This is a genomic window from Erysipelothrix urinaevulpis (genome assembly GCF_009828835.1).
Taxonomy (GTDB): domain Bacteria; phylum Bacillota_I; class Bacilli_A; order Erysipelotrichales; family Erysipelotrichaceae; genus Erysipelothrix; species Erysipelothrix urinaevulpis.
This window is the reverse complement of the sequence record NZ_WTTB01000001.1, coordinates 346,030-402,273: the sequence shown is the minus strand read 5'-3', so window position 1 is coordinate 402,273 and position 56,244 is coordinate 346,030. Positions and strand designations below refer to the sequence as shown.

Genomic DNA, 56,244 nt, shown 5'->3' with positions numbered 1-56,244 from the left:
GATATTCATGAAGATTGGCAATCGAGTTCAAGACAGTATATTAGTTTTACTGAATCAACAAAAAAGTGGATTGGTTAGATCCACTTGCTGACATAATGAATTTTACACAAGATTATGGACTTGACTCTTTCAAAAACAGTTACTTGTAAAATAACATTTAAATTTCAAATAGTTATACTTATTTTAGATAAAAGCAACCTTATTTCAGGTTGCCTCTATTTTAATTATTCTTTGGTAGTTCGTCATCAAGTGGTTTTCTAACATATGGGAGTAATCTTTCAGTAGATGCACCAAACTTCTTGTAGTTTTTTCTAGCCTCTGTAAGTGATACCTTGTTTGGTCCAATCGCAATATTTACTTGCTCTTGACCGACAATATCATACTGCCAAAAACATATAGGACAGATTTCTCCTATATATCGTTCATCTCCTGCCTCTACTTCATAATAGTTAACACAGCAAGGGCACCTTAACATTATTTTATCTAACCTATGTTCACTCATATTTCCTTCTCTTCTATGGTTTATATTTCATAATTTGTTCTAACCAATAATTGATGCCTGCATCGGGTTTAAAATATGTTAATATGCCACCATGTTGATTAATTATTCCAAATGTATTAGATGATGCTTCATACTGATAATACCCTCCGCTTGAATCGGTAAAACTTTCCACTTCACTTAGTGGATTATCAACGAAATCCCTAGCACTGTTTAGGTAATCTTGACTAGAACTTGAGCCAAGGTCCGAACCATGATCTCCAAAACGCTTATCAAGTGCGTTACCATTCTTGAAATCAGCATCAGTATTTCTATTTTCCGTGTAGTTAGAATTTCCCGTCAACTTATGTAGAATACATTCAACAGAAATTCTTGTTTACAGTGTTCAAAAACATATCACATAAGAAAAGAAGACGGCCCTCTAGACCACTTTCACTTTGAGTCGCTGTACAATTGAACTGATTAACTAAGATCAATTGTATGCCAGTTCATTCTCTGCAGTTTTTGAACAAGGTCTCTGTATTCATCAGCGTCATCAAAAAAAATTCTTGTAAATGGTTTTGTAAAAAACTCAATATAAATTCGATTAGCCGTTATATCACGTTGTCCGATTATTCTATCTGTACGAAGATTAGATGAATTAGCAGACTTACTTCTCTCTATATACTCTTTCCAATTTATATGGCATTCATTAAAATTAACTGACTTTTTAACGCCATCATCTACATACTTAAGTTTACTTTCTGTTAGTTTAATTATTTTCATAAAAATCCTCCTAATCTCCCCAAAATTGTCCTTCACTAATGTAATTTTTCCATTGAACTTCTAACCAGTTCGGAAGTCCTACAGGTCCTCCTCCAGGAAGAACCCTAATATCCACAGGTATACCAGTTTGTTGGCTTGCTACATATCTATGATGTCCTTCTGAAATGAATAACCCTTTCCCATCTACTTCATAAACTTCAATCGGTGGTAATTTTTCACCATCCATCAATTTATTAGCATACTCATTGACTTTATCAGGATTCACGATATCTTGTGTTGGTTTGATATCACTATGTTCAGTTCCAACAATATTATGTCCACTCCCCGTCCCCTTTTGTTAATCTCTGATAAATCTAATAAAAATATCAGGAATACCCCTTTTAACAAATAGTTTTTCAAAAAATTTATCATTGTTTACAAATAAAACTTCGTAAATACTCTCTTCTGAAAACCAATGTTCTGTGCAAGATACTTCACTTATCGCTGTTTCTTTGTCTAAAAGTTCAAAATCATTAATATTCGTTACTTGACGCTGGTAGATTTCAAATATACCTGATTCAATTCCATAATTAATTATATTTTGGATTGTTTCAATTTTAATTCCTTTTCCTTCACTGTAGAAAATTCTCAGGTAGTTAAACATCCCTGTCTCCTCCCATATATCTTGAAGAAAAGAGATTAAATCACTTTCACTCATATTATTCCTCCTATTTTGTTAATGGAATATGTAATTTTTCTGAGCCACTAGTCATTTTTAAATATGGATTTCCATGTAATGGATCTGTATAATTTTCGTATCCATAGTTTAGTTGATATGAATTGCCTTTTCCGTCATAATATCTAACTCCGTCACCTTTTTTTAATACATCTTTAGTATAACCTTCTAAATTGTCATCTAAATATTTCTCAACATCTTTAATGTTTTTTCCTTCAAATGAATCAGGGTCATTTAAGTCAAAGTCATTATTCCCCGTCCCCTCACTTGATGAGGAGCCACCACCTTCATTAGAATCACCACTTGGACTGGCTGAACCTGAAGATGCAATATAGAGTAATGTTCCATACTTAATAACAGTATATCCTATTGATATAGCCTTTTCCAATAGATGGATCGCTTTACTTATTGTAACGACAGTAGCACCCGATCCACCACCTATACCAATAAGTGCTAAGCCGCCAGGGATAGATCCACCAGATACAGCAGCAAGTGCTATCATAGTTACACCTAACATTATTTGATGCATATCAAGACTTTTTAAGATTCTTAAGCCCTCTTTAACAATCCTACTGAAAGCATGAAACGTAAGACGAGCTGTCTCTACGACAACATTTTCCAGATCTTTCAAAAATGTTGATGGACGACTGGTGACTTCTATATGTGCTAAGTTTTCTTGCATTGTTTTGGTTTCTTCTGATGACAAGTTATATCGACGTGACACGGATTGAATTATTTTTTCTTTTTCTACATCGAACTTTCCTTCAAATTCTTTGTTCATATTAATTTGAGATCGTAAAGCCAATATTTCTTGTCTAGCTATGTTTTGGGCTATTGAATAGTTTGTTTCGTTTTTAAGGAGCCCCATCTTCGCTTGCATTGCTTTGGTTTCAACACTTGTAAGACCTAATGTTTGACAATACTTTTGAATGAAATCGATTTGTTTATAGCGAATTGTTTCTTGACTTAAGCCTTGTTTTTTCCACAGAGCTTGCTGTTGATTTAACTTTGCTTTCAGCGTCTTGGCTTCTTTTTCAACGTTAACTTTAACTTTCCTCGATTGTTGAGTTGTTGATCGTTTAGGTTTACTTTGAACAAGCTTTTTAGCTGGAACACGTTTTTTGGGTCTAAAGACTGATTTTACTTTAGCCTTAACATTATTATAGAAGTTTTTAACTGGTTTTAAAATCTTTCTAACTGTCCTAACTGTTTTGTTTACAAAACTTTTAACCGCTCTTGTTATTTTACGGATAATGTTTATTGGGTTAGGTATGCGTAGAGGCAAGCGAAAAATATTTCTAATAAAGTGACCACTGGGATCTATATAGTTGATGGGGTCATTTTGAGTGTATGCATATCGATTTTGTGATTCTAAGTCCTCTGATTCCCCACGGTAAATATCTCGGCTTAAAAACACTCCTGTTTCAGTATCATAAAACCGTGCTCTTAGATACTGAAGAGATCCTTCATGAACTTCACCACTATACCCAATAAAAGGATGATCGTTTTCAGGGTTTCCAAAAAAATCGTATGAATAGTTTTTCGATAACCCCGATTCATCTATGCTTAGAATCATATCATTTTTAAGATTCATTGTTGTATATACTTGTTTCTCTTCTTCATTTATCTTAAGTAGATCATAACCATAAATAAATGATTGCACTGTATCATTAGAATTTTTTTCAATTACAACAGCATCTTCCATGCTCATATCATTTACAAATTCCTCACGAATAGTTCTTTTATCACTTTGTATATCAGAATATGTACATGTTTTTTCTTTGTTTACAGAGTTTTGCTAAGCGTGTTTAGCTTGATTTAGGGATAATTTGTCTTCGTTTTGATCATCTTTTTTTGGTTTGTTACTTGTAATAACTGAATGAAGATCAAAGGTCTCTTCCCTTGCACTGCGATTACCAAAGTGATCATATTCAAATTTAATTGTTCTATCATCGGAGTTATGTATTGATGTTAAAATATTTTCGGCATTGTAATTGTATTTTTCTTCAAAATCATTTTGATACCTCTTATTGATAACATTTCCATTTTTATCATATTGATATTGAATAAACGTTCCTTTTGAGTCAACAACTCTTAGTAATTGGTCGTTCATGTTAACAATATATTTCTTATCAATGACCTCATCTTTTGTTTTAATTTTCTCTTGAATACGATTACCTCGATTATCATATTCAAAAGATCGCTTAACTTGATCGCCTTTCTTAGACTCTAACACTTGGATGACTCGATTCAATTCATCGTATACATATTCCTCTTTTTCGTCACGAAGTGGTTGATGTATTTCAGTAATACTACCTTGTTTATTGTATTTATAACGTACTTCTTCTATTACTTCATTTGTTTTTTTAGAAATTGTTTTTTGATGTGTGAGGTCATGATTGTCTGAATAATTATAGAGTGTTGTTGATTGAGAATTAGACAATGACAACAACCTAGATTCTTCATCGTATTGATAACTAATGATGTCATCATCATCATTTACCTCAACTATTCGTTCAAATTCATCAATTTTTCTGGATACACGTTTACCACTAGGATAATATATATCTGTCAAATTACCTAATTTATCATAATTATATTTAAGGGTATTACCATTAATATCGGTTATTGAAGAAACTTCTCCAAAATCAGTATATGTTAAGTAACTTGTACCTTTTTTGTTACTGGCTTTGATTAAATTATTATTATCATCATACTCGTAGTCGAATCTATCCTCTGTTGTTTTCTTTTCAATAATTCTTCCTCGATCATCGTATTTAAAACTTGAAATAGCACCCGATTCTTTTGTTTCGATCAATTGATTTTTTTTATCATATTTATATGTATCTTTGTTTTCTCCAAACTAAAGGACAATGAAAAACCAAACCCTCGCTTCTCTATCTAAGAATTTAGGTTTGGTTTTGTATTATTATTTAAGTGTCGTAATAAATTCTATGATCGTTTTTTATTGATATATAAAATGATTGATCCTAAAACAACAGACATTCCTGCAATTGAAATGGCTTTAGAGTCCATTCCTGTTGCTGGTAAGTTTGATTCACCTTGACTTGGCTTATCTTTTCCTGGTTCTGGTTTTGGTTCCACTGGCTCCACTGGGTCTGGTTTTGGTTCTGGTTCCACTGGTTCCACTGGATCCACTGGATCCGGAGTCGGTGTTGTGTCTTTAATGATTTGGACTTCATAAGGCTCTGTTTCAACATTGGCTCTATCAAGGACAGTCACAATAAACTTATCATCTTCACCAACTGTTTCAACAGCATAAGTATACGTTTTTTCCCCATTAGCAAATATTTTTGTTTCTAGATTACTGATCTCATTAATTATTTCATCATTTGTTTGATCTTTATGACCGCGATAAATTAGATAATAACGAGCATTCGTGTTAACAGTGTCCGTGATTGTAATGGTATCACCATCAAGTGTTGCATCTTCAATCGCAGTAACATCACCTGTTGATAACCATTCTAAACGAGGACTCAACGCTTTTTTACTAAAGGTATCACCTTGTAAAACTTCAATTGAATCATTCATTGCTTTATGCTCTGCTTGTTTATCTGCTGGAATCGTACTTAAATCATCGGGTTTCATGTTTCGATAACTAAATAAGATTGATCCATCAATATTTTTATAAAGCTGGTTAAATTTGACTTGGTTATTTATCTCTTCAGCGTTCAAGAACTCATACCCTGGTTTCCATCCTTCGATGTATTTATAGTTAGGATGACCTACATATAATTTAACATTCTTACCATCAACGGCATTATTCCACCAACGAGCAATTTCACCATAAGGTGCTGCATTGGTATCGAATGACCAATAGATTTGTGGTGCAATGTAATCAATAATTTCTTCATCAATCCACCCTTTAGTATCAGCAAAAATACTCTTTGAATACGTTGATGTTGAACTTTCAGGTGTGTTGGATCCTTCAGGATGATTTGCCTTGTGTTCCCAAATCCCAAAAGGACTGATTCCTAATTGTACAGCACGTTTATTTGTTTTATTGTGATTCGTAATTAAACTATTTAAATCCCTGATAAGTGTTGTTACATTATCACGTCGCCAAGCAATGACTCCTTCTTGTGAATCCTCGTACTTGCCTGTGCTTAGACCATAGGCTTCAAAACTTGCACGATCTTGTTCATTGAACTCTTCATTTTTCTTTTCGGTTCCATAAGGATAGAAATAATCATCAAAATGAATAGCATCAAGGTCATAATTTGTAATCAATTCATCTACCGTATCTAAAACGTGTTGTCTCACTTCTGGATAACCAGGATTTAAAATCATCTTTCCACCAAAATTAATAACAAACTCTGGGTTTTTCACACCGAAATTATCTTCCGACAGTACACCATGTTTTGTCATATTTTCTAATAGTTCTGCTGTACTCATCGCATTTACTTCTTCTTTTGTATAAACATCTTTTGGTAATAACGATTCATGGAGTGAATTTGTAACACGGTATGGATTTAACCATGCGTGGTACTCCAATCCTTTTTCATGAGTCTTTTCAATCATCCACTCAAGGGGATCATAATCTACATCAAGACCTTGTTTACCACTTAAATATTGTGATGTTGGGTTGATTTCTGATGGATAATAGGCATCCAACAGTGGTCGAATTTGAAATATCATCGCATTCATATTCCAATCAACAAAATCATTAAGTCGATCCATGTATAACTTTTGAAACTCTTCCTCACTTTGTGGTGTTGGGATATTAATATTGAATATCGTTGCAATCCAACCTGATTTCATCTGGTTTTTTTCTTGTTCGTAAACCTTAGGAATCATAATTTGTTCTTGACTCCCTGAATAATACATAATTGGCTTCTCTTGATTATATCCAAAACTACCATCTGGTAATTTATCATAAGTATAGAGTGGTTCCAATGCAGTATCAGCCTCTATATTCATGCCTAAAGCAGATACCATTAAGATTAAAGCCAAACTAAAAAACAAACAATATTTTTTCATGTTCTCCTCCTGTTAACGCTTACATTCGAAGAATACCACGATTAAAAATATATTTCAAGGTTTATTGTGAAATTATGATATATTCATTCATTATGAAATTTATTTTCATAATTTATCATCTTTTTGACTGTTATGACACAATTACAGCGTAATCAATTGTCATTAATAAAAAAAACGTTTTCATCCTTAGACAATAACGTTTAATCAAATTCTACAACCATTGAGTCCAATCGCAATGAGCCATCGATGACACCCCAGCCATAATGACCTTTTAAATCATCATTGATGTGATACTCAACACACTGCTCATTGACCTGTAATTTAACAATCCTATCCTCGATTTTTAAAGAGACGTTCAGATCTTCCATTGAATTTTCTGTTCTAACAAACGTAACTTGGGGCACGTTTTTTAAAAAATGACGATGAATGAGTTCTATTTTGTACTCAGTGATTTTGAATGCATAATAGTTTTCCAAGCCTTTCACGCCAAATGGTAATAAAACTGTTCCCACACAATCCTTTATTACTGCGTCCATATTAATATTTTTACTGTGATATAAACCAGTGATACTAATACCTTGCTCTTTCGAATTAAATTCAAGACCATCACTTCTTAATTGTGAATTAATTCTATGATTTGCAAAGGGACTGACGTTGTTTAAAAAGCTATCGCAATAACTATTCTGGTTGAGCTTAAATTGACCCTTGCCCTCAACCTTAAATTCTTTTATTTTAATTCTCCCAAGTAACCCATTTCCATCAATGGGATCACTGACTGTTTTTAATACAAGACCAATTTCCTTGATCGGATAGCCTTGATTTTCTGGTAATTTAAATTCAATTAAAATATCTTGCTTGTCTTTTAAATGAATAAATTCTCCTTGTTTTGTTTCCCCATTTGTATAGGTAATTAGCGCAGAACCATAAAGTTCATCGATAAATGTGATCTCACTTTGAACAAGCATTTTTAAGGTTTGATTCGGATAAACCAGGGGTGCAAACACTGGATCATAACGGTTATCATAGAAATCATCTTTCTCGTAGAATGTTTGATATACGATTGATGCTTGATCTTCTTTGACTAAATTATCAATGAGAACATTGTAACTGCCTACTGTATTCCATGTTATTTGGTCTTGTACCAACCTAAACGTATTATGTATTTTCAGTCCAGAGGATGACCCTTTGAAAGGAAATGATAAGTCAAATTTCTCCTTCTCATTCAAACTTTTTTGTGAAAATTGGAATAACATCTGTGCAAAGTCAACCGCATTCACAGTGTTTAAACTTGGACTCATGCTGGATGCAATAATAGTATCATTAATAGGTTCTCGATAGTGAATTGGAATCCCATCCAATCCTGAAAACACACCCATGATTGTTCCAACAACACCTGCATTACTATCTGTGTCCCAACCACACATACAAGTAATTTCAATGCTTCGAGAAAAATCATTGTTTCCGTAGAGTAAGCCGATTAAGACAATGCACGCGTTAGGAATAACATGACACATTCCTTCATAATGATCATAACTATAATGTTGAAGTACGTAGTCGTATGCTTTCCTAAAATCATCAGGATTTTTTTCATAGAACATGAAGACATCATGTAATACTTGCACATACTCTGTTTCCATATCTAGGCGACTGATGACATTACATATAAGTGTTTCAATATCATCACTAATAAAAGCACCTGCAATCATTCCAGCAATAAATTGAGCCCCAATTAATGCATCACCATCATGTGCAACAGAAGCAGCAATTTTAGCATCAGCCATTGCTTGATCAATATCACCTGGATTAATTAATCCCCAACTATCAATGAATATTTGACCACCCACTTGTTCTGATATTACCTTACCATTGACTGCTTGACTTCCACTTTTTGGTGCAATATAACCTTCTTTCAAACGGTTATAAGCGGTGTGTTCTGTGCTAATTCCATCGCCACCCCACCAAAACATTCCTTGACCATCACGGGCATAATTTAACCATGCTTTACTAATTGCTTCATGCGTTAGCATTGACTCATTTTCATCGAGTAAACTTCGAACAAAGAAAATAGGACCATTCGTATCATCATCTGCTGCGAAAACATGTGAGTCTTTAATGTACCCTTGAATCGTTCCATACGATTCTTTAATGGCATCATAGGTCCATTGATAGGGTTCTATGGGTGCTCCCAAACGCACACCAATTGCCTTACCTAAAATACCACTGTATATTTTTTCTTCAATATTCATCTATTGCCTCCGATCATGAAGCTGAATTGCTTGTAACAACAAATTAGAGAATTTTTCTTGATCAACATCAATTAATGCTTTGACATTCTTTTCTTTATCTTGCTTTAATCGTAAGTCAGTCGCCGTCATTCCTCTTGTGATACCTGAACATGAAATTTCAATAGCATAATCCTTATGTACAAAGAGTTCAGGATAAATTAAACAAGCCACAGCTACAGCATCATGGATTGCGGACTCATCAAATCCAAACTGTTTTCCAGATTGGTGATAAAACTCTAACAATTCATATGAAAAATGACTAACAGTTCCCTGATTTTTTAAACTAAGAATTTGTTCATAAGATAAACATGATTTTTCAGTTACATCCAAGCCTGCCATGGTAATCGGAATCCCACTTTCAAATACAATTTTCGCTGCTTCTGGATCTGCATAAATATTAAATTCAGCATAAGGGGTCACATTACCATGATCAATCCCACCCCCCATTATTGAAATCATCTCAATTGAAGATTTAACCTGTGGATACATTTTTAATAGCATTGCTATGTTTGTTAAGGGTCCAAGCCCAATTAACGTAACATTTTTGTGACGCATTAAAAGTTCTTTGTACCCTTCGACAGCGTGTTGTGCTTCAATTGGATAAGTCACATCATCAAGAACACTTAGACCATCCATGCCACTATCACCATGTGCTCCAGGTTGGATTGGTAAGGCTTGAATAAAGGGTTCAAAACATCCTTGATACAGTAAAACATTCTGGTGGATAACTTGTAGAATTCGTTGCGCATTTTGGGTAATTTTATCCAAATGATGATTTCCACCAACTGTTCCAACCGCTAAAACATCAAGTGTATCAGGATGAGCAAATGCTAAAAGCAACGCCATCGCATCATCATGACCTGGATCACAATCTATGATTACTTTTCTCATGACTTAACACCCTTCTTTTTCCGAATAACCGAATATGAAACAAGAGCAATTACTGTAACGATATTAGGTAATATAGTGACAAGCTCAGTTGGTAATCCTTGCAATTGTAAGATATTAGCAACTGCTGAAGCCAAACCAAATAACAGTGCCGAAAATGTTGTCCCAAGCATCGTACCACGACCCATTGCCTCTGCAGCTAAAGCAATCCATCCACGTCCTGCAGTCATATCTCGTGAAAACCAAGAAACATAACCCATCGATAAATAAGCTCCAGCCAAACCACATAAAACCCCACAAATTATAAAAGCAATAATCCGTGTGCGATTAACATTGATCCCAACAGAAGCTGCAGCATCTTCATTCTCACCAACTGCTTTAATATGTTGACCCAACGGTGTTTTCGCAAGAATAATTGCAACAACGATAACCATCACAAGTCCAATGTAAACTAAAACGTTATGATTCGACAAAACAGCACCCAAGAACGGAATGTCTTTAATAATTGGTAACTGAATGGTTGGCAATACTTTGCTAGGTAAAGAAGCCGAAGTCCCCTTATCTCCTGTTAATATATACAATAAGAAAACCGTCAAACTGGATGAGAACAAATTCAAAGCAATCCCTCCAAGAATAACATCTGTCTTTAATTTCAGAGTAAAATAAGCTAAAAACAAAGACATAAATATTCCCGTAAGGATAGCCCCTAAGAGTCCTATCCAAGCAGAACTTGAAAAAGCACTTACAACTACACCAGCAAACGATGACATTAACATAATTCCTTCTAAACCTATGTTAGGAACGCCAGCTTTATTCGTAATCAAAGCCCCAATTGAAGGCAACAAGAGAGGAACCGTGACACGAATAATTGAATAGAAAAATGTAGCCGTTACAAACTGATCAAATAAACTCATGCTGTTTGAACCTCCTTCATAACAAGACGATTTCGATAAAATTGCAGGAACTTTCTTCCTGAAATAAATAAGATAATTAGACCTTGCATGATCCCCACCATTTCAGCAGGAATATCAGTTAATCGTGACATTAAATCGGCTCCAATTCGAATATACGCTAAGAATAATGCTGAAACAACGACTCGTTTAGGATCATTTTTTGCCAACATCGCAATTAATGCTCCATCAAACCCTAAACCAGGAAGTGCAACCCATTTAAACGCATCATACATTCCTAATACTTCAATTCCACCACCGATTCCTGCTAAAAATCCAGCAATCAAACTAACCTGAACAATAACTTTCGCTGTGTTAATGCCAGAATATTTCGCAAAGATTTCATTCGCTCCTGTCATTCTAATTTCATAACCTAATTTTGAACGATAGAGTAAACGATGACATGCGTACACTGCAATTAAAGCAACAAGTAAGCCTGAATGAATGTTGGTTTTAGGAATTATTGTATGAAGCAATGCACTCTTTTGGATTTTTACCGACTTCATAACAACCGTATTTGCTTCTCTAAAGAAGTGATTAAGTATGTAAAGCCCTAATCCATATAAAATCGTGTTAAACATCAACGACAACACCAACTCACTCACATCCCAGCGAGCTTTAAAGAAACCAACAATCCCCATGACTAATGCCCCAACAATACCTGAAGCAAGAATCGCAACAATCGGATGCACTCCCATTGGTAAAGTAACACTTATTCCTACAATAGCAGCAATTAATCCACTAAAATAAAAGATACCTTCTGCACCCATGTTAAATAATTTTGCCTGGAATAGTAACGATACTGCAAGACCTGAAAAAATCAATGGAATTGCTGTTTCAATAACATTCCCCATATAACGAACTTTCGTTAAAGGTCCTACAACAAAATTTGTGATGGCTTGAAGTGGTTGATTACTTAATAACAATATAATTGTAAAACCAACAATCAAAGCAATACCAACCGCAACAAATGTTCTGACCATTTCAAACTTTCTCAAGGCATTTTTCATGATTGGCTCCCTTCTTGTCGTTTAAGTCCCAACATAAATTCTCCTAATTCTTGTTCACTGTATGACTTTGGATTTTCTAAATTAGCAACAATCTCGCCATCATAAAAGACAAGACAACGATCACTTAATTCAACGACCTCATTTAAATCTGCACTCACCAACAAAATCGCAACACCTTGATCACGCATTGCTAAGAGGCGACGATGAATGATCTCGGCGGCACCTAAATCAACACCACGCGTTGGTTGTTCAGCAATCAATAATGTAATATCATCCCCCGCTTCACGACCAACCACAACTTTTTGAATATTACCACCTGATAAATATCCAACAATATGATCATTCCCATGGCAAGCGACTTGAAATTCTTCAATTAATTGATCCGAGAATAACTCGATTTCCTTTTTATCAATACGCCAATCACGACCAAATCTTGATTCTTTGTAACGCGTACTGATTGCATTTTCTGAAATCATTTCATCCTTCGCAATTCCTTCATGCATACGATCTTCAGGTATATAACCAAATCCCTTTTCACGTAAACTTTGAATCGATGCTTCCTTCATTTCACCATCAAAAACATTAACATGCCCAGAATAGCTTTTATTTCGACTTGTTAAAATTTGAATTAAATCACTTTGCCCATTTCCTTCAACACCACATACTCCAATAATTTCACCTTCACGAACAGAGAAATTAAGATTCTTTAAGACATGTCCACGATTATCAATTAAATTTAAATCCGAAACACTCAAAAGTGTTTCACCCGTCAACACATTGTTTTTCTCATAATTAAGGCTGACGTTTCGCCCAACCATTAACCGTGTTATTTCTTCAAGACTTAAATCTTGAGCAGGAAAACTACCTTGAGTTTTTCCTTTTCGAATAACACTCACACGATCCGAAATTGCTTTGACTTCATTTAATTTATGAGAAATAAAGACGATTGTATGACCAGATTTTGTTAACATTTTTAACTGTACAAAGAGTTCTTCTGTTTCTTGAGGTGTTAAGACGGCAGTCGGTTCATCAAGAATCAGTAATTTTGCACCGCGAATTAATGCCTTTATAATCTCAACTTTTTGTTTCATACCAATTGAAATTTCAGAAACTGGTTTATCATAATCTAATTTAAACATATACTTATCAGCAATGGCCTCAACACGTTGACGCGCTTCTTTTTTATTCATAAACAAGCTTTTTTTAGGTTCAATCCCAAGCATGATATTGTCAACTACATCCATTGATTCTACAAGCATAAAATGTTGATGAACCATCCCAATTCCATGATTGATGGCTTGATCTACACTGTTAATGGAAACTTTTTCGCCCCTTAGAAAATACTCACCCATCGTCGGTTGTTCCATACCAAAGATAATTTTCATCAAGGTCGACTTACCAGCACCATTTTCACCGACAATAGCATGGATTTCATGTTCATAAATTGTTAGATCAATATCTTTATTCGCTACTATTCCATTGTCATACACTTTTGTAATTTTATTTAATTTTAATAGTTCAGTGTTCATTAGCGGCTCCTTTTAAATGACAAAGGGAATGACTCGCATCCCCTTCATTATTATGGTTTGACAAGTTCTCGATAGTCTGAGATTTGTTCTGTTGTTAATTTAAATCCTGATTCAATTTCAATTTTACCATCAATTATATCTTGTTTAATGGTTTCAATTTGACTACGAATTCCTTCAGGAACTGTTTGATAAACTTCATTATCTGCTAAACCAATTGCATTGGCTGACAAACCAATCAGTTCATGTTTTCCAAACTCAAGTGTTCCTTCTTTTGCTTTTATCGCACTATCTATAATAACATTATCAATTTGTTTAACAACTGATGTTAAAACACTCTTTGCTTTGTCTGGTTCAGAATCTTTATAAAGAGCTGATTGATCTGAATCAACACCGATTGCATAACGGTTTGACTCAAAAGCAGCATCAATTAAGCCAAGGCCTGTCTGACCAGCAACGTTAAAGGCAATATCAACATTTGAAGAATACATTGCTAAACTTAATTCTTTACCAATCGCTGGATCACTAAAATCACCAGCATATGTCGTAACAACTTTCACATCTTTATCCACATGTTGTGCTCCTTGAATGTAGCCAACTAAGAAATCATTAATTCCTGGAATATCCATACCACCCAAGAATCCAATCACTTTATCTTCATTGATATTTTCAATTGAAGTATCTTGTGTAACTAAAGCCGCAAATGCCCCCGCCAAGAATGACCCTTCATTGGTTGCATAAGTTACAGAATATACATTTTCACTTGCATCTGTACCTGAGTTATCAAAGTTTAAGAAACGTTTTTCTGTATTTTTTGCAGCAAGTTCATTCATCAAATCACTTGCAGCATTACCACTAACAATTAGATCCCAATCTTGATCAATCGCATCCAAGAATGCTGGTTCCCATTTTGTTTCATCTGTTGTCATCTCAATGACTTTAGTTTCAAAACCATCTTTTTTAGCGAGCTCCTCAATACCACGGTTCGCTGCATCAAAGAACGATTTATCCCCTAAATTACCAGGAATCAACAACAATACTTTATAATTGTCTGATTTTTCTGCTTCTTTTGAACAACCACTTAGGACAAGCATAAACACTACGAATAACGCTAATAAACTTTTGAACTTTTTCATCTATAGTTCCTCCCTTGTTTTTAATTCAATTTTATTTCTCATTGGACTTGATACCGCTGCGCCAATATTCTCACAGGTTAAACTTCCTGCTGCACTTGCAAATTGCAAGGCTTTCTCAACATTCCCGTACTCATTGAGTGCACTGACATAAACGCCAGCAAACGCATCACCAGCACCTGTTGTATCAACAACATCACTAGGATAAGCTTGTTGATACAACGATTGATGAGAATCCATATAATAACTCCCATCCTCACCCAATGTAATAACAACATGCTTCACACCACAATCAACAAAGACTTGTCCCACACGCCTTGCCTCTTGTTCATTCTCAGGAAAAATACCAGTATAAAACTGTGACTCTGTTTGATTCAACATGATTGTATCAATTAATGGATACATATCATGATCAAATGGTATTGCTGGTGCAGTATTTAACACCGTCTTAATTCCTTTTTCCTTACAATACGTTAACGTTTGTTTAATTACTTCTAAAGGAATTTCAAACTGAAACATCACATATGCCAAATCCAAGCGATCAATGACTTGTTTGATATGCTCAAATGAAATGACACCATTCGCACCTTCATGAATGACAATAGCATTGTCATTGTTAGAACGAATCACCATTGCAATCCCTGTAGATACTGACTTATCTTTGAATAAATAATTTGTCCTCATTCCCAAATCATCCATCATATTTACAACCATAGTTGCATCATCATCAAAGCCAATAGCACCACAGAAATGAGCATTTTTCTGATGTTTAAATGCAGCAATCGCTTGATTTAAACCTTTGCCCCCAATTTGACGACTATAATCCTTACCACGAACAGTCTCACCCAACAAAGGGAAACGTTCACAGTCAATCATATAATCAATATTTGCACTTCCTACAATCAATATATCTTTCATCTGTCAACTCCTAGTTAAACGTTAAACTAACTTTAGTATATCATTACCAAATCTACTGTCAAGCAGTTTTGTAAGGGTTCTCAATTTTCTTTATTTCCCTTAATCATCTTTCGTTAACAATTCATGATTGATGCTTAACAATGGTCTCTATTTGTCGTATAATCATGGGTAAAGATAAGGGGGATTCTCCATGAAGGTCACAATGAAAGATATAGCAAAAGAAGCAGACGTTTCAATTACCACTGTTTCATTAGTCCTAAATCACAAACCAGGACGCGTATCCAATGAGAAACGCCAAGAAATTTTAGACATAGCAAAAGCAATGAATTACGTTCCAAACTTAAGTGCTAAACAACTCGTGACACAAAAATCAAATTCAATCGGTATTGTTGTTCCTGATCTCGAAAATTATTTTTTCGCAACACTTGTTACCAACATTCAAAACAGCATGCGTGATAAAGATATATTCGTCATGATTGCAGCTACAGGTGATAAAGTTGACCAAGATCTCAAAGGGATTGAACTCTTAGTCAGTCGTGGGGTTGATCTTATTGTTTTAGCTGTATCCAATGAAGCTGCCAACCAACCTGATCGTTATCTCCAAAAGTTTAGTGAAACAAACACGCCAATTATTATGGTTGATCGAATTATCGATGAATATGACGGAACAAAAATTCAGTATAATGATGCAATTGGTATGTATAAATTAACCAATCACGTCTTATCAAAACAACACACAAAAATTGCCTACATCAAAGGTGATCGCTATATGCTTCGCAATGCTGGTCGAACAGAAGGCTTTGTCCGCGCGATGCAAGATCAAGGAATCAATGTTTCCAATGACCAGATATATGAAGGAAACTTCTCCTATGAATCAGGATATGAACTCTTTGATACAATCTATAATCAGCATCACTATACAGCAATCATTGCAGCCAACGATATGATGGCATATGGACTACTCAAACGAGCAAACGAGCGCAATATAAAAATACCTGACGATATTTCAATCACAGGTTATGACAACGTTATTTTTTCAGAAATGCTGACACCTTCACTTACCACCGTTAACCAAAACATGGTCGAACTAAACGATGAACTTATTCGCTTAATCATGATCCAACTTGATAACCCTCATCATACTGAAACCATTATTCTAAATCCTGAACTAGTCATCAGAAACAGTGTAAAAAAACAATAGCATTATGAATCAACTTCAAAAATGCCGAGTTCTCTACTTGAGAATGCTCGGCATTTTGCTATTTATGAAGCAGAACTAATTCGTTAAAACCTCTACTTCATTGCATTTTTAATTTGTTTAAGGACCTCCACACCATTCATTTGCCCATAGTGCTTCATATCAATTATTTCGATTGGAAAGTTTGGGAAGCGTTTTTCAAGTGTTGGCAAAGAAAATCTTACTTGTGGGGCCAATAAAATTAAATCAGTATCATCAGGAACCCTATCCGTCTCAATAACACCATAGGCTCCAATTGTCATCTCATAGTCTTCTTTGATCGCCTCTTTTTTAATCCGCTCAACAAGTAAACTCGTTGACATTCCACCAGCACACATCAGAACTATATTTTTCATCTTATATCCCTCTTTCATATATAATAATTGTATAACTTTCATTGATTGTTGAACTACGATATTTTAAAATCATACTCAACAGCTTGAACACATATTTCATCACTAAAAATTGCATCAAACACGTGTTTACCAACACTTTTTAAATTATAATTTACACGACAAAACCCGTATTTTTCTGCGAAGAGTGTATCACTTTCGCTAACAATGAATAAATCATGATTTAGTTTGTACCCAAGTGTTGTTGCTACATCCACTATCCCAACAGCAACATCATTAAAATCTACAAAGAAACCAAGTTTTTTAGAATTACCTTTAATTTTTTCCTTAGCCAATCGAACACCGTCTTCATAACTATAAAGATGTTCATAGCACTCTGTTTGGAAAACTCTTGTTTTCTCACGAACACTTTGACTTGTCTTATAATCTTTTTCTACGCATATGAAAGGATGCAGCACACCTTTTCTTTGAAAGAATGCCCTTATTTCTTCATACGATTCTTTTCGTTTGGGATAAACATGACTGACATTATCTATATGATGCCTTTGGCAGTGAACAATCGGTCCAAAAGAAGCATAATGATGCAAGACATCATCCTCTATTCCTTTAGAAATAAATACTAATGCATCAACCTCTTTAGTTTTTAATTTATCTAAAAATTCTCGTTCTTTAGCAATTTCGTCATTCGAATATAAGATCAACGTGTAATAACCATTTTCTTGAGCTTTACGAACTAAGCCTTCAACAATTTCATCATAACAAGCATGATTCATTCGAGAAACAACAATTCCGATTAGATTTGTTTTACCTTTGCTCAAAGTAACTGCATTTTGATTGGGAACATAGTTTAATTCTTCAATCGCTTTTAACACTTTAGATCGCAATTCTTTCGAAACATAAGCATGATTATTCAATACGCGGGATACCGTTGTTTTCGACACATTGGCTTTTTTTGCTACGTCGTTAATGTTTGCCATTTTCCACCTCTTTTCAACATTATATCATTTCATCCTTGACATGAAACGCGTTTCATCACTTATCATTGGATAAAGGAGGTAGTGATATGACAACTACGAGTCGAAATATTGATCTACATATGCATAGTAATTGCAGTTTGGATGGTGATTTTACGCCAGAAGAGTTAATTAACTTATGCAAAAAAAGTGATTTAAAAACAGTTAGTTTAGCTGATCATAACTCTGTTGAGGGAGTTGAAAGAATGATTATTGCTGCTGATAAATCATCCATCAGAGTTATTCCAGCAATCGAAATTGATTGTGTATATAAAGAAACTAATCTTCATATTCTAGGTTATAACATTGATTATAAGGATGATCGTTTTAATCAACTAGGTCGTGATCTTTTAAGTCAAGAAAGAAAAGGCGTTCAAACACGGATTCAACGTTTAGAAGAGCTTGGTATTTATATTAATCATGCTCTATTAAAAACATTGATGATTGATGGCGTTGCGACAGGAGAAATGATTGCGGAAGCGAGTATCCATGAACCTGAAAATATTAATAACAAACTTCTAGCACCCTACAAAAAAGCCGGACATCGCTCTGATAATCCGTATGTCAATTTTTATTGGGATTACTGTGCTCAAGGAAAACCTGCTTATATCCCCATTAAACTCCCAAGCTTAAAGGAAATCATCACCATGATACACGCATCGGGAGGCATCGCAATTTTTGCTCATCCTGGCCACAATATTCATGAAAACCCCAAGCTTCTCAAGGAAATTATGGAAGAAGGCTTAGATGGTTTAGAAGCTTATAGTAGCTATCATTCACTTCAACAGATTCAGTTTTATGAAAGCTATGCTATGAGCCATCATAAACTGGTGACATGTGGAAGCGATTTTCATGGCAAAATAAAACCTGCCATTAAATTAGGTGAGATTGACTATCCACTCGAACATTATCATGCCTTTCTTAATACTTTGTTAGAGTAAAATCAACATAATTAATTAGGCGTTTTCTCAAGGTTAAAACGAATGTCAAAAAAACTACCGAAATATTAATCGGTAGTTTTTCAACTTTATTTTTTAACTCTAAAGATTACTGGCTCACTTGCTAAATCAATATATCCTTTTTCAACAGTAAATGCTTCACCTATTATAACATCATTATATAAACCATCGTCTAAGCCGATATTAATCTTTGTATTAATGTTTTTAACATTAAATATTCCGTAAATATACTCTTCATTTGTTTCATATCTTGAAACCAGACATTCTTCTTCATTTAATATCATTTCATAGCGAGTATGACGTTCAATAAACCCTGATTTTTTCATGTTAATTAATGAAGCAATAAAATCCATTTGATGATCTTCTTGATGCATTTCCTCAATTAAATCTTTGGTAAACAAGCTTGGTTGCTTTGTTGAAAAGAATTCTTGACCAGCATAAACAAATCCTAATCCTTTGTTAAAGAAAGAAAAAGCAGTCCAATTTCTATTTGCAATTCTATCTCGTAGAACCCCTTGTATTCGAGGTTGATCATGATTTTCAAGACAATTTAATTTAAGATAATTGCTTGGAAAACTCCACTCTTGATATCGATAACGTTTCTTCAATTCCATTAATCCTAGTTCTTGTCGTAATGTTGGAAGCAATGTATCATGGATATCGTAATTATAAAGACAATCAAAGGCTTGATATAATTCAGCATCTGACGCCACTTCATAACCCCTTGATCTCAAGTCAAAAATAAATTCACCATGGCAGCTCTCTGCTAACCAAAAGTGATCAGGATTCACTTCACGAACAGCCGCTTTCGCATCAACCCAAAAATCAACAGGAACCAACGATCCAACATCACAACGATAAGCATCAATACCAAACTTAGCCCAATACGTTAACATATCAATTAATTCTTGTCTCAGTGCTTGATTGCTGTAGTTTAAATCATAGACGTCATACCAATCTTCAACACGATTAATGAAGTCTCCTTTTTCGTTATGATAATAGTATTCTGGATTTTCAATGGTGTAACGGTGATCACGCCCTGTATGGTTTATCACAATGTCAATCATAACTTTTAAACCATGATTATGAGCACTTTCAACTAGTTCTTGAAGGTCAGTCAAATCACCATACGCAGGGTCAACTGCATAGTAATCAGAAATCGCATATGGACTTCCTAAATCACCCTTTCTCCCCTTTTCACTATTTGGATGAAACGGTAATAAATATAAATAATCAAAGCCCATTTCCGCAATTCTTGGGATATCTTTTGTGACTTTCGAAAATGTCCCTTCAGCAGAATGATTTCTAGTAAATACTTGATAAATTGATTCAGTTAGATTTTCTTTGTAATTCATTATTTAATTCCTCCTATTGATAATGAATGAACTTGCAGTGTTCCTTTAGATATGAAGTAACCAACATAACCTGAGTTGTACTCCATTTCAAAATTAATGCTTAGTGTATCGTTGATTATAAACATTCCTTTATCATCCTGAATACAGCCTTTTATTTCGACGAAGCGATCAAGTTCACATTCGACTTCCGTTATTAATATTTCCTCATGGATGTTAACTTTTACTATTTTAATCCTGTTTTTCTCTTGATTGATACTCAATTTATAAAAATCTAAAAGTCCTCTCATATGAAAAACAAGCCCTGTTTCTTGATGCCCGCTTAATTCAATCTTTGTTCTTATATTATAAGCATTCATGTTTAAATAACCTGTATAAACAAGCTGATGTATCCGCTCATCTGATATACAAATGGATGATAAATGATCGACTGTAGAATACTGCGTTGTATCCATAAACTGTTGAATCCAGTATGGTTGATTTGAACCTGCGATATAATTTGGACTCATCTGATCTGTTGATTTAATTTCAATTGAAGGTGAGCCCTTAATATCAACACTGAAAATAGTACAGTCGTTTTTCTTTGGGAGAATAAAATACAATTCTTTTACAATCATTCCTGTCTCCGGTTCAACTCTTAAAATATGATTATTACTTGCAATCCTTTCTTCATAAAAGCACAAATCATTGTTAGCGTTCCAATAGACATAACCAAGTCTTGTGTTTGATTTATCATCAAGGGTAGACTTAATTACAAATGATTGTCCTGGATAAATTTGTGGAAGCATCATGACCTCATAACCACTTTCGGGAATGTCTTCTTTAAGTTTAAACAATTCGACACTAACTCGACACTCTGAGTCACTTAGAATGTTTAATCCTTCCCCGGTGTTATTACTTATTTGGCCCTGTCCAGCCATGACAAAGCCTTGTGTAGAACCTGGGAAATTAAATGAAAAACGGGGTTTAAGATCATCATTTCTCAACGCTATTATTTGATTTGTAACTTTACATGCATCACTTAGAACATGTTCTCCCATTGCATCTGAAACATATAATTGTTCATTAACACGCTGTTTCAATGCTATAGTTCTGGTTTCATTTAATCCACAACGAATGCCTTGAATACAACCCACATTACCAGCATTACAATCTGTATCCCAACCCATTGATATTGAAATTGCGACCGCATCAATATAAGAATCTGGCGCATGATACAAGGCTGCTATAATCACCAAAAAATTTGTTACAATGGGGCAATTCCCACCGTATCGTTCATAACCGTGATTATCTTCAATATAATTACGCGTTAAACGCCAATGATCAGAAGTGTTAACGACCTCTATTATTTCATCAACTAAATTGCTTAAATATACATCATTGATATGATTAAGTACTGTTAAAACAGCTTTATCCAAATCCTTTTCCACAAAGCTATACGACTCCAAAGCAGCAATAAATCCAGCCATTTTTATCGCGATACCATCATGTGAAACAGCAGCTGCTTTACAAGCATAATCGTAAGCTAACTTAAAATCATCAGGGAATAATAATCCCCAACCATCAATAAATATTTGTGAGCCAATCTGTTCCGAGACAATCACACCATTACACTCTTTACTGCCTGATTTCGGAGCTGGTATACCCGTTTTTAAATTATAATATGCTGTGTGTTCAGTCGAACGATAAAGTCCACCCCACCAAAATATATTTTTATGTTCAATGACACGATTAAGCCATGTGTCACCTATTTCTTTACTTCCAATCTTAAAATCATTGTTGTAGGCGTGAATAAAAGAAAATGTTCCAGAAATATCATCATCTGGTTCTATAATCGCTTTCTCTAAATCATCATGCACAAAATAATCGATGTAACCATAATCATTTTTTATCTTGTCATAACTCCACCCTTCAACAGGTTTTCCTAAATACACAGCGATGACTTTCCCTAAAACACCATTATAAATTCTTTGGTGTGTGTTTTTATTTATTGAGTGTTTCATAAAGTGCTTTTAAAACCTCTTCTTTATTTAATTTTGTCACTAAGGTATGACTACTTTTTTTCGTTGACTCTAACCAATCATACTGCGTTAATAATGGACTATTAGAAGAATTATACACTAAAGTTCCATGCTCAACATCAAATAATTCAGGCTTGACGAGATACAATAATGTAATTGGATCATGATAACTAAAGCCATCATACTTTTCAAACCAATAAGCAGCCAATTCTTTAATCAGTTGATGATGAACACCATGCAATTTTTCACCTAAGACAGTTTTATCTGAATGGATATCATAGGTCACATCACACGGTACAATCACTAATTCTTTAAAATCCGCTTGAACAAGACTTTGTGCTGCAACCTCATCACACATAACATTCCAATCAAGTTTGTGCATATCATCGATATCCTGTGATACCTTGTAGCCCATAACAATTACTTTCTTTAGTTTTGGAACTAACTTTGGGTATGATTGGATAAACAATGCAACATTGCTGAAGGGACCAATGGCACACAAGACAATTTGATCAGGATAGCGTTCGACTAAATCTGCTATTGCTTGAACAGCTGCGAAAGGATTCTCACTGACAATTGAATCTTTTTTAACCGTTTTCAACCTTTGAAAGGTTTCGGGTTGAAGTTTCTTTCCCAATAAAGGACACGATAAGCCTTCATAAACAGGAACATGGCTTGAACTCAATGCTACGAATTCTTCAGCAATCCGTTTACGATACCAAGCTTCACCACTTGTCGTTGTAATTGCCAGTAAGTCAATCTCCGAATGATTTAACGCAAAAGATAGAGCCATAGCATCATCAATATCATTCCCAATATCTGTATCAATAATTAATTTAATCATTATTTAACAGCTCCATCAGTCATCCCTTGAATAATATGTTTTTGTCCTAAAACAAAGAGTATTAGCACTGGTATTATCGCTAATAATGTCGATGTTAAGATCATATCCCACTGTTTAACATAAGCACCTGCAAAGTTTGAAACTGCCAATGGAATTGTTTGAATTGCATTCCCTTTACCTAACACAAGCAATGGAAGTAGGAAGTCATTCCAAATCCAAATTCCATTTAGGATTAACACTGTCACAACAATCGGTTTCAACATCGGTAAGATGATATGAAAGAATATTTGAAATTGATTACATCCATCAATTCGTGCTGCTTCCTCAATCTCATAAGGAATTCCTTTAACAAATCCCGAAAACATAAACACTGTCATCGGCATTCCAAAGCCAAGGTAAGCAAAGATCATTCCTTGATAAGTTCGTAACAATGAAAAACCAAAAATTGGCACTGTTACAGCATCACTTAATGTTTTAAACCAACTAACAAGTGGAAACATTACAATTTGAAACGGAATAACCATCGCTGCAACAAACATAAAATATATAACTGTTGATGTTTTTGATTTATTACGTGTTAACGCCCATCCCGCCATGGCTCCAAAAAAAGTAATGGTGAATAACGAACCAACAGTAATTATAGTACTTGAAAGAAATGAGCTCTTGTAATTAACCGTTGGACTCGTAAGTACTGCTGTAATATTTTTCCATAACATGCCCCAATCCTCTGGGAGTGCTAATGGATTGGTAATAATTTGACTACCACTTTTTGCAGAGTTAATTACAAGCAAAATAAGGGGAGAAAGATATAAAATAAAGAACAAAATTGCGAAAACTTCTAAAAATATTAAACCTATTTTCTTTTTCTTCATTATTGTTCTATCTCCTTTCTTCGAGTTAAAGACGTCTGTATAAATGAAATAATTGCTAATACAATAAAGAACATCACCGCTTTAGCCTGAGATTGAGCCATCATATTACGAATAGATGCCGTATTATAAATATTAACAGACAGTAGCTCTGTTGCTTTTACAGCTTGTCCCATAAACATTGCAGATGGTCCCCCATTGGTTAACGAAACAATAACATCAAACTGCTTAAACGAATTACTTAAGGTTAAGAATAATGAAATTGTAAATGCTGGAGCAATCATCGGAACAATAATATGACGCAACTTTTGTAACCAAGAAGCACCATCCAGCTCACTTGCTTCAACAAGACCTTTAGGAATTCCCTGTAGTGACGTATAGTAAATCATCATAATATATCCAGCATATTGCCACGTTGCTGTTGTAACAAGAGCAATTGTCGCAAGTTTTGGATCTGCTAAGAAAAATGTATCTTTTAAAACAGAAAATTGTAATATTTCTCCAAATGCTGGTAAAACACTGTTAAACATAAATTGCCAAATGTACCCCAATACTAACCCACCAATTAAGTTGGGCACAAAGAATCCAGTTCGGTACAAGTTTCTTCCTTTAATTTTTGATGAAACTAAGAGTGCCATCCCAAATGAAACTACGTTCACCACAACAAAGTTAAAGAAACCAAAAACAAATGTCACAATGATTGAATACAAATACTGTGGATCTTTAAAACTTTCTATATAATGTGTAAAACCGACAAACGAGATGCCTGAGCTGGCAAAACCTTTCCAATCAGTAAACGAATAAAATACTCCCATAAAAAATGGGACAGCAACAACCATTAGAAATGCAATAACAGCGGGTGCGATAAATAAATAATATGTCCATTCTCTTTTTTTCATCATTAACTCCTTTCAAAAAAAGGGTAAGCCATGCTTACCCTCTCAGTCTAGTTTCCTGACGGAATTTTAGAAATTGCGTCTGTTACGAGCTCAACAAATTTGGCTTTGTCAATCTTCTTATTGGCAAATTGTCCGAATATTTGACCTAGAGTGTTAGTTCCAAATCCATCAGGCAATGAGTATTGATTGGTAAAGGAATATGCTGGTTTATCAGCTACAATCCAATCTGCAACAAATTTTGATAATGGTAATTCTGGTTTGAGTGAATTATTTGTAAATGCTGAAATCAATTGTGCTTCCTCAACTAACATCTTTTGACCTTCTTCAGTCATTGCTAAATCATTCAAGAATGCTTTTGCAGTATCTGCTTGTTTGGAATCTTTATTGACAACATAATAGGATGATGATCCAATAAATAATCCTTCTGTTTTTTCACTACCTAAACTACCGTATGGTGCAAAGCCCATTTCAAATTCTCCACCAGCATTTTTAACGTTGATATCTGCCCATGTTCCTTGGTGCATAAATGCATATTTTCCTTCACCAAATAATGCGAATTGATCATCAGCACTACCAACTGTTAATAATTTTTCATCAGTATAGTTAAACAGCAACTCTACCCAATCTGCATAATCATTTAAACGTTTTTCATCAACTTTACCTTCTAAAGTAAGATCTAAGATTTTCTTATCATCCGATGCTAAACCAGCTGATAAGTATGCTGCAAAGTCATGATTCCCCATAACCCAGGTATGTCCTTCTGCACTTACGTTTGCAACAACATCGATAATCCCAAGTTCATCCTTCATTGCTGAAACTTTTTCAAATGCTGCTTGATAACCTTCGAGTGAGTTTAATGTTGAGATATCAACACCTGCTTTGTCCATCATATCTTTATTATACGCTAAGCCCCAACCTTCAACAGCAACTGGGTATCCAAATACTGAATCATTTTGTTTGAATGCGTATGATGTATGCTCTGTCCATTTTTCTCCATCTAAAGGTGCGATAATATCTTTGTATAAATTATAGCCACTCTCACCTTCAACCAAGAATATGTCAGCTGCTTCCCCAGCATTAATATCTGCTTTCATTTGTGCACCATAATCACATGCACCTGTACATGTTTTAACAGTGACTTCTACGTCATTCTTCTCGCCCCATGCATTTGCATATGCTTGAAGAGGTTCTGTCATTTCTGCTTTATTTTGGAAAACAGTCAAAGTCTTTTTTTCTCCTTTGCCATTTCCTGAACCACAAGCTGTAAGTAATAAAGATAACACTACGAATGAAACTAATCCTAATTTCTTCATCAATACTTCCTCCTTGCAACGTTATAGAAAACGTTTTCTATCATGTCTTCATAATATCAACATATGTAAGCGTTGTCAATATATCTTTTTTTATTATCATCGACCCATTTTCATTAAACTTCTAAATATGCACTTCTAATGCTTTAAATAAAAAAGAATATACTTGATTTGTATATTCTCAATTATTAAAAATATCTTCATATTTTCGAGTTCCAATTTCATAGGCGACATAAATCGGTTCTCCTTCTTTTCCTTCATTGATTTGGTTGACCTCATGAACAGCTTCGTATGATATTTGAAAGAAATTTTGTTTTACTGTTTTAATTTCAGTCGGTATATACGAAAGCAACGTTATCCCATCATATCCAGTAATTGTCGGATTTATTCCTTTTTCTTTTGCCGCATTCATTGCCCCTATTGCCATCAAATCTGAAGCACAGATAATAAGATCATATGCTTTTTTTGAAGCTAAAACTTTGGTATAAGCAAGTCGTTCACTAAAATCGGCATACTCAATATCAATTGTAAGATTATGGCGATCCATTAGACCTTTTATTCCGTTAATCCTCATGGTGGTAACATAACCATTTTCATCCCCTGCTAAATAGAGGATAGACTTTGCGGACGTATCCTTAATTGCCATTTCAGCAATTTCATATTGTGCTTTTGTATGATTTATCATTATTGAAGATGTCTTATCGTTAATAAAGGGGGCATCAACAACGACCACTGAAAAGCGTTCTTCTTTAATGATGTCGTGAAATACATTATAATCTCGACTCATCCCATATAAAACAAGCGATGAAATTTGATTTTTACTGAAGTATTGTAATGTTTCTTCTTTACTCAATCCTTCAAAAAAAGAGGAGAAAATCGGAATTACTTCTATTTTTAACTTATGTGCAGCAGAAATTGCCCCTAACAAATACTGCATATTCAATTCATCAATGGCTTGATAATTTTTATTGATAATCATAACAAGGCCAATTCTGTTACCGGTCTTTGAAGAAAGAGCAGATGCAACCCGATTGGGTGTATAATTTAATTTATGAACAGCTTTTAATACTTTTTTCTTCGAGGCTTCACTGACACCAGGATAATTATTAAGTACTTTTGAAACCGTTGATATCGCAACTCCCGCTTCTTTTGCAACATCTTTAATATTATTTGACATAGATTTGCCTACTTTCTACAGTAAAAGATAACTCTATTTTAATAGAGTTATCTTTTACTTGCAATGATTGATTGAGAAAACCAATTCATTTCTTTAATTGTATCATCAAAGTCTTCAATCTTCCATTCCCAATTCGGGCTCCCAATTGTACCTGGAGTATTAATTCTTCCTTTTTTATCAAGGCCTAAAATATCTGCCAAAGGAATGATTGCTACATCAGCAATGGAATTCATGCTTAATTGAATTAACGCTTGATTCAAAGGTCGGTCATCTAGTTTTTGTTCACTCAAAATATTGTCAACATGCCTTTTATTTTCTTTACTTATATCTTTATACCATTGAACGATTGTTTCATTATCATGGGTTCCTGTATAAATAATCAACGTTCTATGATCATCAAAATCATTATTATTTTCGTTGGCATCAAGTGCAAACTGGGTAATTTTCATACCATACATTTGATAATGTTTTCTCAGTTCGTGAACTTCTGGACGTAAATCACCTAAATCTTCCGCAATCATATTGATATTGGGGATCTGACGATAAATTTCGTCCAACACATCATAAGCTGGACCAAGTTCCCATACCCCATCAATTGCTGTTTCACAATCAGCATTAATCTTCCAATAGGTATCAAATGCTCTAAAATGATCAAGGCGAATAATGTCATAGAGATCTTGATTCCAAGATAGTCGGTCTATCCAAAATTTGTAATTTTCATCCTTCAAGGCCTGCCAGTCGTATATTGGGTTCCCCCAACGTTGACCTGTTTTTGCAAAATAATCTGGCGGAACCCCTGCAACAAAAATTGGTTCTTTATCTTTAAGCTCAAACAATGCTTGATTTGCCCAAACATCCGCTGAGTCCAAACCAACATAAAATGGAATATCGCCCATAATTTCAATACCTTTAGCATTTGCATAGTCTTTTAAATCGTGCCATTGTTTCATGAAAATAAATTGTTTATACCGTTCAAAATCCATTTCATAAGCCGCTTCAGAAATAGGTTCTCCTTGAGGAAAGTAATAATTTTCAACACTCTCATCCCATTCTGTCCAACTTCTTTGGCCATTATACATTTTAAGTACTTTAAATTTTACATAATCATCTAACCAAAAAGCATCCTTTGTAAACAATTGATAATTCTCATTATTCGCATCAAACAATAAAAATGCTCGGCGTAAGTAACGTTCTTTAATGTTCTTTGCTTCTAAATAATTTACCTTGTTGTTGACAAATTTTTCTGGTAAAACAACATCTTTTAATTCTGCTATATTTTCTAAATCAACATACATCTCATCACCTGCATAGGACGAAAATGGTTGATAGGGTGAATAGCCAAATCCAACAGGATTTAATGGCAAGATTTGCCAAATTTTAACCTTTTCATGATGTAATATATCGACAAAGTCATATGCATCCTTACCAAAGTCACCAATACCATAAGTGCCCGGCAAAGAAAACACAGGACAAAGTATACCTGACTTTCTCATCTTAAACCTCCTAGAAAACGTTTTCTATACTTTCTATTATAGCCTAGTTTTGTTATTATGCAAGAAAAAAAGATTGTGGAAAGCGGTTTCTAGTGCTATCCTAAATCTAGGTGATAGAAAATGGAAAAAAAATATAATTGCGATACCGTTCACAAACATGTACCCTTGGAATCATTAACGTCTAATGACCCTGATGTCAACAAATTACGACCAGGACAACTGTTAACTCGTTTGGATCAAGCTTCAATTGCTTACATTCCATTAGGGACTGTTGAGTGGCATGGTCGTCATAATCCCTTAGGCGTGGACACGATTAAAGCTGAAGCTCTGTGTCAATCATGTGCAAAAATAACGGGCGGGATTGTTATGCCACCAATTTATGGTGCTGCTGATGCTCACTGGGATGCTGGACATGGAATTGGCATTGGTATGGATGCTGTTGCCGGTTTTATGTTGCCAGGAAATTATTATCATGTAGAAACATCTGTGCTTGTTGGTTATATTGGAAGCATTGTTAAGAACTTATTAGATCGCGGCATTAAAATGGTCGTTTTAATATCAGGTCATAATCCACCTGTTCAAGATGATATGATGAAACAAATAGCATATCAATTCAAACACGACAATGGTCTTGAACCTGTTCTAGCATTCATGGAATTTGAGGCATTAGAAGACGGACATCCTCTAAAATATGGTGATCATGCGGGAGGTTATGAAACATCATATATGATGCACCTTTGTCCTGATCTGGTGGATTTATCAAAAAACGACAAGATGCTTATCGAAGATTTGGGAGTTGGTACAGAAATACCTGTCAAAGAATCAAACGCTGATTTAGGAAGACAACATTTTGAAATTCAAATTGAAACATTATCAAAAAGAATTATTAATTCTTACGAACAATTAACAAAAAAAGACCTGTAGGTCTTTTTTTACTTGATATTCCAAATTTCTTCATTATACTGGGCAATAGTACGGTCACTTGAAAAGAATCCTGCTTTCGCAATATTATGAATAACCTTGGTATTCCAAGCTTCTCGATCTTCATAATCTTCTAACATTCGATTCTTTGTGTTGATATAGTCTTCTAGATCTAATAAAGTCATAAACCAGTCTTTATTCAACAATTCTTGATAGAGACGATCTAAATTAGTTTGATTTCCAAGAGCCAACATTTCTTCAGTTACTAAAAAGTCACAAGCTCTTTTAATTCTCACATTATCTTCATAGTAAACTTTTGAGACATAATCTTCATGTTCATAATGAGCAATAACAGTTTCACTAGACTCACCAAAAATATAAATATTTTCAGAACCAACAAGTTCTGATATTTCAACGTTTGCTCCATCCAAAGTTCCTAACGTTAATGCACCATTAAGCATAAATTTCATATTACCAGTTCCACTTGCTTCTTTACTTGCTAAAGATATTTGTTCCGAAATATCACAGGCTGGGATCAAATACTCAGCTTTGGTTACATTATAATTTTCAACAAATACAATTTTTAAATGAGGTGAAACAATTGGATCATTATCAATGATTTTCGATAAAACTAACAAAGCATGAATAATATCTTTTGCTAGTGTATATGCAGGAGCAGCTTTTGATCCAAAAAACATTGTTAGAGGTCTCGATGGAATCTTACCTGAACGAATTTCTTCGACCATATCAATCGCATAAAGTAAATTCATCTGTTGACGTTTATACTCGTGGAGTCGTTTGATTTGAATATCAAAGACAGAATCAACGTTAATTTCGATTGATTGTTCACGCTTTAAAAACTCCGCAAGTCGTTTTTTATTCATATATTTAATATTTTCTATTTCTTTTTGTACAGTGTTATCTTCTGCAAACTGACTTAGTTTCTCTAATTCCATTGCGTTTTCCTTAAATTCTGATCCTATGAGAGATTCAATGTATTTAGTTAATTCTGGATTTGAAAATTGCAACCAGCGTCTAAACGTAATACCATTCGTCTTGTTATTAAATTTATCAGGATACAAGTCATAAAAATGTTTTAATTCAGTGTTCTTTAAGATATCCGTATGTAATGCAGCAACACCATTAGTACTATGACTGAAATGAATCGATAAGGCAGCCATGTGGACAAGACCTTGTTCATCGATAATTAATGTTTTAGAATCATTGCTTCTTGATTTTGCTTTTTCATTAAGTTCATGAAGGAGAGGAACAAGAGAATGATCAACACTTTCAAAATAATGAATAGGCCATTTTTCAAGCGCTTCTGCTAAAATTGTATGATTGGTGTAAGCAAATGTATTTTCAACAATTTTTAATGCTTTATCGTTCGTTATCCCATGCTTCAATAACGCTTGGTATAAAAGAACAATGGCCATTGCTGGATGGGTGTCATTAATCTGAATCACTGCATGTTTATCAAGATCTTCCAAGTGGTTTTTGTGATTTTCTAAAATCCACGCTAATCCACTTTTAACCATGAAAAATTGTTGCGCAAACCGTAATCGAAGTCCTTTTTCATTTGAATCATCAGGATAAAGGAAAAGGGTGAGGTTACTCTCTAATTTTTCTTGATCGAAACGAATGCCGTCACTCACAAGCTTTTCATCAACAGACTCTAGATCAAACAAATTCAACGGTATTTTATACTCATTATAGCCAAGTACATCAATTTTATACATTCGACTTACGACATCAACATCACCAATTTTAAATGTTGTTTTAAAATCTGTTGGCATTGCCCAAGATGGTCGATCCAACCAGGCATCTTTATGCTCGGTTTGTTGATTATTTTGAAAGACTTGTTTAAATAAACCGAAGTGATATAGCAAACCAAGTCCTTCACCTTTAATTCCAAGAGTCGCAATTGAATCTAAGAAACAAGCTGCTAAACGTCCAAGTCCACCATTCCCCAATGATGGTTCAGGTTCATAATCTTCTAATTCCGTTATTGAGCGGCCATGTTTAACAAGAATAGATTCTAGCTCGTCATAAATTCCTAAATTCATTAAATTATTACTGAGTAACTTTCCAATTAAAAATTCAGCTGACATGTAATAAACTGTGCGTTCTCCGGTCACTTCTTTTTTAATTTTTGACATTTCTTTTGTCATCGAAAGCACTTCATTATATAATTCATCCGTAGTACATGTATCTAAATCTAGTGTTAGATAATCTAATATTTTCTTTTCCATATTTCCTCCTTAGAAAACGTTTTCCATTTTCATTATAGCATGCTTAAGATGTTTGTAAAGCAAAACCATAATGACATTCATCGCTTTTCCCAATCATTCTAAATGATGCCATTATAATTTCTAGTTTGTCTTAATTATCCTTTCTTATTTATGATAAAATAAACAAGAGGTGAAACCATAGTGAATGTATATAAAATTAAGAATGATGTTTTGGAACTTGAACTCTTAGATTATGGTTGTACAATTTATAGTCTAAAACGACTTGTTAGTGGACAATGGATAGATTTAACAAGACAATTTGTCTCGCTTGATGATTATCAAAACAATGGTTATTATCTAAATGCCTTGGTTGGTCCCCATGCGGGTCGTGTTAAGGATGCAAGGTATCAATATAATGGAGATGTCATTAAATTAGATAAAAATCAAGGTTCAAATCATTTGCATGGTGGAAGCAGTGGCGTGTCATTTCAAACTTTCAAAATTACTAAAATGAAGGATGGATGGCTACAAGCAACACTTGTCCATGAAGATGTTAATTATTCGGTTGACTACAAACTATCGAATGATACACTTACCATTGACATTCAAGCCATTCCACATGAACCTACATTAATCAATATGACTCAACACACTTACTTTAATTTAGGTCAATCAAAAACAATTGCTGATCACCATTTGACCATTAACAGTCATTTTGTATCGACCTTAGATTCGAGTAATGTTCCCACAAATGAGAACTCATTTGCGACTGAGTCTGTGTTTGATTTTAATCAAACACGTCAAATCTGTGATCATTTATCCAAAGATCACCCGCAGTTTAAGATCACTCGCCATATTGACCATCCCTATAAGATTAATGATTACCCGATTACTTTAGTTAGTCCAATGAAGGATATCTCTTTAGAAATTTCATCCACTGAAAACTTCGCTGTAATCTACTTCGCAAATTTCTTTGAAAAGTCTTATGAATTTAAGCAATATGGTTTGGCAAAAAATCATGAAATGATTGCGATTGAGCCTCAAGGTTTACCCAATGGTATCAATCTTGGCTACAATCAAATTCATACATTAGATAACCCGTATCGACAAACAATTAAATATAAAATAAAAGCAGCTTGAGATAAGCTGCTTTTATTTTATATTTTTTGTACCCCATTATATATTTCTGCAACATATGTGTCTGCTTCATATTCGGTATTTTCTTTATATACCCTTTTAACAATTTCACTTACTTTTTCAAGTTGACTATTCTCTACAAGAGCAATTGCACATCCACCAAAACCTGCTCCTGTCATTCGTGCACCGTAAACACCTTCTAGATTTTGAACTGTTTCGACTAAAAGATCAAGTTCTAAACTGCTGACTTCGTAATCGTTTTTTAATGAAGCATGGCTTTGATTTAGTAAGTTCCCAAATTCAATAAGATCGTTGTTTTTAAGTGCTTGCACTGCCTCCATTGTTCTTACGTTTTCACTAACAACATGATGGGCTCTTCGATAAAGTAATTCATCTGAAATCATTTCTTTATTTTCATAAAGTTCATCAAGTGTAAAATCACTTAAATACTCTTTTTTTAGCGTTGAATTAATAAGTTCGAAGGCTTGTTCTGATTCAGTTCTTCTTTGGTTATATAACGAGTCTTCAAGGCCGCGTTTTCTATTTGAATTCATAATTAAAATACTACTATCTGTTAATTCAATGGGGACATATTCGTAACTGAGATCATTAGTATCTAACAACATCGCTTGGTTTACTTTCCCCATTGCAACGGCAAATTGATCCATGATTCCACAATTAACTCCAACATAGTCATTTTCTGATTGTTTGGTATAAATAGCTGTATCTACACGACTATAATCAAAGTTATACAATTCTTTTAATATCCATGCCATGAGCACTTCCAGCGATGCGCTGCTGGATAAACCTGATCCATAGGGAATGTTTCCGTAGACTAATAAATCAAATCCATGACTTAAACTATACCCTGCATCATCTAAAATTTTTATGATTCCTTTTGTATAATTTGTCCAACTATCTTTTTTATCATACTCACCAACTGGTAATGTAAATTGATATATTCCTTCACCCTCGAAGTTTGCAGAATAAAATTGAATAAGGTTATCCTCTCTTTTCTTGACAACACCGTAAGTTCCAATACTTATCGCGGCAGGTAATACTTTCCCACCATGGTAATCAATATGTTCACCGATTAAATTTATTCTTCCTGGTGCAAAATATGTCGCTTCAGCTTTTTTTTGAAACACTGTCTCAAATTTTTTCTCTAGTTCGTTTTTTATCATTTTTCATTTCCACCTATCTATTTTACTAAATTTTTACCTTTCTTTTACTATAATAAAAGGAAGCTTAGGTGTCAAGCATGAAGTGTCCCATAAATGAAGTAAACATATCACCCATTCCATAGGTTTGAACCAAAGCTGTTTAAAGATCACTCAAGCAATGAGTAATCGTTTGGTCAATATAAAAAAAACCAAATTTAGTTTGGTTTCAAAAAATATTTGTTAACATTTATTTATAGATAATAAAATACGTACTCATTTCACTCTAGTACTATTAAATCATCCTTTTCATATTTATTATGACCCGAAAGACCCTTCTTATATTTCCAACATTGTATTGCCTCTTGTAGAGTTTTACCTTTGTTATTCTCAAAAAAATCTCTTATATAAGTATTATATTCAAACTGTCGATCAATTTTTGTCTTTGTTACTTTCTTTTCTTCTTTAATTCTTTTATATGCTTCACATGCCTCTGCATAAGTCCTGCCTGAATTCTCTTTAAGCCATTTTTGAAAGACAACATTAAATGAGAACGTTTCTCCTAAATGTTTTTTGAAAAATGCTCGATGAAATTCAGAACATTTGATATTATCCTCGATTTTAGTTGTTAAATCTAAATTATCGGGAACAAAAGTTTTTGTTTTTAAATGAGATTGATGATTTCGTTTGATTCCTGAGTCTAAATAATTATATATCCTATCAGTTATTTCCAACTTACCCCCAGAAGTAGAAAGACCATTGTCTTTGCAAAAACTAACCAATTCTTTTTTTAAATAGTAATACTTTCTAAACTCTTCTGCATTTAATCCAATTTTCAAATCTGGTCTACCTTCCATAGTGATTATCCTACTTTCTAACATTTGTTATCACAACTTTCAACACTTATAACACCTGATAAACTTAATTTCTACTCAATCGTTTGGACTGTTTTCCGTGAAATAAGGCGTGGTTTTATAATTGTTTTACTTGGCATTGAATTTGGGTTTTCCACAAGAAGTAACAATTGACTTGCTGCAAGCTGACCCATAGTTTTTGTGTCCAAATGAATTGTGGTGATGGGTGGATTATAAAATTGACTTGCGACACTATCATTAAACCCCATCACTGAGAAGTCATTGATTTTACCGTGCGTTCCAAGTGCACTGAGGACGCCCATCGCAATGGTATCACTCGCGCATAAAAAAGCTGTTGGATTTGGGTCAACTTCATCGAGATAAAATCCGACTGCATCGACCCCTGTTTGTGAATTATAATCTCCAATATAGATATACTTATTCTCATAGTCAAATCTATCTTTTTTCATTTCATCAAGATATGTTAATTCGCGTTTATCTTGATAGGGTATCTGTTGCTCGCCTAGTAACTCTCTACCCCCTATGTACGCGATTCGTGTATGTCCCATATCATTCAGATGTTGAAGTGCAATTTGCGTCCCAAGTTTTAAATCGTGGACGATAGAGGAAACATTCCTTTCATCAGGATTGGAGTCTACAAAAATTAATGAACGAGTAAATTGTTGAAATGCTCTCACTTGTTCCATTGAAAATTTCCCAATACAAATCAAACCGTTCAAATTCTTTGTGTCATATAAAGACTCTAAATTTTCTTTATAGAATTTCATGGTTGGAATGCCTTGTTTAATATAATAACTCTCTACATTTTTTCTCAAATCTAAATAATAAGGATCTTCGTCTTCTTGATCACTTGAAATCCATTGTACAATACCGATTTGAATTTCACTTTTAATTGGTTTGTTTTTTATTTTATAGTCTAATGCTTGAGCCGCCTCAAATATTGTTTCGCGTGTACTTTCTTTAACATTGATTGTTTCATCATAGTTTAACACTCTTGACACAGTCGCAATACTAACATTGGCTTTTTTCGCTACATCTTTTAATGTTGCCATTTTATCACCTGACTCTATTTTAGTAAAATTAGGTAAATTTAACAAGGATTTCTCTAGCTTGTCTTTACAACCTTCTTTTTTGTTGCCTTCAAGACTATAAAAAGCTAATTGTTTAACACAACTAGCTTGTTTAAATTATTGATCATTGCCAAATTTAACTTGATTGTTAACCATGACAAAGAGCAGTTCATGATTACCGTTAGAATCATCAGCAAGGAAGACCATTTTATTTATAATTGGTCGTCCCTTTGAAACAGGTTGTTTGTAGATTGCAACAACTTTTTTGGGACCTTGGTTATTAATTCTGAAGTTTCCTAAATCGGCATTATAACCATATTTAGAAAATGTCGAAACAATAAATTCATCACGACTCATAACCTTTGGGGTTTCTGTTAGTTTTTCAGTTTCTTCTTTTTTTGGTTCTTCTTTTTCTTCTTCTTTTGGTTCTTCTACTTCGTTTTCTTTTTCATCCTCAGTTGTTGCGATTGTTTCACTTTCTTCAGGAACTTTCACTTCTTCTTCGGGTTTCTTGGTTGTTGAACAAGCTGTTATCAACAACAAGACAATTAAAACACTGACTAATTTTTTCATATTTCCTCCAATTCTTGATTATAATAACATATTTATGTGATTAAATTAAACTTGATTCACAAATCCTTCGTTTAATGTTATGAATCCTTGTGTTTAGAATTTTTCTGTGTTATCATAAACAAACCACTTGGTCTGTTTGGAGGTTTATATGGCAAAAACAATTAAAGGAAAACGCAGCAAAGAGATGATTATTGACTCTGCATGTCAAGTATTAGCAGATGAAAGTTATGATTCTTTATCACTCAACCAGTTTTGTGAAGATAATAAAATCTCTAAGGGACAATTTTATCATCATTTCCAGAGCAAGGACGCCTTGTATCTTGAAACTGTAAACTATGTTTATTCGTTGTTTTATCTTAATTTAAAAGAAAATGTTGTATTAGGCAATGGTTTTGAGTCAGATTTAAAGAACTATCTTGATACACGTAAAAATTTTTCGATCCATTACCCTGTTTATTCAAGTGTGTTCTTCAAATCCATCATTACTCCACCAGAACACCTTAGAGTGGAAATCAATCAATTACATCATAATATTAAAGAACTAAATGAAAACATTTTAAAGGAAATTGTTCGTCATGCGCCATTAAGAGAAGGTTTAAGTAAAAATCAAGTAATTAATTATTACTTACTTGTACTTGATACATTTAACCATAACTTTATGTTCACCAATAAAGAATCATTGACAGAATATTTAGACTTATTTGATATCTTAATTGATACTTTACTTTATGGCACAATAGAAAGAGGTATATAATGTTAATAATTCGCTTGTTTTTTTCAATTTGTTTAGCTTTTATCGCTGGAAAAATAGTCAGTCGTCTTGGCTTACCAGAAATTTTAGGTTGGCTCATTACCGGCATGGTCATTGGACCTTTTGGTTTAAATATACTGAGTGATAACCTTATCACTTCGAATTGGTATCATGTTTTACTTGCTGTCTTTGAAACAATTGTTGGATTGATTATAGGTTCGGAACTTGTCATTGATAAATTAAAGAAGACAGGATCTAAGGTCGTGATAACAACACTTTTCCAATCACTCTTCACGTTTGTATTTGTTACCTTTATATTTTACATTGCATTATTTATTTTAAAACAACCAACTTACATAGCACCTTTATTTGGAGCGATTGCTTTAGCGACCGCGCCTGCACCAGCGTTGTCCATCGTGAAAGAGTTTAAAACAAAGGGACCTTTAACTGATACCCTCATTCCAATGGCTGCATTGGATGATATTGTTGCGATTGTCATCTTCTTGACAACAAATTCACTCATTGCATCCGATGCAAGTCAAGGAATCGGTTCTATTGTATTAAATGTCATCGCAATGATTGCCGTTCCTTTAATCATTGGATTAGTCAGCGGACTTTGTGTTGGATATCTCATGAATAAAACATCGTATTCAAATGAAATATTGGTTTTGTTTGGGATTATACTCATTGCTGGCTTTTCTATCATTATCAACTCTTATGTATTTAAACAAGATTTAATTAATTTTATGCTACTAGGCATGGCTTTCTCGTCCGGGTTTTCCAATCTCATTCCACAACAAAAACAAGAAATTATCATGCATAATCTAAATCCAGTGATTGGTTTAGGGCTCTTACTAGTTATTATGAATTTAGGTGCACCGCTCAATTATGAATTAATCTTTGGTGCTGGATTATTTACGTTAATTTATATTCTCTCAAGAGCGTTGGGAAAATATATCGGTGCTTATGCTGGAGCGAAATATACCAAGCTTCCTCATACAGTACAAAAATATCTTGGTCTAACCCTTTTACCGCACTCTGGTGTTTCGCTAGTCTTTACAGGGATTGCTGCAAGTACACTTATGATAAAAGATCCGAACGCAGCATTGTTAATTCAAGGTACGATTGCTGCTGCAGCCGTTATTAACGAAATCATTGCCGTTGTGTTATCAAAAAAAGCCTTTGAATGGGCAAATGAATTTAACCAAGCTACTTAAGAAAATAGAAAAACGAACAAATTGTTCGTTTTTCTATTGGTTTGCGATAACTTCAATCTCAATCAAACCATTCAAGGGTAGTGCCACCACTTGAAATGCCGAACGTGCTGGAACACTTTCTGTAAAATAACTTGCATAGACTTCATTCACAACACCAAAGTCATCCATGTCCGTTAAATAAATCGTTGTTTTTAGAATGTCATCCAAACTACTACCTGCTTGTTCCAAAATTGCTTGAATATTTTTCATGACTTGATGCGTTTGTGCTTCAATCCCATCAACAAATTGCTTAGTTTTAGGATCTATTCCTAACTGACCTGATGTAAACAAAAATCCATTGCTTGCACACGCTTGTTCATATGGTCCTACTGCCTCTGGTGCATTAGGCGTGTAATAACTAGTTTTCATTTGAATCTCCTTCATAGTTTTCATAATGATTTTTAAAGAGTGTCATTGCTTCAATGAGTAAGTTTCGATCAGTTGCAACATTAATACGAATATACTGATTATAATTACCAATAAATCGACTTCCCGTTTCGAGCAAAACACCTGTTTTGAATGACAAATCTTGAATATATCGGTCAATATCTTTAACTTTATCAAGCTTAATCCATAAAAGATAACCAGCATCAGGTGCCATAAATCCTAAATCAGTGTCCCGACACATTTCTTCAACTATCAGTATATTTTCCTTAATAACGACAAGGACATCACTAAACCATTCTTGGCCATAATCATATACAATTCTCGATGCTTCAATACCCATACGATTCATTGAGATGTGGTACTTAAGCATTTCTTGCTCAATTAAATTTTTCCATGTTGAATTATTCGTTAATAAATACGACGTTGTTAATCCAGACAGATTAAAGGATTTATTAGGGGAAGTACTGACTAAAATGTCAGAATAAATGTCATTGAATTCTATCAATGAAACAAATTTTTCGTCAGTTAAAATAAGATCACCATGAATCTCATCTGAAAATATCTTAACCTTATGTTTTTTACAAACACCAACAAGGCTCTTCAATTCATCCTTTGTCCACATTCTACCTGAGGGATTATGTGGATTACAAAAAATCAGTGTATTTATGTTCTGAGTGATAATCGCTTGTTCAATTTCTTTTAAATCAAAACTATATCGCCCTTTAACTTCTTTTAATGCATAGTCATATAGTTTCCCAAACGATAACCCAATTGTTTTAAATACGCCATAAACTGGTGTCATAATTAAAAAATTGTCATTGACTGCAAGTGCACTTGCCGCCATATGTAAAGCTGCAATCGTGCCATTTGCTGGAATAATCCATTCTTCCTTTAATTCAATGTGATGGACTTTCTTTTGCCACCGACAAATACTATGATAATACGATTCACAGACATCAAAGTATCCAAAATCATCGTCCAAAACGACCTTCTCCAGCTGTTTTATTATTTTATCGGAATGTCTAAAATCCATATCCGCAATAAACAATGGATATATCTTTTGTTTTTCTTGAATATTAAATCGTTTTTCGATATAGTTCCTGTTCCACTTTTTAGAACCATTATTCTCCCTGTTGAGGGTCGATACTTTTTGTGTCATTCTCTAAAACTTCTTTCTCTTTTCTTTCAATAAAGCGATTCATTAAGACATCTAATGCTACATGAGCATTAATTCTTGTATCAATTGCCTGGTCAGAATCTTTACTGAATGAAGTTTGAATGATAAAATCCGATAAGCCCCCCAATGGAGACTTAGGTTCTTCTGTTATTAATACAATCTTTACTTTCCTAAAATTTGCTTCGATAATTGCTTCAACAATTTCAGGTGGCTTACCACTTCTTGATAAAACAAACACCAAATCCTCTTTTGAATTTAAACTTTTCGCTGACAGTCTCATGTAGCGTGAATCATCAAATTGTTCCACTGTTTTTCCAAACAATTGCAACTTAATTTGGAACATTTTGCCAAGAAAATTACTCATACCCATACCATAGATCACAATTCTTTTTGCCTGGATCATTGCAATTAATAGATCTTCTGAAATAGAATCATTGACTAATTCATAGGTATGTTTCAACATATCAACATATTGATTTGGTTCTTCTTGACTTGTTTTCGACATGACATCCCGGTTAAAATAGTCATCTTTAAAATAAACGAAACTCTCATATCCTAATTTTTGTGTAAAACGATGAACACTTGTTTTTGAGACATTAAATTGTTCAGAAATAAATTCGATTGTAAAATTTTTATATTCAAACTCATCAGAATAATCCAAGAGATTTCGAAGAAGTTGCTTTTCCATCTCAGTGAGTGTATAAGCATGGAGTGAAATTTGTTTACTCAGTACCATTTTTAACCTCCCTTATCTCTTGAATTATACCTTATTTTATCTATTTATTTATGCTTCTTCTTTTAAATATTGATTATCCAATGCCTTGACGAATGGATAATATATTATTGTGGCTGCAATGATACAGATAATTTGTACGACAGCCCCTTGCCACCCAGCTACTAAAAATCCTGAGAAGATTGGTGGTGTTGGCCAAGGTGCAACTACACCATTGAACATTGGCATAAAGTTTATTTTCATTGCGAAATATGCAATTAAAACTGAGACCATTGGTGCAACTGTAATAGGGATTAACATCAATGGGTTAAAAACAACTGGTAAACCAAAGATTATTGGTTCATTAATGTTAAAGAGTGATGGAACACCAATTAATTTTGACATTGCTTTCAAACGTGATGAGCGTGCTACTAATAACATAGCTATCACTAAACCAAGTGTAAGACCTGCTCCACCAATTGTTGCAAATTGATCAATCATTTGGATTGTTCCAACGTTACCTGTAGCTAATGTTAGATTATTTGCTTTAAATAATTCTAAATTTTTAACTGAGTTTGCGTTTAGTAACGGGTTTACAACTGAATTAACAACTGTTGGATGAATACCAAACCACCATAAGAAACCATTTAATCCGGCGACAACCACGATTGCACCTAAAGATGACGTAAGACCTTCTAAAGGAATTTGAATGATTTGATAAATTAGTTCTGGAAATGAACCAGCAACTGCTCTTGATAACCCAGCAAGCAGTAAACTAACCATAACAACTGCAAACCCTGGTATTAAAGCACTGAATGATTGAGATACCATGGTAGGCACTGAATCAGGCATTTTAATTGTCAGGTCTCTCTCAACAAAAAAGCGTACAATTTCTACTGTTAAAAACGCCATGACCAAAGCTGTAATAACCCCTTGTGTACCAAGCCAAGTAAATGATAGAACTCTACCAACAACTTCTCCTGATTCTGTGATTACAGATTTAGGTAAAACAACAACATAAGCAACTAATGATAAAATCATTGTTGATAAGGCATCCATATTATAATCTTCTGCAAGACGATAAGCAATTGTTCCTGCTAACAAAAAGCCCATTAAATTGAATGTTGCTCTGTAAGCAGAGTCTAAATAACTTGTCCAATCCGCTCCAAATATACCAGCCATAAATTCTGCATAACCCGGCAATGGAAAATCAGTGATTAATAAAAATATTGAACCAATGATTGTCAGTGGCATGATAACCAAAAACCCTGATTTCAAGGCATTAAAATAACGTGTATTTGTTACTTTCGCAACCTTTGGTACCATCTTTTCTTCAATAAATTGAATAAAACGATCCATTTTCTTTCCTCCTATAGCGATTCATTTGATATCGCTTTCAACTACATTATAGTGTCTCCTTGATAAATGTATATTCATTCTTTTGGGAAATTTCCCATCATTTAGACAGTTTTTAGGATTACATTCCACGTTTTTTAAAAAAAGACTGTTGATAGTGATCCATCTCATTTAAGAGAAACATCACGCTCACAACAGTCTTCTTTGTATTATTTTTTAACTTTAACAACGACATTATAAACAACTAAGATAATTCCAATAAATAAGAACATATAAGTCATTGGAATCAGGAAAAATTTTTCATGTAGAAATCCTGCATCATCAACGTATGCTGGATTCAATACACTTATAATTAATAAACCGATTGCCAAAACAAAAGGTATCGTTACGATTTTATTGTTAATTTTCTTCATTTTCATCGTCCTTTCTGTAATATAATATTTCACCAGGTTGACAGTCAAGTGCTTCGCATATGCTGGCCAACGTCTCGAATCGAATTGCTTTCGCTTTACCATTTTTGAGAATCGATATATTTGAAATCGTAATACCAACTCTTTCTGCTAATTCTGTCACAGACATTTTTCGTTTAGCCAACATGACATCGAGATTGACTTCAATTTTATCTTTCATATTGTCAGCTCACTTTCTTCTTTTAAGTGAACTGCCTCATAAAGAATGGTTGAAAATACTGAAAGAGTTATCGTTAATAACGACGAGACGAGTAAAATAACCAAGATAAACATTTTCCCTTCAATTCCAACTGTTATATTTGTAATAATTAAAAGTATTGAAATGAAGAGATATAGAATGAATTCAATTAAACTAAAGTACGAAATAGTTTTGATTGCTTTCACATTATTGGCATTAATAAACTGATTCTTAGCATACGAATCCACTAAACGCCATAATATCACAAGTGATAAAAAATATGGAATTGAACTCAACATCATAAACAAACTAAAGATAATCTTGGATACCTGATGTTGAAAGTAGATTATCCATATTTTCGGAGCAAATCCTATCATGATATAGACTCCTAAAATAAAAAAACTAAGAATGAGAACCCTTAACACCCGACTTGAATCTACACGTTTCATACAATCACTCCTTCATGTATTATATTACGTTCTTTTTACTGTTTGTCAATGTTTATTTATCGTTTGACAACAAATATTGACTGTTATTCAATATTTTCAACGGCTAACAATCTTTCCTTGATATGGAGCCCTCCAGTATAACCACCTAATTTTCCACCCTTTGCAATAACTCTGTGACATGGAATTAAAATAACATGATTGTTCTTACCATTTGCACTTCCCACTGCTCTGTAGGCTTTGTCATGACCAATCTGATGAGCTAAAGCTTCATAACTAATGGTTGTACCATAGGGGATGTTGATCAGTTGCTTCCACACTTTTTTTTGAAAATCAGTTCCCCATAATTTAAGCGGAACATCAAACTCAACTCTATTTCCCAAGAAATATTCATTCATTTGTTTTTCAAGGTTTCGATGAATGCTGGTGGGTTGTTCACTTATCTCCACAGTAAAATACTGTCTTAGTGTCTTCAGTTTTTTCTCTTTTTCGTCTATAAAACAAAGTAAATATAAATGTGAGTTATCGCTCAATGCATACAACACAGCAACATCCGTATTAATTATCTGTGAGTATAAATGTAGATTTTTTTTCATTGTCATTTAACGTCTCCTTTAAATGTAATCCTTCAACATCAAGTTCGTATATTTTATCGGCAACATGGGCGATGAGTTGTCGATCATGGCTGACCATAATCACAGCTCCTGTATAATTTTTCAATGCTGTTTCAAGGCTTTCGAGTGAAAGCGGAGATATATTACGACTGGGTTCATCAAGTAACAATACATCAGATGAATCTAAAGCCATCTTACCAAAGTATAACTTTGCTTTTTGTCCCCCAGAAAGTTCAGAAAAAGGAACAAGCATTTCCTCCGCTGTAAAATTCAAACTCCCCAAAAAAGTTCTTGCCTTCGTTACTGCTTCTTTATCTTTTATATCAGCAAGTTGTTCAATTGAATTTTTCTTTACATCCATGACCTCTGAATAACTTTGAGGCATCCATGCAACGTTCAACCCGCTACTTTCTAAAGACTCCTTGATTGCATAAAGTAATGTGCTTTTATCAATTCCATTTTCACCAATAATGGCAATTTTTTCAGGACCATAAAGCTGTAATTCAACGCCTTTACTCAATACCTTGTCCTTTATTTTTAACGGTTTTATGGAAATATCTAACACTTTTCTTGTGGTGTGAATCGATCCTTTATTGTTTAATTGGAAATCGATTGGCTTATCAAACTCTGGTCGGCTTGTAATTGTATCTTGTTGACGTTGTAATCGTTTTTCCATTGATTTTACAGTTCTCATTTTATCTTTAAGATTTTTTGCTGCTTGGGGATCTTGTCGCGTTGCCGTTTTTAAACTATGATGGACTCGATCATGAATTGATTCAAATCGTTCCATAGCTTTATCAAATTCTTCAGTTTCTTTTGTATGTTGACTGGCTTGCTTAGTCATTCGATAGTGTCGTTCTTCAATGAAATCCGAGTAAGTCATTCGATAAATTGTCTGATAACTTTCTGTTCGTCGTTTCACTTGTTCAAAATGAATGATCGTATTCGCAACATTTTCAATAAAACTTCGATCATGAGATGAGATGACAACTGGATAATTTACTGCTTTTAAATGTTTTTCCAGTGCTTCAATACTTTTCATATCTAAATCATTGGTTGGTTCATCCAAAAGTAAAATATCAGGTTGTTTCATGAGTTCTTGAATGATTTTTAACTTGACTTTCTCTCCACCTGACAAGACTTCATAAGGTCGCTTGTCAATATCTAAATCAACAAGTCCAAAGTCGTTGAGTAATTCATTAAACAGTGCATAATCAAAAAATTCCCAGTCAACATTCTTATAAAACATGTCATCTACACTTCCTTGATAGCTCAATAATTGTGGGACGTATCCAACAACTAAAGAATCTGACATTTCGTCAAATTTTACACTTGCATAGTCTAAACTATCTTTAAAAACCATCGCTTTAATTAAACTAGACTTTCCTGTCCCTTCCTCGCCAACAAGAGCGACTTTGTCTTGATCAGCAAAGGTAAAACTGAAGTTTTTCACTAATGAAAGTGATTGATTGTTCCGACTTATATTTAAATTCTTTATATTAAACATTTTTCCTCCTAGAGGTCGCTTAATACAGATAGTGATGTTTGGTAAAATAAAAAGTTTGCAAAAATGATGCAAACTCTTTGTCTTGATTTGGCTGATCATTTTATCTATACGGCGACCTAAAAATACAAATTATACATTATGATTTGATTTACGGTCTTTACTTGCTATATAGATTGTAATTTCATTTCAGCTAATCACCTCTATTTTTAATTATACACCTTTTTATGAATAATAAAAGATAATAACCTTTAACAATTCATAAGGTTCTTATCGATCCGATAACTCATGATAAGAAATCAGCTTGATAACCTTGCTCTTTTTTAGCGTTTTAGCAAACGTTGAATTCATCAGAAAATCAGCAACATAACTTCGATTTTCGGTTAAACTGGATCCTTGATAAACATCAGAATCAAGGTATCCTGGATGAACCATAATTTCGACAGTTCCCCAATGTTCAATATCGTTTTTAACATTTGCTAAATATACTTTTAGAGCCTCTTCACTTTCAATCGCAACAGTATCAAATAGTGGTTCAAATCGATTTACTTTCACGATATCTGATGGTAATGACAAATTATTTCTGACTGGAAGATTATATTTTCTTGCTAACTTTACAACAATAGCTTGTTGTTTTGGAAAGCTGTGTGTGTGGTGGTGCGAATCCAGGTGACTAGGATTAATTCCTGCAGCGATGACTTTCTCAATCTGTGCTTCCCATTCTCTATACACTTCTTCAAGATCATAATCATTCTCTTGAGTGAAAAAAGCTAAATTTTTAAATCTTCCTGATGAGTCAATAATTGTTTTGTGATCTTTCAATAATGGATAGCCGCAAGTCAATGTTAAGTGTACGCCAATTCCTAAGTTAGGATTGCTCTTTGACAGTTCGACAGCATGTTCAAATCCTGGCATTCCTGCCATGATTGTTGTTGACGTTAAAATTCCGAGTTGATGACTATCAACTATTGCATAATTTATTCCACGACTGTAGCCGAAATCATCGGCATTAATGATTACTTTTCCCATAGTATTACTCCTTTTATTGTTTTTCTCATGAACAATTTATTTTATTTCCTACACTTTACTTATACCATAGAGACAATTTGTCGACCATAGTTATTGGAAATGATGTATAATTATCAAAAGAAAGGGTGTTTTTTCACTTTGTGAAAAAAGGTGTCAGAATGACTTTAAGAGAAAGAGTTAACACATATTATGATCGTTTAACGGATAGTGATTTACATATTCTAAACTATATGTTGAAGGAAGATTTACAGTTTGATTCATTAACAATCGAAGAGTTTTCTAAAATGAGTAATTCTTCGAATGCAACGGTTTATCGTTTGATTAAGAAATTGGGTTTTGATGGGTATAGTGAGTTTAAATACGCCATGATCCAAGAAAATAAACAAGAAAAAACTGCACACACGATCGATTACAAACAAGTCATTGTCGAAAATATACGCATTACACTTGATGGTGTCAACAACGAAAGTTTAGAGGAACTATTTTTATCGATCAACGAATCCTCACAACGGTATGTTTTTGGTACTGGATGGAAACAAGCAAAAATGCTGGAGTTATTTAGCAATGATATGTTTACCTACCATAAGCCATTCATTAATATTCAAGCGTTGCAAGATTTTGACCGGATTGCGAAAAGTATTGAACCTAATTCTTTGGTGATTGTTTGTTCATTGAGTGGCAACACAGAATCCGTTGCTGAAATCATTCAATACTTAACTCTGAAAGGTGTTACCACCGTCTCTTTAACCTCGTATGGTTTGAATGAAATTGCACAAGCATCTAAACTTCGTTTTTATTTTAATGATGACAGTATTCATAGCAGCATCATGCCTTGGCCTGGCTTAACCTTGAAAGCATTGTTAGACTACTTCGTCTTCTCATATTTGGACACCATGAAATAAGAGAGCTTAATCAAGCTCTCTTATGTATTTTAGTGTTGCTGGTAAGTAAAGCAATACAATTGTTAAAAATATTCCCAACTCAATTAACACACTGGGTAAATGGCCCCCTGTAGCAATTAAGCTTTTTAATCCAATCGGAAAATACCAAGGAACTGCCAACATGTAAGGTTTCATCAACCCAACACTTGTTGCCAAGTATGCAAGACTCCCAGCAATGATTGGCGCCAATAGAAACGGCACTTTAAATATTTTATTGCCAACGATTGGTAACCCAAACATGACTGTTTCATTGATATTGAAAATGGCTGGGACCATTGAACTTTTCACAATTGCAAGATTCTTTTTCTTTTTCAAGATGAGGTTAACGATGATTGCTCCCGTAATCCCTGACCCTGTTACACCTGAAAATGCAGTATAGAACGATGCATTAATAATATAGGTATGATCTGCAATACCAAGCCATTTTCCAAGATTAAACATTGTAAAAATAATAAGCATCGGTTCAAACCACAGTGATAAGACTTGATCACCATGAAAGCCATAATACCAGATGTAATTCAGTAAAAATAAAATGATTAAAAACACCCACACACTTTGGTAAAGGTTAAAAATTGATGAAGCAACATCAAGATACAAAGATATGAGCACTACAAACTGATACTTAAACATATGAACAAGAACAAAAACAAGTAAAACACTAATCATAAACACCAGCAATTCGCTGATAAGTGAATTGATTTTATCTGGGAACTTTTTTGATTCTTGGGGTATGATTTTCTCAATTATAAACGTCATAATTTGAATCAATCCTTGAGATATCAAGGGTGCTATCATAACAAATGGATAGGCTAGAACTGAGTGGGCATCGATCTTATCGAATGCATTGATGCTTAAAAAGAAGATAAATAGTGATAAGAGCACTGAATTATAAGGAGATGTGTCAGAGTTACTTGCTAATTCATATGCAATTAAGATTAGCGAAAACACATTGAGATAACGATAGACAGTTTGAAGGAGTGTTATCATTCCAAAATCATGTCCCAAAACTCGCGTAACTCCTTGTGATAATAAACTTGTTAATGAGATTAAAATTAATCCCATTAACAGGTTTCCATGTGCCTTATGATAGGCTTTTAAAAGAGCATTATCTTGACTTTTTAATAATGGTGCCAGCAATTTTTCAGCGTGGTTGTCCATTCCTATTTCAGTTCAGGCCAATAGCCTTTATTGGCTTCAATTAGATCATCAAGAACTTTTTTGGCTACTAACATTGAAGGCACCGTTTGATTCAATGTAAAGGCTTGAAGTGCTTTAAGATACGATTGTTCAAAGAATGCATCCACCCATAACTTCTCTGAAGCGACCTGTGCTTCCATCAACCCTTTATGGAAATCCGATATCTCATGTCGTAAGGCAATGGGTTCTACACCTTTGGCACTGACATAAGCAGGAACCTCCACGACTGCATCCGATCTTAAATTTGGAATTGCCCCTTTGTTTGGAACAATGAGATTAAAACGTTGGTTAAGATCACAATGCAATGAAATAGCAATATCTGTAATATATTGACCATGAATCTCATTCTCCATTGAATAAGCCTCAAGGTCTTTTTTCGATCCTGTAAGAATTGCTTGATAAAAGTTTTCCATATAATTATCACGATTATCCATGACGTAATTAGCACGAGTATAACTTGGATCTGCTTTCGCAACTTTCTCATCGCCCATTAAATAATACTCAAGATAGTTGTTGGGAATACTATCTGGAAAGTATTGAATCATTCGACCCAAATTAACATACGTTTCTTTCCAACTATCATCTCCTTCATTAAGCCAAACACCTTCTTGTTGAGCTCGTTTGATAATCTCAGGAAGAACATCCTTATCTAAGTTTTTATCATAAACTTCAGTAAACCAACCAAAGTGGTTCAAGCCATAATAAGTCGGAACCCATCCATCATGATCATAGTCATAAATATCAGCAATTGTTTTACTAATACTAATGGCCATGTCACAGGCATTGATAATTTTAGCAGATGGAAATTGACGACGAACCGCTTCAGATATAATCGTTTCTGGATTGGTATAGTTTAGAATCCATGCATCGGGTGCATAGGTGATGCAGTCCTTGACTAAATCTAAAAATTGGACCATTGAGCGCATTCCATAAGCAAAGCCACCTACACCACATGTCTCTTGACCAACAAGTCCATGTTTAAGCGGAATCTTTTCATCTAGTTCTCTCATTTTTAAGCCACCCGCACGAATTTGAGAGAAAATATAATCAACGCCAGTGAAGGCAAGTTCTGGGTCTGTTGTTTCTACGAGCTTAATCGATTGATTCAATCGTTGCGTTAAATATTCCACAATCACATAGGTTCGATGATTTCGTTTCTGTGATACATCATAGAGTCTTATTTCACTAACTGGAAATTGTTCATAACGACTCAAAATGCTTTGAATAATTCCTGGGGTATAGGTGCTACCAGCACCTGCAATACAAATTATTAAATCTTTTTTCATTTCTTTTCCTCCTTGTGTAAGCGTTTACTTGACCTTTTATGTGAACACTCCTATACTAAAATAGAAAAGAGATCACATAGGGGGTATCTATGAAACAGTTACATTATGAATTACATTATTTTGATAATCCTAGTTATCCAATTATTTTTCACTTTAATTCTCTCAGTAAGCATCAATCTGAAATTCTGCCTCACTGGCATGCAAACATTGAGCTTTTATACATTGTTTCGGGTAAAGCATTGGTTTCAATTGATGATGAGAAAGTCATCGCTAACCGTGGTGAAATTGTGATAATTAATTCGAACTCAATCCACAGTATTGAAAGCTATAGCGACGAAGTCGTTTATTTTTGTTTGATTATGGACTCCAATTTCTGTCGTTCATTAAATTTTGATACGATTAATTGTCGGTTCCATAACCTTACACGCGATCCTGAGATGCGTAATATTTTTCAAATTATTGCGAATGAATGTCATCAATCTAAACCTCATTACCAAAAGGCTGTACGGGCTTTATGTAATACCATGTTGATTCTTCTTTATCGCAATCAATTAATTGAAAAAAGAGAACCAAGCCGTTCAAAATCTAACCGAATGTCTGTAATTAAACAGTCAATTGAATATATTCATCATAATTTTCAACGTGATTTAAGTCTTGATGAAATCAGTCAAGAAGTTGGGATTAGTAAATATTATTTCTGTCGTATATTCAAAGAAATCACAGGTATTACGGTGAATAATTATATTATTCAAGTCCGTTGTAATCATGCCCATCAACTCTTAGCTGAGTCTGATATTAGTGTTGCGGAATGTGGCGAATTGTGTGGGTTTAATTCAACAGCATATTTTACCAAATGCTTCAAAGCTCAATTTGGTTTTCCACCTTCTAAAATCCATCATTTTAAACAAGAAGGGATTAAAGTTGCTCATGAGAGCAATACAACACCAACACAACGTTCTGTTTTTATTGCCTCAAATGGGCAACAGGAACCTATTCCCCTTTAAATGAAGCTTGGATTGACTCGAGCAATGATGAATCATTCATAACTTTTATAGCAGTGAGAGCGAGTGCTTCTCCTGCTTTTTTTATGCCTAAATGTGCAATTTTCGTTGTGCCATTTTCAGTCCATTGTATGGAGTGCATTGGGTATTTTATGGGCTCACAAGCGATGAAGGCTTGGGCTGTTGGTGTGATCCAACTCACATCGCCAACATCGGTTGAAACCATGCCTTTTTGCTCAAAGATAGGCTCTAATATTTTGGAATCATAGTCCGAACTTTGATCCCCATAATCAATGGGTCCTAACGCTACTAATGATTCATGTAACAGCTTTGAGAGTTCTTGATTCGCATGATAACTTTTACACAGTCCATCATAGTGAATATCTAAGGTGGTTTCAGTCATTAAGGCTGCCCCTTGAGCAATCTTTTCAACTCTTTCTAAGACCTCATTGACTCCTGCTAAGGTCTCATCTCGGATAAAATAATACAGCTTTGCTGTTTCTTGCACAACATTAGCAGAAGGACCCCCTGCATCTAAGTATGCATAATGCATTCTGACGCTTGGCAAAACATGTTCTCTTAGATAATTGACCCCGACATTCATTAACTCACACGCATCAAGGGCTGATCGACCCAATTCAGGGGCCCCTGCTGCATGACTCGCAATTCCTTTAAATTCAAATTCAGCTTGTCGAACAGCGAGTGTTTCATCTGCCCAAATTTGAGTAAAATTATTGGGATGCCATGTTAACATAATATCAACATCATCAAAGACCCCTGCTGCAGCCATAATTGATTTCCCATAACCACTTTCTTCCGCTGGACAGCCAAAGAGTTTTATTTGGAATGGTTTGTGTGTTTCTTGTTGATATTCTTTGCAAAGAATGGCCGCTAATGTGGACCCTGAACCCAGTAAATTATGACCACAAGCATGTCCAACACCTTCTAAGGCATCATATTCAGCTAAAAATCCAACAGTTGGACCAAACTCACCATAGCTTGCGACAAAAGCACTTTGAAGTCCTGCAACACCAAATTCAATGGAAAAACCTTGCTCTTCTAGAGTATTTGCCATTAGTTTAGCAGATTCTTGTGTTTCAAATTTCACTTCTTTTAAAGACCAAATCGTATCACTTAACTGCGTAATTTTTTCAAGATGCCGCAGACTTTGAGATTCGATCCATTGAGTTAAATTATTCATAATAATCACCATGATTAAGTGATGACTGAATATTAGCGACAAGCATTTGAGTTTTGATGAGGTGTTTATCTGAAAATTCATACGATTCATAGTTGTGATAGAAGTCTTCAAGAGCATGGATATAAGCAAGATGGAGGGGATTACTTATTCCGATATCTTGATTAATATAATCTTGAAGGGAATAGTTTTCACGACAAATCATATGATCATGTCGGTTAATTTCTAATTCGTTACCAACAAGCTTAATTAAGCCTTTCTCACACTCAATTTCAAGCTGCATAGGATAATCCATTGAAGCATAAGAATTAGCCCATACAGCTAGCACAGAATCGTTCTTATAGCGAATTATACCATCCAATACATCATAGACTTCACCAAACCGACGATCAGCCATAAAATTCACATCCTTGATCTCAAGTTCAATACACTGATTAACATAATCAAGGATTTGAAACATCGAATGACTCATCACTCCAGGCATTTGTTGACTATCTTTTTTCCAAGACAAAATCAACCGTCCCCCTAGAATTTCACCAAGAATTCCTTCTTCCATCGTTCTCATCAATTTTATATGAGATTCAATATGCTCATAAGGATTAACAACATAAATATTTACATCATTTTCTTGAGCCTTCTGCATGATTTTGAGTGATTTTACAGCATCAAATTCAAGTGGACTCTCAACGATCACTGATATTCCATGTTCTAAACAATACGAACTAATCTCATAATGAGTCTTTGTCGGTGTACATACATGAACCACATCAATCTTTTCTTGTTTTAACATCTCAGCATAACTACTATAAGCAACACCACCATGAAGTGAGGTCGCAACTTTCGCTTTATTGAAATTACAATCACTCATCGCAACAATTTTAACACCCTCAACTTTTTCCAACGCGAGACAATGTTTATAAAAAATCTTTCCACAACCAATAAATCCAACCTTAATCATTTTTGCTCGCCTCGCTTTTCCACAGATTAATTTCCTCTAATAAATTCATTATTTTTCCAGTTGTCTTAACCGGACTTTCTTTTGTTTGAATAAATGTCGTAATCTCTTTTAATAACGATACATACAAGGTATCCTTCAATTCGTAGCTAACATCATCGACAAAGACCTCAAAGTTTGGATTACCAACTTTTATCCCTACGATTTCCAAGTGTTTCGTCTCATCGTGAAAGATAATTCGCTCTTTGGTGTCTGACATAGAAAAGCTTTTGATTCTTAATGGACCCTCTACAACTTCATCCAACATTTCAAGTAAATGAATGCCATACCAATGATAATCTGGTATTCCTTCGATAAATGACAAAGGTCCCCTCACAACAACACTTGAATGAGTTTGTACCTGTTCTTTTGCCTTTTGAACAAACTGTGCAAATCGCATCGCGGATGAACTAAACATTGCTATATCATGCTTAGTTGCATAGTCAACCATCGTTTGATAGGATGCACGATCATAGGTGGCTGGTTTATCGATAAAAACCGCTTGATTCTGATGAGCATACATTTTAAATAGCTTTAAATGAACAGAAGCATCACCCGTTAAAATAAGCAATCCATCACATTTTTTCAAAAAACTATCATCCTGTGTGCACTCAAAACCAAGCTCTTTTAATTTTGTTTTTATTGCATCTTTTCGTTGAATAAAAAAACTATTCTGGGTTAAGGCATCATCATATATCCCCAAGACTTCAAAGACTTGGGAATACTCCGGATTCAATGTCAATGCTTCAACAAATGCCGATACGTGAGTCGTATCGGCACCGATTATTCCTATTGAAATCTTCTTATTTACTTGCATATCCTCGCCATTTTTCAAGATTTTCTTTAACAAATTGATCATCATTCAGTTCCGGATAACGTTCATACACTAAATCAATGTATTCACTTTGATCTGCACTAAGACGTTCTTTGTCTAATAAACACCAGTTTCCTTTTAAAAGACCTTGACGTGCAAGCACTTCATTAATTCCTGCAATACATCCTTTAAAATTATTACGTACATCAAAGAATGCTGCATTGGTATCAGTAACGTGGGTACCGCGTTTCAACAATTCATGGGCTGACCCTTGGCCATCACGATAAGCTTGAATATCTTCAAATAATTCAACAGCTTTTTGAGTCCAGACTGACCAGTGACCTAATAATCCACCAACAATTTGTTTTTGTCGAAGTTCCCCATCAACAACAAGGCTATATTCTGTCAATAAATCAGCAACAATGTTGTCATCATTTCCTGTATAAACCGTAATATCTTTCCATCGTGGTGATAAAAGAACTGCATTCATCACATCAATGGATTGGTAACGGTTAAACGGTGCAATTTTGACAGCAATAACATTTTCAATTTGCATAAATTCTTTCCAAAAATCAAAAGAAAGAATTCGCCCCCCCGCTGAAGGTTGAAGATAAAAACCAAACACTGGCATGATTTCTGCAACTTTACGAGCACGATCCAACAATTCTTCTTCTGAATAATCAGGAAGATGACCCATACTCAATAAGACTGAATCATAATTATATTTTTTAGCAATCCTTGCTTCATTGCATGCTTGTTCTGTTGGCCCTGCTAAACCTGCAATCATGATTAATTCTTTTTCAACATCACGTTTAACAACTTCTTCACTTGCCATTCTTAACACATCGTCGTACAGGTTAAATTCAGGATCGCGAATCTCAAATTGTGTGGTATGAACTCCCACCGCTAACCCCCCTACTCCAGCATCGATGTAATAGTGAGTTAAAGCTCTTTGATTTAATTCATCAAGACTACGATCCTCATTAAGTGCTAAAGGATGAGCTGGGATGACTGTTCCCTTACGTAAAATCTCACGTTTATTTTCAATCATTAATACTTTCCTTCTCTTTCTTGGAAGTGAGTTGGTTTATCAATCATTGCACCATTTTCCATAATCCATGTCGCAACAATATCAATCATCTCGCGAATTGTTGTTTGAGGATAACCAAAAATCTCATGAGATTTTGAAGCATTATTCAACAATGCTGTTGTGGCTTCTTCACCAACAAATTCAATTTCTTTATCCATAACTTCTGCAAATCGTTCTGAAATCCAACGAACTGATAAAGTTTCAGGTCCTGTGATATTCATGATGTTTGCAGGTGATGTACAGTGTAATAAGCTACGAATTGCCATCTCACTTGCATCAGGTTGCCAAATGACATTAACTTGTCCCATCGTAACATCAACAGGACGTCCCTCATAAACTGCGGTTCCTAATTCAACAAGAACACCATAACGAACATCAATGGCATAATTTAATCGATAAATTAACATCTCTGTATTGTTTGTCTTTGAAAAATGTTCAAAGATTCTTTCTCGTCCTAGACAAGATTGTGCATACTCCCCAATAGCATCTGGCATAAATTCTTCAGAAGGTGCTGCATCTTTAACATCAACAAGCGGATAAACACACCCCGTTGAGAAGGCAACAATTCTTGAGTCTTTATAATGTTCAGCAACACGTCCTGGTAAATAACTGTTCAATGCCCATGTATACGATTCATTACCAGTACTTCCAAACTTATA

55 protein-coding genes (1 of these 55 only partly in view) are annotated in these 56,244 nt (G+C 34.3%); 8 read left to right on the top strand and 47 right to left on the bottom strand.

The genetic code is table 11. From position 1 onward, the window contains the following. Window positions 1–220: 220 nt before the first annotated feature. From GVV10_RS02050 to GVV10_RS01980, 15 genes are all read right to left on the bottom strand, one after another. Window positions 221–502, bottom strand: a complete 282-nt coding sequence (locus GVV10_RS02050) for a CPCC family cysteine-rich protein (RefSeq protein ID WP_201289966.1) — start codon at window positions 500–502, stop codon at window positions 221–223. Between the two features lie 13 nt (window positions 503–515). Then, window positions 516–842 (bottom strand): hemagglutination protein, encoded by a 327-nt coding sequence (locus GVV10_RS02045; protein ID WP_159519054.1) that lies wholly within the window; start codon window positions 840–842, stop codon window positions 516–518. A 119-nt stretch (window positions 843–961) separates the two neighbouring features. Next, complete coding sequence (locus tag GVV10_RS02040; protein ID WP_159519052.1) at window positions 962–1,264, bottom strand: hypothetical protein; 303 nt, start codon at window positions 1,262–1,264, stop codon at window positions 962–964. 10 nt (window positions 1,265–1,274) lie between these two features. Next, window positions 1,275–1,529: a ParB N-terminal domain-containing protein gene (locus tag GVV10_RS02035; protein WP_159519050.1), complete on the bottom strand. Its 255-nt coding sequence runs from the start codon at window positions 1,527–1,529 to the stop codon at window positions 1,275–1,277. A gap of 72 nt (window positions 1,530–1,601) precedes the next feature. After that, a complete protein-coding gene (locus GVV10_RS02030) occupies window positions 1,602–1,961 on the bottom strand; it encodes a hypothetical protein (protein WP_159519048.1) in 360 nt (119 codons plus the stop codon). A 10-nt stretch (window positions 1,962–1,971) separates the two neighbouring features. Then, on the bottom strand, window positions 1,972–3,690 hold the full coding sequence (locus GVV10_RS02025) for an RHS repeat-associated core domain-containing protein (protein WP_159519045.1): 1,719 nt from the start codon (window positions 3,688–3,690) through the stop codon (window positions 1,972–1,974). An 87-nt stretch (window positions 3,691–3,777) separates the two neighbouring features. Next, window positions 3,778–4,797 carry an RHS repeat domain-containing protein gene (locus GVV10_RS09590; RefSeq protein ID WP_159519043.1) on the bottom strand — a complete coding sequence of 340 codons (1,020 nt, stop codon included), beginning with the start codon at window positions 4,795–4,797 and terminating at the stop codon, window positions 3,778–3,780. Window positions 4,798–4,931: 134 nt separating this feature from the next. Further along, entirely contained in the window at window positions 4,932–6,980 is a 2,049-nt protein-coding gene (locus tag GVV10_RS02015; RefSeq protein ID WP_159519041.1) for a family 10 glycosylhydrolase, read from the bottom strand. A 200-nt stretch (window positions 6,981–7,180) separates the two neighbouring features. Further along, window positions 7,181–9,226: an ADP-ribosylglycohydrolase family protein gene (locus tag GVV10_RS02010; protein ID WP_159519039.1), complete on the bottom strand. Its 2,046-nt coding sequence runs from the start codon at window positions 9,224–9,226 to the stop codon at window positions 7,181–7,183. After that, window positions 9,227–10,156 (bottom strand): nucleoside hydrolase, encoded by a 930-nt coding sequence (locus GVV10_RS02005; protein ID WP_159519037.1) that lies wholly within the window; start codon window positions 10,154–10,156, stop codon window positions 9,227–9,229. Beyond that, a complete protein-coding gene (locus tag GVV10_RS02000) occupies window positions 10,153–11,067 on the bottom strand; it encodes an ABC transporter permease (RefSeq protein ID WP_159519035.1) in 915 nt (304 codons plus the stop codon). The genes GVV10_RS02005 and GVV10_RS02000 overlap by 4 nt, the downstream gene beginning before the upstream one ends. Continuing rightward, a complete protein-coding gene (locus tag GVV10_RS01995; RefSeq protein ID WP_159519033.1) occupies window positions 11,064–12,113 on the bottom strand; it encodes an ABC transporter permease in 1,050 nt (349 codons plus the stop codon). Before GVV10_RS01995 ends, GVV10_RS02000 begins: the two co-directional genes overlap by 4 nt. Next, on the bottom strand, window positions 12,110–13,642 hold the full coding sequence (locus tag GVV10_RS01990) for an ABC transporter ATP-binding protein (protein WP_159519030.1): 1,533 nt from the start codon (window positions 13,640–13,642) through the stop codon (window positions 12,110–12,112). Before GVV10_RS01990 ends, GVV10_RS01995 begins: the two co-directional genes overlap by 4 nt. 50 nt (window positions 13,643–13,692) lie before the next feature. Continuing rightward, a complete protein-coding gene (locus GVV10_RS01985; RefSeq protein WP_159519028.1) occupies window positions 13,693–14,775 on the bottom strand; it encodes a BMP family ABC transporter substrate-binding protein in 1,083 nt (360 codons plus the stop codon). Further along, entirely contained in the window at window positions 14,776–15,690 is a 915-nt protein-coding gene (locus GVV10_RS01980) for a ribokinase (protein ID WP_159519026.1), read from the bottom strand. A gap of 190 nt (window positions 15,691–15,880) precedes the next feature. Between GVV10_RS01980 and GVV10_RS01975 the strand changes: the two genes are divergently transcribed. Next, window positions 15,881–16,891: a LacI family DNA-binding transcriptional regulator gene (locus tag GVV10_RS01975; protein ID WP_159519023.1), complete on the top strand. Its 1,011-nt coding sequence runs from the start codon at window positions 15,881–15,883 to the stop codon at window positions 16,889–16,891. Between the two features lie 92 nt (window positions 16,892–16,983). Here the strand turns inward: GVV10_RS01975 and GVV10_RS01970 are convergent, their stop codons facing one another. Together GVV10_RS01970 and GVV10_RS01965 are read right to left on the bottom strand one after the other, a co-directional pair. Further along, a complete protein-coding gene (locus tag GVV10_RS01970) occupies window positions 16,984–17,283 on the bottom strand; it encodes a PTS sugar transporter subunit IIB (protein ID WP_159519021.1) in 300 nt (99 codons plus the stop codon). 53 nt (window positions 17,284–17,336) lie between these two features. Next, window positions 17,337–18,257 carry a LacI family DNA-binding transcriptional regulator gene (locus GVV10_RS01965; protein ID WP_159519019.1) on the bottom strand — a complete coding sequence of 307 codons (921 nt, stop codon included), beginning with the start codon at window positions 18,255–18,257 and terminating at the stop codon, window positions 17,337–17,339. Window positions 18,258–18,343: 86 nt separating this feature from the next. Between GVV10_RS01965 and GVV10_RS01960 the strand changes: the two genes are divergently transcribed. Next, the gene (locus GVV10_RS01960) at window positions 18,344–19,234 is read left to right on the top strand and encodes a PHP domain-containing protein (protein WP_159519017.1); all 891 of its coding nucleotides are present in this window, start codon (window positions 18,344–18,346) and stop codon (window positions 19,232–19,234) included. Window positions 19,235–19,320: 86 nt separating this feature from the next. On the opposite strand, the gene GVV10_RS01955 is transcribed toward GVV10_RS01960, so the two are convergent. The 8 genes from GVV10_RS01955 to malQ form a co-directional block, all read right to left on the bottom strand. After that, window positions 19,321–20,607: an alpha-amylase family glycosyl hydrolase gene (locus GVV10_RS01955; RefSeq protein ID WP_159519015.1), complete on the bottom strand. Its 1,287-nt coding sequence runs from the start codon at window positions 20,605–20,607 to the stop codon at window positions 19,321–19,323. Continuing rightward, complete coding sequence (locus GVV10_RS01950; RefSeq protein WP_159519012.1) at window positions 20,607–22,607, bottom strand: ADP-ribosylglycohydrolase family protein; 2,001 nt, start codon at window positions 22,605–22,607, stop codon at window positions 20,607–20,609. Before GVV10_RS01950 ends, GVV10_RS01955 begins: the two co-directional genes overlap by 1 nt. Next, complete coding sequence (locus GVV10_RS01945) at window positions 22,588–23,469, bottom strand: nucleoside hydrolase (RefSeq protein ID WP_159519010.1); 882 nt, start codon at window positions 23,467–23,469, stop codon at window positions 22,588–22,590. The genes GVV10_RS01950 and GVV10_RS01945 overlap by 20 nt, the downstream gene beginning before the upstream one ends. Next, window positions 23,469–24,341 (bottom strand): carbohydrate ABC transporter permease, encoded by an 873-nt coding sequence (locus tag GVV10_RS01940; RefSeq protein ID WP_159519008.1) that lies wholly within the window; start codon window positions 24,339–24,341, stop codon window positions 23,469–23,471. The genes GVV10_RS01945 and GVV10_RS01940 overlap by 1 nt, the downstream gene beginning before the upstream one ends. Continuing rightward, window positions 24,341–25,237, bottom strand: coding sequence for a carbohydrate ABC transporter permease (locus GVV10_RS01935; protein WP_159519006.1), 897 nt, complete (start codon window positions 25,235–25,237; stop codon window positions 24,341–24,343). The genes GVV10_RS01940 and GVV10_RS01935 overlap by 1 nt, the downstream gene beginning before the upstream one ends. Window positions 25,238–25,284: 47 nt before the next feature. Beyond that, window positions 25,285–26,550 (bottom strand): ABC transporter substrate-binding protein, encoded by a 1,266-nt coding sequence (locus GVV10_RS01930; protein ID WP_159519004.1) that lies wholly within the window; start codon window positions 26,548–26,550, stop codon window positions 25,285–25,287. Between the two features lie 178 nt (window positions 26,551–26,728). Then, complete coding sequence (locus tag GVV10_RS01925) at window positions 26,729–27,724, bottom strand: LacI family DNA-binding transcriptional regulator (protein ID WP_159519002.1); 996 nt, start codon at window positions 27,722–27,724, stop codon at window positions 26,729–26,731. A 47-nt stretch (window positions 27,725–27,771) separates the two neighbouring features. After that, on the bottom strand, window positions 27,772–29,217 hold the full coding sequence (gene malQ / locus GVV10_RS01920; RefSeq protein WP_159519000.1) for a 4-alpha-glucanotransferase: 1,446 nt from the start codon (window positions 29,215–29,217) through the stop codon (window positions 27,772–27,774). Window positions 29,218–29,337: 120 nt separating this feature from the next. On the opposite strand from malQ, the gene GVV10_RS01915 reads away from it, so the two are divergent. Further along, window positions 29,338–30,141 (top strand): creatininase family protein, encoded by an 804-nt coding sequence (locus GVV10_RS01915; protein WP_159518998.1) that lies wholly within the window; start codon window positions 29,338–29,340, stop codon window positions 30,139–30,141. An 8-nt stretch (window positions 30,142–30,149) separates the two neighbouring features. Here the strand turns inward: GVV10_RS01915 and glgP are convergent, their stop codons facing one another. Further along, window positions 30,150–32,390 (bottom strand): glycogen/starch/alpha-glucan family phosphorylase, encoded by a 2,241-nt coding sequence (gene glgP / locus GVV10_RS01910; RefSeq protein WP_159518996.1) that lies wholly within the window; start codon window positions 32,388–32,390, stop codon window positions 30,150–30,152. Between the two features lie 180 nt (window positions 32,391–32,570). Here glgP and GVV10_RS01905 point away from each other — a divergent pair, with 180 nt between their 5' ends. Then, on the top strand, window positions 32,571–33,509 hold the full coding sequence (locus GVV10_RS01905; protein WP_159518994.1) for an aldose epimerase family protein: 939 nt from the start codon (window positions 32,571–32,573) through the stop codon (window positions 33,507–33,509). Window positions 33,510–33,526: 17 nt separating this feature from the next. Here GVV10_RS01905 and GVV10_RS01900 read toward each other — a convergent pair whose 3' ends face one another. The 4 genes from GVV10_RS01900 to GVV10_RS01885 form a co-directional block, all read right to left on the bottom strand. Next, complete coding sequence (locus GVV10_RS01900; RefSeq protein ID WP_201289965.1) at window positions 33,527–34,690, bottom strand: galactokinase; 1,164 nt, start codon at window positions 34,688–34,690, stop codon at window positions 33,527–33,529. Window positions 34,691–34,947: 257 nt separating this feature from the next. After that, window positions 34,948–35,523, bottom strand: coding sequence for a DUF6434 domain-containing protein (locus tag GVV10_RS01895; protein ID WP_159518992.1), 576 nt, complete (start codon window positions 35,521–35,523; stop codon window positions 34,948–34,950). 71 nt (window positions 35,524–35,594) lie between these two features. Then, the gene (locus tag GVV10_RS01890; RefSeq protein ID WP_159518990.1) at window positions 35,595–36,593 is read right to left on the bottom strand and encodes a LacI family DNA-binding transcriptional regulator; all 999 of its coding nucleotides are present in this window, start codon (window positions 36,591–36,593) and stop codon (window positions 35,595–35,597) included. 135 nt (window positions 36,594–36,728) lie between these two features. Then, on the bottom strand, window positions 36,729–37,184 hold the full coding sequence (locus GVV10_RS01885; RefSeq protein WP_159518988.1) for a hypothetical protein: 456 nt from the start codon (window positions 37,182–37,184) through the stop codon (window positions 36,729–36,731). Between the two features lie 148 nt (window positions 37,185–37,332). Between GVV10_RS01885 and GVV10_RS01880 the strand changes: the two genes are divergently transcribed. Then, a complete protein-coding gene (locus GVV10_RS01880) occupies window positions 37,333–37,938 on the top strand; it encodes a TetR/AcrR family transcriptional regulator (RefSeq protein WP_159518986.1) in 606 nt (201 codons plus the stop codon). Beyond that, window positions 37,938–39,152 carry a cation:proton antiporter gene (locus tag GVV10_RS01875; RefSeq protein ID WP_159518984.1) on the top strand — a complete coding sequence of 405 codons (1,215 nt, stop codon included), beginning with the start codon at window positions 37,938–37,940 and terminating at the stop codon, window positions 39,150–39,152. The genes GVV10_RS01880 and GVV10_RS01875 overlap by 1 nt, the downstream gene beginning before the upstream one ends. Window positions 39,153–39,185: 33 nt before the next feature. Here the strand turns inward: GVV10_RS01875 and GVV10_RS01870 are convergent, their stop codons facing one another. The 10 genes from GVV10_RS01870 to GVV10_RS01825 all read right to left on the bottom strand — a co-directional run bounded on the left by GVV10_RS01870 (window position 39,186) and on the right by GVV10_RS01825 (window position 47,064). After that, window positions 39,186–39,560 carry a RidA family protein gene (locus GVV10_RS01870; RefSeq protein ID WP_159518982.1) on the bottom strand — a complete coding sequence of 125 codons (375 nt, stop codon included), beginning with the start codon at window positions 39,558–39,560 and terminating at the stop codon, window positions 39,186–39,188. Continuing rightward, window positions 39,550–40,737 carry a MalY/PatB family protein gene (locus tag GVV10_RS01865; RefSeq protein WP_159518980.1) on the bottom strand — a complete coding sequence of 396 codons (1,188 nt, stop codon included), beginning with the start codon at window positions 40,735–40,737 and terminating at the stop codon, window positions 39,550–39,552. Before GVV10_RS01865 ends, GVV10_RS01870 begins: the two co-directional genes overlap by 11 nt. Next, the gene (locus GVV10_RS01860; RefSeq protein WP_159518978.1) at window positions 40,700–41,491 is read right to left on the bottom strand and encodes a MurR/RpiR family transcriptional regulator; all 792 of its coding nucleotides are present in this window, start codon (window positions 41,489–41,491) and stop codon (window positions 40,700–40,702) included. The genes GVV10_RS01865 and GVV10_RS01860 overlap by 38 nt, the downstream gene beginning before the upstream one ends. A 48-nt stretch (window positions 41,492–41,539) precedes the next feature. Next, complete coding sequence (locus tag GVV10_RS01855; RefSeq protein WP_159518976.1) at window positions 41,540–42,826, bottom strand: PTS sugar transporter subunit IIC; 1,287 nt, start codon at window positions 42,824–42,826, stop codon at window positions 41,540–41,542. Window positions 42,827–43,032: 206 nt separating this feature from the next. Then, window positions 43,033–43,236 (bottom strand): DUF3955 domain-containing protein, encoded by a 204-nt coding sequence (locus tag GVV10_RS01850; protein ID WP_159518974.1) that lies wholly within the window; start codon window positions 43,234–43,236, stop codon window positions 43,033–43,035. Continuing rightward, entirely contained in the window at window positions 43,223–43,453 is a 231-nt protein-coding gene (locus GVV10_RS01845; RefSeq protein WP_159518972.1) for a helix-turn-helix domain-containing protein, read from the bottom strand. Before GVV10_RS01845 ends, GVV10_RS01850 begins: the two co-directional genes overlap by 14 nt. Then, complete coding sequence (locus GVV10_RS01840) at window positions 43,450–43,920, bottom strand: DUF2975 domain-containing protein (protein ID WP_159518970.1); 471 nt, start codon at window positions 43,918–43,920, stop codon at window positions 43,450–43,452. The genes GVV10_RS01845 and GVV10_RS01840 overlap by 4 nt, the downstream gene beginning before the upstream one ends. Window positions 43,921–44,003: 83 nt before the next feature. Continuing rightward, a complete protein-coding gene (locus GVV10_RS01835; RefSeq protein WP_159518968.1) occupies window positions 44,004–44,513 on the bottom strand; it encodes a methylated-DNA--[protein]-cysteine S-methyltransferase in 510 nt (169 codons plus the stop codon). Continuing rightward, entirely contained in the window at window positions 44,476–46,038 is a 1,563-nt protein-coding gene (locus tag GVV10_RS01830) for an ATP-binding cassette domain-containing protein (RefSeq protein WP_159518966.1), read from the bottom strand. Before GVV10_RS01830 ends, GVV10_RS01835 begins: the two co-directional genes overlap by 38 nt. 267 nt (window positions 46,039–46,305) lie before the next feature. Next, window positions 46,306–47,064, bottom strand: coding sequence for a carbohydrate deacetylase (locus GVV10_RS01825; protein WP_159518964.1), 759 nt, complete (start codon window positions 47,062–47,064; stop codon window positions 46,306–46,308). A gap of 158 nt (window positions 47,065–47,222) precedes the next feature. Here GVV10_RS01825 and GVV10_RS01820 point away from each other — a divergent pair, with 158 nt between their 5' ends. Next, window positions 47,223–47,966 (top strand): MurR/RpiR family transcriptional regulator, encoded by a 744-nt coding sequence (locus GVV10_RS01820; RefSeq protein ID WP_159518962.1) that lies wholly within the window; start codon window positions 47,223–47,225, stop codon window positions 47,964–47,966. Window positions 47,967–47,972: 6 nt separating this feature from the next. Here the strand turns inward: GVV10_RS01820 and GVV10_RS01815 are convergent, their stop codons facing one another. Beyond that, entirely contained in the window at window positions 47,973–49,163 is a 1,191-nt protein-coding gene (locus tag GVV10_RS01815) for a PTS transporter subunit EIIC (protein ID WP_159518960.1), read from the bottom strand. Window positions 49,164–49,165: 2 nt separating this feature from the next. After that, window positions 49,166–50,488, bottom strand: coding sequence for a family 4 glycosyl hydrolase (locus GVV10_RS01810; protein ID WP_159518958.1), 1,323 nt, complete (start codon window positions 50,486–50,488; stop codon window positions 49,166–49,168). An 89-nt stretch (window positions 50,489–50,577) separates the two neighbouring features. On the opposite strand from GVV10_RS01810, the gene GVV10_RS01805 reads away from it, so the two are divergent. Continuing rightward, entirely contained in the window at window positions 50,578–51,492 is a 915-nt protein-coding gene (locus tag GVV10_RS01805) for an AraC family transcriptional regulator (protein ID WP_159518955.1), read from the top strand. Here the strand turns inward: GVV10_RS01805 and GVV10_RS01800 are convergent. The 5 genes in view from GVV10_RS01800 to GVV10_RS01780 are tightly spaced (each overlapping or abutting the next) and all read right to left on the bottom strand, a layout consistent with a single transcriptional unit that may run on beyond the window. Beyond that, on the bottom strand, window positions 51,479–52,690 hold the full coding sequence (locus tag GVV10_RS01800) for an amidohydrolase (RefSeq protein ID WP_159518953.1): 1,212 nt from the start codon (window positions 52,688–52,690) through the stop codon (window positions 51,479–51,481). The genes GVV10_RS01805 and GVV10_RS01800 overlap by 14 nt on opposite strands. Continuing rightward, on the bottom strand, window positions 52,683–53,645 hold the full coding sequence (locus GVV10_RS01795) for a Gfo/Idh/MocA family protein (RefSeq protein ID WP_159518951.1): 963 nt from the start codon (window positions 53,643–53,645) through the stop codon (window positions 52,683–52,685). Before GVV10_RS01795 ends, GVV10_RS01800 begins: the two co-directional genes overlap by 8 nt. Further along, the gene (locus GVV10_RS01790; protein WP_159518949.1) at window positions 53,638–54,498 is read right to left on the bottom strand and encodes a Gfo/Idh/MocA family oxidoreductase; all 861 of its coding nucleotides are present in this window, start codon (window positions 54,496–54,498) and stop codon (window positions 53,638–53,640) included. The genes GVV10_RS01795 and GVV10_RS01790 overlap by 8 nt, the downstream gene beginning before the upstream one ends. After that, window positions 54,485–55,546, bottom strand: coding sequence for a dihydrodipicolinate synthase family protein (locus GVV10_RS01785; RefSeq protein ID WP_159518947.1), 1,062 nt, complete (start codon window positions 55,544–55,546; stop codon window positions 54,485–54,487). The genes GVV10_RS01790 and GVV10_RS01785 overlap by 14 nt, the downstream gene beginning before the upstream one ends. Then, a protein-coding gene (locus GVV10_RS01780; protein WP_159518944.1) for an NAD-dependent epimerase/dehydratase family protein crosses the window boundary here: on the bottom strand, window positions 55,546–56,244 show its 3' portion. Its footprint extends 324 nt past the window's final position; the window shows 699 of its 1,023 coding nt (coding positions 325–1,023); its start codon lies beyond the right edge, outside the window — the gene reads right to left on this strand; its stop codon occupies window positions 55,546–55,548. Before GVV10_RS01780 ends, GVV10_RS01785 begins: the two co-directional genes overlap by 1 nt.

Bases quoted from the DNA above. Each gene is read 5' to 3' on its own strand.
- GVV10_RS01850 (WP_159518974.1), bottom strand. From the start codon at position 43,236: ATGAAGAAAATTAACAATAAAATCGTAACGATACCTTTTGTTTTGGCA.
- GVV10_RS01800 (WP_159518953.1), bottom strand. From the start codon at position 52,690: ATGAATAATTTAACTCAATGGATCGAATCTCAAAGTCTGCGGCATCTT.
- GVV10_RS01855 (WP_159518976.1), bottom strand. From the start codon at position 42,826: ATGGATCGTTTTATTCAATTTATTGAAGAAAAGATGGTACCAAAGGTT.
- GVV10_RS01925 (WP_159519002.1), bottom strand. From the start codon at position 27,724: ATGTCAAATAATATTAAAGATGTTGCAAAAGAAGCGGGAGTTGCGATA.
- GVV10_RS01805 (WP_159518955.1), top strand. From the start codon at position 50,578: ATGAAACAGTTACATTATGAATTACATTATTTTGATAATCCTAGTTAT.
- GVV10_RS01965 (WP_159519019.1), bottom strand. From the start codon at position 18,257: ATGGCAAACATTAACGACGTAGCAAAAAAAGCCAATGTGTCGAAAACA.
- GVV10_RS01970 (WP_159519021.1), bottom strand. From the start codon at position 17,283: ATGAAAAATATAGTTCTGATGTGTGCTGGTGGAATGTCAACGAGTTTA.
- GVV10_RS01935 (WP_159519006.1), bottom strand. From the start codon at position 25,237: ATGAAAAAAAGAGAATGGACATATTATTTATTTATCGCACCCGCTGTT.
- GVV10_RS01980 (WP_159519026.1), bottom strand. From the start codon at position 15,690: ATGAAAGATATATTGATTGTAGGAAGTGCAAATATTGATTATATGATT.
- GVV10_RS01900 (WP_201289965.1), bottom strand. From the start codon at position 34,690: ATGATAAAAAACGAACTAGAGAAAAAATTTGAGACAGTGTTTCAAAAA.
- GVV10_RS01950 (WP_159519012.1), bottom strand. From the start codon at position 22,607: ATGAAACACTCAATAAATAAAAACACACACCAAAGAATTTATAATGGT.
- GVV10_RS01985 (WP_159519028.1), bottom strand. From the start codon at position 14,775: ATGAAAAAGTTCAAAAGTTTATTAGCGTTATTCGTAGTGTTTATGCTT.
- GVV10_RS02015 (WP_159519041.1), bottom strand. From the start codon at position 6,980: ATGAAAAAATATTGTTTGTTTTTTAGTTTGGCTTTAATCTTAATGGTA.
- GVV10_RS01865 (WP_159518980.1), bottom strand. From the start codon at position 40,737: ATGACACAAAAAGTATCGACCCTCAACAGGGAGAATAATGGTTCTAAA.
- GVV10_RS01820 (WP_159518962.1), top strand. From the start codon at position 47,223: ATGACTTTAAGAGAAAGAGTTAACACATATTATGATCGTTTAACGGAT.
- GVV10_RS02025 (WP_159519045.1), bottom strand. From the start codon at position 3,690: ATGAGCATGGAAGATGCTGTTGTAATTGAAAAAAATTCTAATGATACA.
- GVV10_RS01830 (WP_159518966.1), bottom strand. From the start codon at position 46,038: ATGTTTAATATAAAGAATTTAAATATAAGTCGGAACAATCAATCACTT.
- GVV10_RS01885 (WP_159518988.1), bottom strand. From the start codon at position 37,184: ATGAAAAAATTAGTCAGTGTTTTAATTGTCTTGTTGTTGATAACAGCT.
- GVV10_RS01955 (WP_159519015.1), bottom strand. From the start codon at position 20,607: ATGAATTACAAAGAAAATCTAACTGAATCAATTTATCAAGTATTTACT.
- GVV10_RS01890 (WP_159518990.1), bottom strand. From the start codon at position 36,593: ATGGCAACATTAAAAGATGTAGCGAAAAAAGCCAATGTTAGTATTGCG.
- GVV10_RS02050 (WP_201289966.1), bottom strand. From the start codon at position 502: ATGAGTGAACATAGGTTAGATAAAATAATGTTAAGGTGCCCTTGCTGT.
- GVV10_RS01990 (WP_159519030.1), bottom strand. From the start codon at position 13,642: ATGAACACTGAACTATTAAAATTAAATAAAATTACAAAAGTGTATGAC.
- malQ (WP_159519000.1), bottom strand. From the start codon at position 29,217: ATGAGAAAGTCAGGTATACTTTGTCCTGTGTTTTCTTTGCCGGGCACT.
- GVV10_RS01940 (WP_159519008.1), bottom strand. From the start codon at position 24,341: ATGAAGAAAAAGAAAATAGGTTTAATATTTTTAGAAGTTTTCGCAATT.
- GVV10_RS01810 (WP_159518958.1), bottom strand. From the start codon at position 50,488: ATGAAAAAAGATTTAATAATTTGTATTGCAGGTGCTGGTAGCACCTAT.
- GVV10_RS01790 (WP_159518949.1), bottom strand. From the start codon at position 54,498: ATGCAAGTAAATAAGAAGATTTCAATAGGAATAATCGGTGCCGATACG.
- GVV10_RS01945 (WP_159519010.1), bottom strand. From the start codon at position 23,469: ATGATTAAATTAATTATTGATACAGATATTGGGAATGATATTGATGAT.
- GVV10_RS01795 (WP_159518951.1), bottom strand. From the start codon at position 53,645: ATGATTAAGGTTGGATTTATTGGTTGTGGAAAGATTTTTTATAAACAT.
- GVV10_RS01915 (WP_159518998.1), top strand. From the start codon at position 29,338: ATGGAAAAAAAATATAATTGCGATACCGTTCACAAACATGTACCCTTG.
- GVV10_RS01860 (WP_159518978.1), bottom strand. From the start codon at position 41,491: ATGGTACTGAGTAAACAAATTTCACTCCATGCTTATACACTCACTGAG.
- GVV10_RS01875 (WP_159518984.1), top strand. From the start codon at position 37,938: ATGTTAATAATTCGCTTGTTTTTTTCAATTTGTTTAGCTTTTATCGCT.
- GVV10_RS01895 (WP_159518992.1), bottom strand. From the start codon at position 35,523: ATGGAAGGTAGACCAGATTTGAAAATTGGATTAAATGCAGAAGAGTTT.
- GVV10_RS02000 (WP_159519035.1), bottom strand. From the start codon at position 11,067: ATGAGTTTATTTGATCAGTTTGTAACGGCTACATTTTTCTATTCAATT.
- GVV10_RS01825 (WP_159518964.1), bottom strand. From the start codon at position 47,064: ATGGGAAAAGTAATCATTAATGCCGATGATTTCGGCTACAGTCGTGGA.
- GVV10_RS01975 (WP_159519023.1), top strand. From the start codon at position 15,881: ATGAAGGTCACAATGAAAGATATAGCAAAAGAAGCAGACGTTTCAATT.
- GVV10_RS01880 (WP_159518986.1), top strand. From the start codon at position 37,333: ATGGCAAAAACAATTAAAGGAAAACGCAGCAAAGAGATGATTATTGAC.
- GVV10_RS01995 (WP_159519033.1), bottom strand. From the start codon at position 12,113: ATGAAAAATGCCTTGAGAAAGTTTGAAATGGTCAGAACATTTGTTGCG.
- GVV10_RS02005 (WP_159519037.1), bottom strand. From the start codon at position 10,156: ATGAGAAAAGTAATCATAGATTGTGATCCAGGTCATGATGATGCGATG.
- GVV10_RS01815 (WP_159518960.1), bottom strand. From the start codon at position 49,163: ATGGACAACCACGCTGAAAAATTGCTGGCACCATTATTAAAAAGTCAA.
- GVV10_RS01930 (WP_159519004.1), bottom strand. From the start codon at position 26,550: ATGAAGAAATTAGGATTAGTTTCATTCGTAGTGTTATCTTTATTACTT.
- GVV10_RS01840 (WP_159518970.1), bottom strand. From the start codon at position 43,920: ATGAAACGTGTAGATTCAAGTCGGGTGTTAAGGGTTCTCATTCTTAGT.
- GVV10_RS01835 (WP_159518968.1), bottom strand. From the start codon at position 44,513: ATGAAAAAAAATCTACATTTATACTCACAGATAATTAATACGGATGTT.
- glgP (WP_159518996.1), bottom strand. From the start codon at position 32,390: ATGGAAAAGAAAATATTAGATTATCTAACACTAGATTTAGATACATGT.
- GVV10_RS02010 (WP_159519039.1), bottom strand. From the start codon at position 9,226: ATGAATATTGAAGAAAAAATATACAGTGGTATTTTAGGTAAGGCAATT.
- GVV10_RS01785 (WP_159518947.1), bottom strand. From the start codon at position 55,546: ATGATTGAAAATAAACGTGAGATTTTACGTAAGGGAACAGTCATCCCA.
- GVV10_RS01960 (WP_159519017.1), top strand. From the start codon at position 18,344: ATGACAACTACGAGTCGAAATATTGATCTACATATGCATAGTAATTGC.
- GVV10_RS02040 (WP_159519052.1), bottom strand. From the start codon at position 1,264: ATGAAAATAATTAAACTAACAGAAAGTAAACTTAAGTATGTAGATGAT.
- GVV10_RS01870 (WP_159518982.1), bottom strand. From the start codon at position 39,560: ATGAAAACTAGTTATTACACGCCTAATGCACCAGAGGCAGTAGGACCA.
- GVV10_RS02030 (WP_159519048.1), bottom strand. From the start codon at position 1,961: ATGAGTGAAAGTGATTTAATCTCTTTTCTTCAAGATATATGGGAGGAG.
- GVV10_RS01845 (WP_159518972.1), bottom strand. From the start codon at position 43,453: ATGAAAGATAAAATTGAAGTCAATCTCGATGTCATGTTGGCTAAACGA.